The following is a 57,671-nucleotide window of genomic DNA, read 5'->3' as shown; positions in this document are numbered from 1 at the left end:
ACCGCATCTATCGCATTCAACATTAAGTTAATAATAACCTGTTCGATCAAATTGACGTCGGCAGATAAAATAAGCCTTGTATTTTTTAGGATAATATCGACATCAATATTTTTCTGGATCAAGGTTGGTTCAAGCAGTTGATAGATATGTTCAAACAGCTGTGAAATTTGAATCGGTGCTAGCTGAGGCTGATCGACTTTATTGATCATGCGATAACTCTTCGCAAAATGCAAAAGTCCTTCGCTACGACGTTTGATGGTGGAAATGCCTGTTTTTAGATCATCAATATCTTCAGTTCCTTTGAAATGGTCCAAACGACCGTTTAAGGTTTCAGCCAGTGAGCTGATCGGAGCAATGGAATTCATAATTTCATGCGTCAGTACGCGCAATAATTTGTGCCATGCCTTTGTCTCAGTTTCATCAATTGCTTCATTGATATTTTGGTATACAACAATGCGAAACAAAGCATCCTGTGTCTCAAAGCTTGAGCTTTGAATCAATAATTTAATCTTCCCTTTACTTGACTGAACGGACTCCATCTGCTGCTGTCCGTTTTCAAGTAACATGGTTTTTTCATAAAGATCATTGTTTTTTTTCTTCAGTCCCGTGATGTTTCCAAGATGTGGCAAATGAAATAGCTGCTTGAAAGCATCATTCACCCACATGACCTTACCGCTATCCATCTCATAAAAGATAATCGCCGAATTCAGCATATTGATCACACGGTCCAGGTATTGATGCTGAATTTCCTGCTTAATACTGATCTCCTTATATGTTTCGTTGATCTGATTAAAGGCAAGGAAAAGCTTTCCTTCTACTGATTTTGTGTTTTTCACCAAAAAACGTCTGGTAAAATCACGGTATTTGACCGCTTCGGAAAATTCAATCAACTGCTTGGCCAAAAAATTATATTGTGCATATAGGTTAAAACCCAGGTAAAGCATCACACAGAAGATCAAAGCCGCCTGTACGTATTCACGTTTTAGTAGAAAATAAGCACTCACAAGAGCAGCTATCAACAGTAATATAATCTTGATCGCATTTAAGATTTTTCCGTGCCTCATCGACTAAATATCATATTTCTCCAAACGTCTATAAAGCGCAGCTCTTGTCAGTCCCAATTCCTTTGCTGCCTTACTGATATTTCCGTTGTAACGCTCAATCGCAGATTTGATTGCTTTACGTTCCAATTCTTCCAAATTTTGACTGCTAGCGCTAGTTTCAACAACGTGGTTATCTACTTGCTGTTCGATCGGTGAGAAGAAAAGGTCATTTCCGGCGATACTAAGCTGATCTGCCATAATAACAGCACGCTCGATGCTGTATTGAAGTTCCCGGACGTTGCCCGGAAAATGATATGCGCACATTTTTTTAACCGCATCCGGTTCAAAGCCTTCAATCCGTTTATTGTATTTTTTCGAATAGATATCGAGAAAATGATCAGCCAATAGCTTGATATCCTCTCCCCGTTCACGCAATGGTGGTACCTGAATTTCCACGGTATTGATCCGATAAATTAAGTCTTTTCGAAAACGGCTTTCATCTGCAAGCTGTTTCAACGGCACATTGGTTGCTGAGATTAAGCGAATATCCACCGGGATCGGTTGATAGGAACCCAACGGTGTCACCTGTCTATTCTGGAGTACGGTCAACAATTTAGCTTGTTGCTGCAAAGAGATATTTCCAATTTCGTCGAGGAACAATGTCCCTCCATTTGCCGCTTCAAATCGCCCTTGACGGTCTTCACGTGCATCCGTAAATGCCCCCTTTTTATAACCGAAAAGCTCACTTTCAAACAATGTTTCTGTCAGCGCCCCGACATCGACCTTGACATAAGTCCGATCTGAACGCAAGGATCTTCGCTGAATGGCTTGAGCAATGAGGTCTTTCCCTGTCCCATTTTCACCTAATATTAAAATATTTGCATCTGTCGGCGCTATTTTCTCCAATTTATATTGCAGTTCGTCCATAACAACAGAGTTACCAATCAAATCAGGACTGTTCGCACTACTGAGCAGGGAACTTTTACTTTTCTTTTCTTTGTTTTTTGATTCAGCAAGCGTGCTTTCGATCGTCGCCAATAAATGCTCATTTTCCCAGGGTTTCACGACAAAATCTGACGCCCCCTGTTTCAGCGATTTTACAGCGAGATCTACAGCTCCATAAGCGGTAATCATAATGACATGTACCTGTGGAAACTTTTCTTTAACCCGGGACAACCAATATAATCCCTCATTACCAGTATTAATTGTACTTTTAAAATTCATATCTAAAAGTACCAGATCATAAGGTGTCTTCTCCAGATGTGCGATTAAGTTCTCCGGATTGGGTTCAACTTGAATATGACTAACTTTAGGTTTAAGCAAGATTCTTGCCGCAGTTAATAAATCCTGGTCATCATCAACGACTAAAATAGATGCTTTTTTCATACTTACTGACTTCATTGAAGATACTAAGATAATTATAAATTCAATGAGCCTGCGTAATAATCATTGATATATTTTTGCAGCAGCCATTCATACTGCTTGACGACCAATTGAATCTGACTGTTGTCGAATTTCGTTTTTGCGGTCAAAAAAATCACTGAATTACTGTTTCCCAATTCGAAAACGACTTTGGCTATGCGAAAAGACTCCGCGTAGTTTTCATTTTGACTACGTAATTGTGTAATCATGTTACTTGCGTTCTGCAAATTAAAAACCGCATTGGACGTCGCCGACCGTAAAACATTTTGTTGGATCTCTTTCTGAAATTTAGCAGCTTGTAGATCTAATTTTGCCAGGCGGACGTTGTTATATACTTGCAAATGATTAAAAATGGGAATTGAGAGATTTAGAGAAATAGATTTTCCCACGTTATTACGCATTTGGGACCAATACGTTCCTTGAATCCCCAATTTTGAATAATTTGATCCTAAGCCAGCGCTCAGACTCAAAGACGGGTAATAGTATGATTTCGCAATCTTAATATCCCGCTCCGCCACTTTTATCCGATAATCCAAAGCTTTAATATCAGGCAATTGGTCGACAGCCATATCATATAATTGCTTCTCATCCAAACGCTGTCCTGTCTCATTTATTCCGATATTGTCCAATTCCCCTAATTGATTTTCCGCCATATTCAATAAGGCCGCCAGTTTCACCCGGCTACTGTATAGTAACTGACGATTATTTTCAATCGTGTTGACATCATTTGCCAGTTGTCCTTTCAAATCAAAATAATCCCCAGGGTTAATTGCGCCTTCCTTATGCATGCTCTCCGCACGTCTGACCTGCTCTCGGGTTACTTCAGTCTGCATTTCGGATTGCCGCAATATATCCTGGGCAGTCAAACTTTGAATATAAGCGGTAATAACATCTAGTTTTAGGTTATTAATCTGCGTATCAAAAGTCAATTTACCAGCTGTCTTTGCATCAGCACGCATCCGAATTTCGTTAAATAGACGAAACCCTCTAAATAACGGCAGGCTGGCTCCCAAAGAAAAATTCCCTGTTGAGTTGTTGGATGAAATATATTGAAGGGTCGAGTTATCCTGCGATCTACCTGAGGTCAGGCTATGTTGTAGGCTCGCATCGACATCGGGAAGTCTATTCGCTTTAGCCTGTGCCAAATTCACCTCAGCACGCTTCACATCGAGTTCATTCTGCAATAAGGTTGGATTGGCCTTTATGGCCAACTGGATACACTCAGCTAAGCTCCGCTTGGCAATTTGTTTATCGTCGACCGCTGCAATTGTTGCTGTCCCCGACACTCTTTCCGTTAGTTGCTGCTCCGTCTGTTGCGCCCCTGCCTTAGCATAACTCAATAAAAAGCATAATGTACTATATATATAAACTCTCTTCATATCCAGTTTTTATTTTCTTGCTGACCATCGCCATGCCAAACAACAAAAACACTAACTATCAAACAGATACAAAAAACATATTTTCAAAAATGTTCATTAATGAACAGTCGGTGTGCGTAGTTGGACAATAAAAATCCACAAGAGTATAAGTAGGAACATGATGGAAATCAAGTTCAGTATTTATTCGTTTATTCAATGGATATACATCGGAGTTTCTTCGGTTTTTATTCGCTTTCATCCGCATGAGGTCCGAATAAGGTCCCTATAAAGTCCGTATTAGTTCCGTGCAAATTAAGAGAATTGATATATTTAAATTGAAGATTCTTATCCGTTGCAACTTAATAAACTATACATAAATCAATGTGTACTCCAATAGAACTAACGTACCTTACCACAACCTGTGGTTATATTTGCTCAAAGCACTTCAGTTGCCACAATAAACAGCGAAAAACTTCCAGTTGTACGTCTTCGTACAAGAAGTGTCCGCTATCGAACACCGAGCGCCAAACAAAACAAAATAAACAACTATAAATCAGTAAATTAAATTATTGGCACAGCTTTCATAGTTACATACAAAATTGATATTAAATTATGGACAGACCTTTAGAAAAGAAGAAGTGGAATAGCAAACGTATCATGACTATTGTGGGGGTTGCTGGCTTAGCTGGCTTAATCAGTGCCAGTTTCTATTTTACCTCCGGCAAAAGCAAACTGAATGTTGAAGCTGACCGCATCTCTATTGTCGAAATAAAAAATGGAAACTTTCAAGAATTTATCCCGATAAATGGCACCGTGCTTCCTATTAGTAGTATATACCTCGATGCTTCTGTTGGCGGACGCGTCGAAGAAAAATTTGTAGAAGACGGGGCTATCTTAAAAAAAGGGGATGCAATCATGCGTCTTTCCAATACCGATCAGGAGCTTACCCTGGTACAACAAGAAACGCAAGTGCTCAATCTATTGACACAGTCACAAATTGCGCAGACCAATGCACAACAAGCATCAATTAACAACCGCAACCAAATGGCTGATGTAGAACAGGCCTATCGGGAAGCGGAGCGGATCTATAATCTAAACAGAAAATTACTTAACGAAAAAGCCATTGGTACACAAGAGTTCGAAAAATCAAAGAACGAATACAACTATCAAAAAGAACGGGTCAACTTGACCAAACAGATCCTGAAACAGGACGAAATCTCCAATGCACAAAAAACCAATCAGGACAAACAAACTTACCAACGCACTCAGAGTGCATTGGAACTGATGAAAAGGAAAATTGGCGACTTGATTGTTAGGGCACCTGTTGACGGGCAATTGACCGCCTTCGATGCAGAGATCGGGCAAAATAAAAACGCCGGGGAACGATTGGGACAAATCGACGTCTTAACAGGATTCAAAGTGCGCGCTGACATCGATGAACATTATATCAACCGTATTTTCCCAGATCTACAAGGGGAGTTTTCTATCGGTGAAAAAACCTACAAACTCCGTATCAAGAAAGTCTATACACAAGTCACCAATGGCCGATTCCAGGTTGACATGGAGTTTATCAATGATGTTCCCAAAGGGATCCGCCGTGGACAGACTTTACAAATACGTTTGGCATTAAGCGATGAAACCAAAGCGTTATTGCTGGCAAAAGGCGGTTTTTATCAACAGACCGGTGGTAACTGGATCTTCAAATTGGATAAAAATGGAAGTACAGCATATCGTGTCGATATCCAATTAGGAAGACAAAATCCGGAATATTATGAGGTTATCAAAGGTCTACAACCGGGCGATAAGGTTATCGTATCGAGCTATGAGACCTACGATAAGGTGCAAGAGCTAAATATTAAAAAGTAACATCCTAGCGGTTATCGAGCACATCATATCTCTCGATAACCGCTTTTATCATACGACTTAATTATGATTAAAAACTTTATTAAAACCGCACTTCGCAACCTTTGGAAAACCAAGGGGTACAGCTTTCTTAATATTTTTGGATTGGCGGTCGGTATCGCTGCGGCATCGTTGATTTTTTTATGGGTTGAAAGCCAGTTGGGCTACAACGATAATTTCGCCAACAAAAAGAATATCTATGTTGTCAAATCAAAACAGACTTACGATGGTGCTACTTATGTATTCGAATCGACACCTGGACCATTTGCCCAAAGCGTAGCAAAAGAAATACCCGGTATTAAGCATGCCGTTCGCATGAGCTGGAATTCGCCCATGTTATTTTCTGTAGGAGACAATAATATATTTCAGACAGGGGTATATGCCGATGGCTCCATTGCAGATGTGCTTTCCTTGGATTTTTTGGAGGGTGATCGAAATACCGCCTTCGATCAGGTCAACAATATCGTGTTATCAGAAACAGCTGCCCATAAATTATTTGGTAACCGCCCGGCATTGGGAAAAACCGTCAAAACAAACAATACTGAGCCATTTATTGTTGCAGGGGTAATCAAGGACCTACCCAAAAATAGCAGCTATGATTTTCAATGGCTGATTCCTTTCAAAAAGTTTGAAGCTGGTCAGGATTGGTTGGAAAACTGGGGAAACAATGGCGTACAAACATTGGTTCAGGTCGAAGATAATGCCAATGTTGACCAGATCAACAAACAGATGATGGATTTTGTCAAACGCAAAACCAATGGTGAAGTCACGTTCTCACAAAATTACCTCTATCCAATGGAACGTTGGATTACGTACAACCAATTTGACAATAGCGGAAATGAAATAGAAGGCGGTATTAAAAATATACGTCTATTTACCTTTATTGCTTGGGTTGTTCTATTAATTGCCTGCATCAATTTTATGAATCTCGCAACAGCAAGGTCAGAAAAAAGAGCAAAAGAAGTGGGTATGCGTAAAGTTGTTGGCGCAAGCCGCAAATCTTTAGTGACGCAATTCCTAGGGGAATCGCTCGTATTGGCAACCATCTCTTCCTTGGTAGCCTTGTTGCTGATTTACATCTTTATCGGTCCTTTCAATGCAATGATAGGCCAAGAGCTGAAGGTTAATTTATCGGCACCTTTACACCTCCTTTTTCTGTTGGTAATTACCCTTGCCTGTGGCCTATTTGCAGGTAGCTATCCCGCATTTTTCCTATCCGCATTCAAACCACTAACGACAATTAAAGGTGCGAAGCAAAAAGCCGGAAGCGGAAGTCTTGTACGCAAAGGATTGGTGATTTTACAATATACGGCATCCGTCGTTTTGATTATCTGTACCATTATTATCTACCAACAGATTCAGCACAACAAGAACAGGGATCTCGGATTTGATAAGAGTCAGGTGTTGACAACAGCGCTACAAGGCGATATGGCCAAACATCTCCCACTGATTAAAAATCAATTATTGGCAACAGGAGTTGTGCAAGAGGTCGGTGTCAGTGATATGAGTATACTCAATATCAACTCCAATACGTCCGGTTTTAGCTGGGATGGAAAAGATCCAAATGCTAGTATTTTGATTGGCATGTTACGTTCTGATGAAGGTCTTATTCCAGCTTTGGATCTAAAGCTTTCTGACGGTAGAAACTTCCATCAAAATTTTGTAGGTGATAGCACCTCGGTTATCATCAACGAAGCATTTGCAAAACTGATCAAAAAAGATGGCCTTGTGGCCGGTAGTATCATCAGTTACGGTGAGGAAAAGTTCACCATCGCCGGTGTCGTCAAGAACTTCGTTTATAACAATGTGTATGCCGATCCTGAGCCGATGCTATTTCTACCGATGAATAGAGATAATGGCATCATGACCATCAAGACAAAGGCTGGAGTAGATTTACCAGATGCCATTCAACAAATCGAGAAGGTCATCGTCAAAAATAACCCGGGCTTCCCCTTTGACTATAAATTTTTAGATGATAGTTTCAATAATAAGTTTAAAGCTGAGCTTTTTGTACAGCAACTATCCAGTGTATTTGCACTGATGTCTATCATTATATCCTGCCTAGGCCTGTTTGGTTTAGCCGCCTTTGCAACAGAGCAACGCGCAAAAGAAATCAGTATTCGTAAAGTCCTGGGGGCCTCTGTTTCGGGACTTATCCAAATGCTCAACCGTGAATTTGTTACGCTTATAGCGATCTCCTGTATCATTGCCTTTCCTATTGCATGGATGATTATGAGCAAATGGTTAACCAACTATGCACATCATGTAGAGATTTCCTGGACCATCTTTGTCATCAGTGCTGTAGCAGCAATTGTAATTGCCCTACTGACGATCAGTTCACAGGCATTTAAAGCAGCGATAGCCAATCCGACGAAGACTTTAAGAGATCAATAAACAATTAAATAAACAGAATTTAATAACAGAAATAATAACTGTCCAAGGCAATATCGCCAAGGATCCAAAACATAAAAACCATGAGCACAAAAAATATGATCAAGATCACAAACCTTCAAAAGTATTACCGCACTGAAGAAGTTGAAACCGTCGCATTAAACAACCTAAACATTCATGTCAAAGAGGGCGAGTTTGTTGCTGTAATGGGTCCTTCGGGCTGTGGAAAATCGACTTTACTCAATATTATCGGATTGCTGGATGATTTGGATGAAGGAAGCTATCTGTTCAACGAGATTGAAGTTGCCAAATTCAAAGAACGTGGTCGCTCAGATCTCCGCAAACATAACATTGGTTTTGTATTCCAGAGCTTCAATCTAATCGATGAACTAACAGTATTTGAAAACGTGGAACTTCCACTGGTTTATACCAATGTTCCAGCTGCAGAACGCAAAAAGCGTGTAGAAGAAGTTTTGGAAAAAGTCCAGATCATGCACCGCCGAAATCACTTTCCACAACAGCTCTCCGGAGGTCAGCAACAACGTGTGGCCGTTGCTCGCGCTGTCGTGAATAATCCAAAATTGATTCTTGCCGATGAGCCTACGGGTAACCTCGATTCCAATAATGGTAACGAAGTCATGCAACTCCTGACTGAATTGAACGAAGCCGGCACAACCATCGTCATGGTAACACATAGTGAACACGATGCAAAGTTTTCTGACCGTGTAATCCGCATGCTAGACGGGCAAGTGATTATGGAAACAACTTCGGTATAAAGACACACATATATAACCAAGATATTTATCCTAATAACCTATAGATGATGAGCACGATTAAATTAATTTTCAGACAACTATGGCGTAACCGTCTTTTCACATTTTTAAATGTATTTGGGCTTGCCATCGGAATAAGTGCCTGTTGGCTTATTTTCCGTATCGTCAATTATGAATTTAGTTTTGATCAGCATCATCCGAAAAGTGAGCAGATTTACAAGGTCCATACCTCCTATGAAGAAAAGGATAAATTAGATCATTTCGATGGTGTTCCCGCACCATTACCGGCATATATTAAGGAAAACTTTGTTAGTGTTGAACTGACTGTACCCATCTTTAAACAATACTTCGAACGTGTCAGCAATATTGGCGGCACGCAGAAAATAGAGTTTGAAGATCAACCCGATATCATCGGTACCACGGGAGACTATTTCAAAATGACACCTTATGTTTGGTTAGCTGGCGACCAAAGGAATATACTAAAAAATAGCCATGAAGTCATCCTGACAGAATCGCGGGCTAAATTGTATTTCCCAAACAGGTCAATAGACCAAATCATAGGACAGACTTTGTCCTATGATAGTACATTATACAATGTCACCGGCATTGTAAAAGATCTAGCCCATCCAAGCAGCTTTTTGGGTAAAGAATTTATCCAGATTCCAGAAAAGGAATGGAATAGCACAAACTGGAACAATTCAAATTCAAATTGGCAGCTCTTTATTAAGGTAAAATCATCGGCTTCCCTTCCTAACCTCATAAAGACAGCCGATAAAAAGGCCTATGAGATGACGCATGCCGAATTTGACAAGTTTGGGTTTAAAATGCATGTAAACACAGTACCTTTAAAAGACTTACATTTTACTTCTTACGCGCAAAATAATGTTAATAAGAAAATAATGTATGGCCTAATCGGCATAGGTATATTTTTGCTTTTACTCGCCTGTGTCAATTACATCAATCTCGCTACCGCCCAAATCCCACAACGCGCAAAAGAGATTGGTATCAGAAAGACATTAGGAGAAAGCCAGAAAAGAATTACAAAGTCCTTTTTGTTGGAAACATTTTGCATTACGGCTTTTTCGGTACTTTTATCATGGCCTTTACTTATTCTCATTCAAACAGTTTTAGCCTCCTATATCCCCGATCAGCTCAAGTTGTATCCCGATCCATGGGGAGTATCGCTATTTTTAGCAACACTTACAATCACGATTACCTTAATTTCCTCAGGTTACCCGATTTTATTAACAAATAAAGTCAAGATTGTTGAAGTCATTAAAATCTCAAATGCGCAAAGTCTCAAATTTGGCAATCTTTCTTTTCGGAAAATGCTCATTATATTTCAATTTTTGATTGCTCAGCTATTTGTTATTTCAACTTGCATCATTGGTCTACAGTTGAAACATGCGCTACAGAATAACTCCGGCTTCGATAAGGATGCGATTATTACCCTACGTTTCCCGAGTAAAAGCTACCAGGACAGTAATGTTGATCCTTTTGTTTTTAAGCAAGCGATTAAGCACATCACAGGTGTAGAGCAGGCTTCCTTGGGGCATCTGCCCATGAGTAACGATCATTGGGGAAATGCCTTGTTTGCGAAAAGTGATACGGGACAGGTACAGGCAGATGTACAAATGAAATTTGTCGACCAAGATAACTTTAAGCTCTATAATTTTAAAATGCTTGCTGGCCGCCCGCTGCAGTTGGCCGATACGAGCACTGGCATCGTGTTAAACTTAGCCACCGTTCAAAAGTTAGGCTTTAAATCTGCTGAAAATGCTGTAGGTAGCTTTGTCACGTACACAGACAAACAGCGGCAGATTGTGGGTGTAACCGACAATTTTCACACAAAAAATCTCCATGCAGCCATTCAACCTGTTGTCATGCTGAGCTCTATTAAAAAATGGGAATTAAACAGACTAAGCGTCAAACTCAATAGTAATTCAACTACCTGGCCGGAAACTTTAAAACAGATTGAGAAAGAATGGAAAAAATATTATCCAAAAGCCCCATTCAAATATGATTTCTATGACCAGCAAATCAAAGAACTCTATAGCAGTGATCTAAAATTCTCGAAGATTATCAATCTATTTACATCGACGACAATTCTCATCAGCTGCCTGGGATTGATCGGTCTGGTTACCATCACCACGGTACAACGTACCAAAGAAATTGGTATTCGAAAAGTATTGGGAAGCACGGTATTGGGGATTATTGGATTATTATCAAAAGATTATATCAAACTTATACTCATTTCTATTTTGATTGCTACCCCAATTGCTTGGTGGGCGATGCACAAATGGTTGGATGATTTTGCGTATAAAATAGAGCTATCCTGGTGGATGTTTATTATTCCGGCTGCCGCAACCTTACTTATTGCATTTTTTACGATGAGCTACCAATCCATAAAAGCGGCACGTGCAAATCCAGTACATAGTTTAAGAGATGAATAAGATGATAAAGAAGCTCATTAATGAACAATACAACTAACACCTGTCCCTATGATAAAGAATTATTTAATAACCGCAATTAGAGAATTAAGGAAAAGAAAATTCTATACCGCTATCAATATATTAGGTCTGTCGGTCAGTCTTACTGCAGCGATATTAATTATTTTTTGGGTACAGGATGAACAGAGCTTTGATAAATTTCACCCAAACTATGAGGCAATATATACCGTAAATTCCCATTTGGATCCAGAACATAACGGCGCAATTTGGGGCATAACTCCCGGCCCTATAGGCAACTATGCCAAAAATGCACCCAACGTAGAATTTGCAACGCGCGTTTCACAGGATTATAATGTTACCTTGGTCAACGATAAGCTGAAACGCCCTGTAACGGATATGAGTATCTATTATGTTGATGGCAGTTTTTTTAATATGTTTCATTTTCCCTTACAAGAGGGCTCCCTTGTAGGTTTTCAGGAAAATTATAAACAAGCACTGGTCACAGCATCAACAGCAGAAAAACTCTTTAGCAACCAGCAGGCCATTGGAAAGACCTTCCGTTATGGTGCAGATCTGTTCACCGTAGCCGGTATCTTAAAAGATGTTCCACAAAATTCCTCGATGCAATTCAATGTGATCATTCCATTAGGTTATCATGCACAACGGTTTACAAATTGGGGCGGTAATGGAAAATGGAAAACAATCGATGAAGACTTAGGCAATTACAGCTTCGCTACCTACGTCAAAGTAAAACCAACGGCTTCTCCTACCCTCATTGGAAAATTTATCTCGGAGAATTATACCAAAGCCCGCGATGGTGAAAATTCAACCATCTTTGTTTTAGATCCTTTAAAAACCATGCACTTAATCGCCCCGGACGGCAATAAATCGACACTTCGCATGGTGCAAATTTTTGGGATCATTGCAATCTTATTATTGGTTATTGGTGCAGTAAATTATGTCAATTTGAGTACTGCACGGGCATTGGATCGGGCCAAAGATGTTGGCATCCGAAAGATAATCGGTGCTAATCGTCTCCATCTATTCTTACAGTTTATCACCGAAACGGTTGTTGTATTCTTTTGCTCGCTCGTAATAGCTTTCATTCTTATCCTTGTACTTCATACTGGATACAATCAAATTGCACAAAAATCAATCAGCTACTCCTTCCAAAACAGTACAATATGGTTATATATAGGTGTTGCGATTATCGGCACACTAGGCTTATCCAGTATATATCCTGCGATACAACTTTCCTCATTCAATCCCATTCATTCGTTAAAAGGAAAATCAGTTAAAGGAGTTTCCTCAACGACCATGCGTAAAATATTGGTGGTTTTTCAATTTACACTTTCTGTAACACTGATTGTATGCACCTTGGTTATCCGCAATCAACTGGATTTTATCCAAAAGATCAACCTCGGATACGACCGAGATCATGTCATTACACTTGGTCTTCCTGAGGAGGCCTACAAACATATGGACGCCATACAGACCGAACTCAAAAATAACGACGCAATACAAGGAGTCTCTCTTTCAAGTGTTTACAACATGACGGATTTCGGAAATGCCACGGGCGATATAGATTGGCCTGGCAAATCCAAAGACAACAAGCTAATCGTAGCGCAAGCCAAAATTGACAAGGATTTTATTCCGTTAATGAATATACAGTTCGTTGAGGGGAAAAATTTCACAGGCCTGCCAGCGGATTCTTCCGGATATATTATCAACGAGACCTTAGCAAAACAAATGGGGTTAAAGCCGCCATATGTGGGATCCAATATGAGTTTCCACGATTTCCCTGGACAAATTATCGGTGTGGTGAAAGATTTTCACTTCAAATCCATCAAAGATAAAATAGGTCCAATGGTCTTCTGGACGCGCTGGGGATCGGGCACGCTTTATGTAAAAACAAGTACCACAAAAGCCGCTGAGGCCATCAAAGCCTTAGAGAAGGTTTATAACCGCTATCCATCAGACGCTCCTTTCAAATATACTTTCATTGATCAACAATTTGATAGTCTATACAAATCCGAACAGCGTACAGGTTTGTTGTTCAATGTTTTTGCAGGTATTGCCATTTTTATATCTGCTTTAGGTCTGTTTGCATTGGCAACTCACGAAGCGCAAATGCGTATAAAAGAAATCGGCATCCGTAAAGTTCTTGGAGCTAGCACCTTTGGTGTCGTCCGGCTATTGGGAAAAAATTTCGTACTACTCGTTTCCATTTCCATTCTGATAGCCTGTCCCATAGCGGTTTACCTGATGAAACAATGGTTAAGCAATTTTGCATATAAAACAGATCTAGAGCTGCAAACATTTGTCTTCGGTGGTATTTTGGCCTTGCTGATCGCCATTGTTACCGTCAGCTACCAGGCTGTTCGGGCAGCTTTATCCAATCCCGTAGATAGTTTAAGGGACGAATAAAAACGAATATAAGAAAGTGGATGATTGGCATGTATACACTGGCACTTAAGAAATAAAGCTATGATCAAGAATTATATAAAAATAGCCTGGCGCAATATCCAGAAAAACAGAGGATACTCGACCATCAATATCATTGGCCTTGCAATAGGTTTGGCCTGTTGCCTATTGATCGCAATTTATGTTCAGAACGAACTTTCCTACGATAAATATCACGTAAACAAAGAGCGGATTTACCGCATCGTACACGACTATAAAGATGTTAGCAGCACAGAGCAGCATCAAATCTGGGGCAATGGACCTATTGGTGAAGCTATCAAAGCAGACTTTCCAGAAATCGAGAAAGTTGTTCAATTCTCGGGTCAAACATCTATCCTGCTCAAACAGGGCGATAAAAGATTCCAGGAGGAAAATGTATTTTTCATGGACTCCACTGCATTTGATGTCTTCAGTTGGAAGGTTTTGGCCGGCGATCCTCATACAGCTTTAAAAAACGCCTATTCTGTTGTATTAACAGAAAGTACCGCAAAGAAATATTTCGGAGATCAAAATCCCATTGGCAAGACGCTGGAGGGAGGTTTAGCTGCGGGCCGTGCTGACGCAGGTCTATATACTGTAACGGCAGTAATGGCCGATGTACCTGCTAATTCACACTTTACGTTCGATGCATTGCTCTCGATGAGTACATTCCGAAAAGCACGGCCAGACGTATTTAATAAAGAAGGCTGGGATTATGTAGACTTCTACACGTACTTTCTCGCTTCAAAAGACTTTGATCCTGTAAAGTTCGACCAGAAAATACCGGAGTTTCTCAAGCGGCATCTCCCAACAAATGAAAACCCAAATGCAAAATACAATTTCCATATCGAGCCACTTCTGCAAGCTTACATGCACTCGTCTGCAGATCGTCAACCCGGCACCAATGGAAGCTATCAGAATTTATACATATTCAGCATTATTGGCGGATTCATCTTACTGATCGCCTGTGTGAACTTTATGAATCTGGCTACATCAAGGTCAATGGAAAGAGCAAAGGAAGTAGGCGTACGAAAAACCATAGGAGCAAGCAAAAGCAATCTGATCTTTCAGTTTATGTCTGAATCATTGGTTCTTGTATTCGTCAGTAGTATTTTGGCTATACTGCTCGTTATGGCCTTTCTCCCCTTTTTGGAAGCATTCTCGGGCAAACACCTCAATTATTCATCCCTGAAAAATGGGACGACCTGGGCAATATTCCTATTCACTACCATTTTTACGGGACTTCTTGCCGCCAGCTATCCCGCGTTGATTCTAGCAAATTTCAAACCGATTGCAGTACTTAAAGGAAGTTATAGCAACAGCAAAGGTGGTACATTATTACGTCGCGTATTAGTTGTTTTCCAATTTTGCCTTTCTATTGCGCTCATTGCAGGTACAGTCGTCGTCTTTTCTCAACTAGATCAATTACAGCACCGAGATCTTGGATTTCAAAAAGATCAACGGCTCGTGATAGATTATAATTTCGATGATAAGGTAAACAATAACCTGGAAGCGATAAAATCTACACTAGCAAAAGATAAAGATGTTTTGTCTGTCACTGCATCACGTACGGTACCGGGAACATTTTTTCCAAATGCAGGAACAGAAATCATGTCAGCAAACGGAACGATGAGTCAATTTGCTCCTTTCTTATATGAAGTCGATGTTGACTTTATTCCTAATATTGGTCTGCAAATGGCCGCAGGGCGTGCCTATTCCAGAGATTTCCCAGCGGACACGGCCCATTCACTTGTTATCAATGAATCCGCTGCAAAACAATGGGGCTATTCAAATCCACAAGATATTATTGGCAAACAATTTCGTCAATGGGGAAGAGAAGGAACGGTTATCGGTGTAGTGAAAGATTTCAATTACCTTTCTTTACACCGTAAGATTGAGCCTTTAGCTTTGCGACTTGAACCAAGCAGCAGCCGGTATTTAACCTTGAATATCCAACATGTAAACCAGCCTGAGACCGTCGCCAGAATCGGCAAGCTGTGGAATGAACTTGTACCAAACCGTCCATTTTTATATAGCTTTCTCGACGACAATTTCAATCGACAATATGAAGCGGATTTTAATTTTAGAAGACTTTTTACAGCCTTCTCCGGACTGGCACTTTTTATTGCCTGTTTAGGTTTATTGGGACTTGTTACGTATACAGCCCAACAGCGTACCAAAGAAATCGGTGTACGGAAAGTTCTCGGTGCATCCATCTATAATTTAATCCTCCTGCTCTCTTCCGACTTCATCAAGTTATTGGCTGTAGCGCTCCTCATCGCGACACCGCTATCTTGGATGGCGATGAAAAAATGGCTTGACAACTTTGCATACCATATTGAACCACAATGGTGGATGTTTGTCTTTGCTGGTTTTGCTACAATCACTATCGCATTAGTAACGGTGAGTTTTCAAACACTCAAGGCTGCCAAGGCAAATCCTGTAGATAGTTTAAGAGACGAATAACAATATAATTTAATCCCCATCACGATATTCCAGCTATGAACAACCTCCTATTAAAATCGGCAATTCGACAACTTTGGAAGAATAAACTATTCTCCCTATTAAATATTATTGGACTAGCCATCGGTATTACGTCATGTTGGGTCATATTTAAGATTGTCAATTATGAGTATAGTTTTGAAGCTGGAGTTCCTCAGCTTGAACGAACCTATAGGATCATTTCTCAGTTTAAAAATGATGGCAAGGATAATTACAATGGGGGATTGGCCAAGCCGTTTTATCAGGCCATCCGAAAAGAAATTCCGGGCGTGGAACTGGTCGCTCCAGCATTCAGAAATTATCAAATGGAATCTGTCACAATCAACAAGGGACAAAAAAATCAAAAACTTGTCGAGGACTTTGATGAGGCTGAAGGCAATGTGACGGAGACTACCAGCGACTACTTCAAGCTCGTTGGCTACAAATGGTTAGCAGGTTCACCAGAGAAAGCATTTTCAACTGCCAACGACATCGTATTGACAAAAAAAAGGGCAGCCATTTATTTCCCAAACCAGGCTGTCCAGGGCTTAATCGGCAAAACCATCTTTTATAACGACAGTATACCCAAAACAGTAACTGGCATTGTTGACGACCTTGGCTTCAACACGGAGTTCAATGGCACAGAATTCGTCTTGCTTAAAGAAGAAGTCTACCCACTGAATGTCTGGACGAATACCAATGGTACTGACAGACTTTATATCCGATTAAAAGATGGTGTAAAAGACCTTCCAATCCAGGCAGCTATCAATAAGATCGGACAAAAAAAATGGCAGGAATTCAGCCAGGAAAAAAAACCGAAGTTTGACTACAACCGTAAGGTCGTAGTCATGCCACTAAAAGATTCCCATTTTGCAGTACACATAAAAGAATGGTACGCCGAAAGAACAAGCAAAACCGTTATTTATGGGTTAATTGCCGTAGCTGCTTTTCTGATGCTTTTGGCCTGTATCAACTATATCAATCTTAGTACGGCACAAATACCAGCGCGGAGTAAAGATATTGGTGTCCGTAAAACATTGGGAAGTAGTCAGGGAAAATTAGTTAGCCAAATTATTTTTGAATCGCTTTTAACCATTGCTATTGCACTTGTTTGTTCGGTCTTTCTGACGAAACTGGCCTTTTTCTATTTTCAGGAAATGATTCCGGAGAAAGTAAAGGATTTTACAAGTTCGACGACATCCATGCTGTTTATCGCAATTTTACTGACCGTAACGACTTTAATTTCCTCGGCATATCCTTCTTGGTTAATTAAAAAGGTACAGCCTGTCAATTTATTTCGGGCTGGCAAGCAGTTTCAAATCGGAAAAACACAAATCAACCTTCGGAAAACATTGATTGTATTCCAATTCTTTATTGCTCAATTTTTTACGGTTTCAGCACTCATTATCGGCCAACAACTCTCCTATACCCTCAACAAAGATATGGGATTCAACAAAGATGCTGTTGTTACCTTCGATCTACCTTCCAAGCTCATCAACAAATTTTATGAGGAAAAACTGGATCAAAGTAAGAAACAAACACTCCTACATGAGATCCAAAAAATAAAAGGTGTTTCGGCAGCGTCAATCGGCAGCAAGCCCTTATCAAATAATTATTCATCATCTTGGTTTCATCGACAAGACCCTACGTTAAAAGAGAAAATTTCATCCGATATTTTCTTTAAAAATGCGGATGCAAATTATATCACTGTCTATGACATGAAGTTAATTGCGGGCACCAATCTACCACAATCCGATACTGTCAATGCTTATATTATTAATGAATCTGCTGTCAAGGCGTTCGGTTTCAATTCGCCTCAAGATGCTATTGGGAAGTCAATTGGTCAAGAAGACAGTACCTTCCCGATCGTTGGCGTTATTAAAGATTTTCATGCCCAGGAATTCTATAAAGAGATCACACCTTTGGCTTTGCGCAGTTTTAGCCGTGGTGCCTATACCTTCAATATAAAACTATCGGGAAACAGCAAAGAATGGAAAACCAGTATTGAAGCGATCAACAAAGTATATACGCAGTTTTTTCCGGAACTCCCCATAGAAATAAAGTTCTACGATGAAACGATTGCGTCACTCTATCAAAAAGAGCAAAATCTGGCCAAATTAATTAACGTGAGTACAATTGTTGCTGTTTTGATCGGTTGTTTGGGCCTCTTTGGGCTGATTACCCTTGCGGCTTTCCAACGCAGCAAAGAGATCGGTATCCGTAAAGTTTTGGGTGCAAGTATTCCAAGTATCTTTCATTTATTGGCTAAAAACTTTGTACAGCTTATTTTAATCAGCATTCTTATTGCCGCACCCTTGACCTGGTGGACCTGTAGCAAGTGGCTGGAAGATTTTTACTACCGCATCGATCTTACGGCAACACCTTTTCTATTAGGCGCTGGGCTAGCACTATCTGCGGCGGTACTGACCATTAGTTTTCAATCGATCAAGGCAGCTATCCAAAATCCCGTAAATAGCTTACGGGACGAATAGCAACACTAGAATATCAAATTGGGGTTAACAAAAAACGAAATAACAATGATTGGAAATTCACTTAAAACAGCCTATCGTTTTTTAAAAAAACATAAGTTGATCACGTTTATCAATATCACCAGTCTCGCGATTGGCATTACGGCGACGCTGGTTATTTTCTTAATGATCCAATACGACTACAGTTTTGATAAACACGTTCCAAATCAAGAACAGGTCTATCGTGTTGTCAATAATGGTGAATTTAAAAATGCCGGTGTTTACGTACCATTGGTTCGTACCATGGAATCGGAATTACCGAACTTAGAAGCAGTAGCCCCCATTTATCGAAGCCATATTCCCAAACTAAAAGTTTCAACCGCGACGGATAAATTCCAAACTTTTCCAAAAGAGCAAAAGATGGCTTTCACCAACAGTCAATACTTCGATATTTTCCCTTCGAAATGGTTGGCTGGAAGTCCTAAGGCTTTGAATTCATCCGGAAATATTATCCTTACACAGAAAACACTAGAAAAGTTTTATGGAAAAGAACTGCCTGCAAATGTAATTGGCAAAACCATCATCTATGCAGATAGTATCCCACTTCAGGTCGCTGGTGTAATCGAAAATCCACAACATAATTCGGATTTTAATTTTGATAGTTTCATCGCTGATGCGACCATCGTCCAAGACAACAACCTAAAGAAGATGTATAGTTGGGAAGCTTGGAACAGCATCTCTGATTCACATCAGGTACTCATCAAGACAAAAGCACACAGCAATCCGCATCTTTTGGAACGAAATATTGCTAATCTCCTTAAAAAATATAAATACAAAGAAGGTGAAAAAATCAACGATAAACTTGAATTACAAGCCTTATCTGATGTTCATTTCGACACGCGATTTAATTATGAAGCGACTCATCCAGAAGCACTTCGCAACCTCATTTTACTGGCATTCTTCCTGTTAGCCCTAGGGGCGGTAAATTTTATCAATTTATCCACAGCACAATCCATCGAAAGAGCTAAAGAAGTGGGTATTCGCAAGACATTGGGTAGCTCTAAGGCAACATTAATTAAACAATTCTTACTAGAGACATTTCTGATTACCTTATCGGCGACAATACTCGCGGTTTTATTGCTTCCTTTGTTCTTACATGTTTTTGAAGGATTTATTCCCAAAAACTTAAGTTTAGACCGTTTAGACAAAACCGTTATTCTTTTATTCTTATTCGGGCAGCTTATCGTGGTCACCATTCTTGCGGGGTTTTATCCAGCTTGGGTATTGACAGGATACGCTCCTGTATTGGCACTCAAAAACCAGCTTGGAAAAAACACCAATCTTTCCCGAAGCGTATGGGTCCGCAAAGCACTGACTATTTTCCAATTTGTCTTAGCTCAGGCTTTTCTGATTTGTGTACTCGTTGTCGTGCGGCAGATCAATTACGTCTCCCATCGAGACATGGGTTTTCAGAAAGACGCGATCGTCAACATCAATATTCCTGGAGCTTTCCAAAATTCTACAAAAGGTCTCGTGCTTAAAAATGAGCTCAAAAAATTGCCGGATATCAAAGCGATTAGTTTTGGGAACATTGCACCCGCGATGAACGGCTGGATGACCACAGGAATCACTTATGATCAGTCGCCAACAAAGGAATCGCTAACATTCGATAGCCGCTCAGGTGATGAAAATTATTTGGAAGTCTATCAAATTCCACTTCTGGCAGGAAGGAATATACGTTTACTGGATTCAACCAGTGAAATGCTGATCAATAGAAAAGGACTTGAGCTACTGCATATCAAAGATCCCCAGGATGCCATTGGTAAAACTTTCGAAAATGGGCAGAATATCATCGTTGGTGTAATGGAGGATTTTGATCTAGCCTCTGCCCGACAGGCGGTTAAACCAGTCTTGTATACAGGCAGTAAGGAAGGATACGTACTCCATATTGCATTGGACCAATCGCATCCCGAAAACTGGAAAAATACCATTGATAAAATAACGGCTAATTATAAATCGGTCTTTCCAGACGACGAACTGGATCTGAAATTTTTGGATGATGTCGTCCAAAATTTCTACACCCAAGAAAAACAGCTTTCTAAGCTTCTATCATGGGCAGTAGGGCTTTCAATCCTGATTGCTGGCCTAGGTTTATTTGGATTAGCCATATTTACGGCAAATCAACGCACAAAGGAAATTGGAATCCGTAAAGTATTGGGGGCATCTGTTTTCCAGATAACCTTTCTACTGCTTCGGAATTTGCTATCATTGGTTGCAATAGCCTGTCTAGTAGCCTTTCCAATTGCTTATTATTTTATGCAGAGCTGGCTCAATGAATTTGTTTATCGAACCACGATAAGTCCCTGGATTTTTGGACTGTCTGCACTGGGCTTGATTGCATTTGCAAGTCTTGTATTATCAACCAAAAGTGTCTTTGCAGCAAAAGCAAATCCGATCAATAGTCTAAGGGATGAATAAATCAGCGGGTAAAAGCAATAAGCGTACTCCTGTGCATAACATATATTAAGAACTTAAAACCCCATAACAATGATAAAGAACTTCATCAAAACCGCGTGGCGAAGTATTTTTTCTAATAAATTCTACAGCGCCATTAATATTTTAGGATTAACAGCAGGAATGGTTGTGGGGATATTCTTATTGCTGTGGATACAAGACGAGTTGTCCTTTGACCGGTTCCATAAAAATCAGCATTCCATCTACAAAATTGGAATAGAAGGAGGAACTGGGATATCAAAACGAATCTTTGGATCCATCATTGCTCCCGTAGGAAGTTTCGCAAAAAAGGAAATTCCTGAAGTCCAGGATGCAGTCCGTATTTTCAAAATTGGAGATGCTGCACTTAAATATAAAGAGAAGAGATTTAATGAAAAGAACTTTGCATTTGTAGACCCCAGTTATTTTACGGTTTTCGATTTTCCACTACTACAGGGCAATTCAAAACAACCCTTCCCCGACAACAATTCCATTGTACTTACGCAACGTACGGCACGTCGGTACTTCGGTGATGAAAATCCAATTGGAAAAACTGTGACATTGGGTATCGAGGACCTTTGTGTTGTATCAGGTGTCATTGCTGATTATCCAGAAAACTCTACTTTTCAATTTCAGGTTCTGCTCCCCATTTCGAGATTTAACGAACAGGCTTACATTAAAAACAAAACGACCTATGATAATAAGACCTTTTTATCTTCCATGGATGAAGATTGGTCCAATTTTTCATTCGAAACTTATCTCCAACTGAGGCCTGATGCAAATCTCGCCGCAGTTTCAAAAAAGCTACAGGCGATACACGAAAGGAACAAACCTGAAGATGCCCCTGTCCCCTACGTTACACAAGCACTCGCAAAGGTGCATCTCTACCAAATGGATGGTAGTGATGCAGGAATTGACAATGTTCGAGTTTTTATAGGCGTAGCGATTATGATTCTTGTTATCGCAAGTATTAACTATATCAATCTTTCTACTGCACGGTCGTTGTCGCGCGCAAAAGAAGTGGGGATACGTAAAGTTATCGGCGCTGGTAAAAAGGAACTTTTTTTCCAATTTATATTGGAAACAACCATACTATTTGTCATTGCATCAACATTGGCACTTGCGCTAGTATTTATTGGCCTCCCTTTGTTTAATAATTTCTCGGGGAAGCAGATTTCCCTACAGCTCTTTAATCCTACGTTATGGATAAGCGTACTGCTCATGCTTTTAGGAACACTTGTACTTACAAGTGTATATCCTGCCCTGCTTTTATCGAGATTTGATCCGATTAAAGTACTTAAAGGCCGGTTTACCATAAAAAATTCCAGTGCACGAAAAATACTGGTTGTCCTGCAGTTCACTGTTTCCATCATCCTTATCACTTTAACAATTGTTATCGGTCGCCAATTGGATTTTATAAAACATCAAAATTTAGGCTACGAAAAGGATCATATTATTTCCGTTGCTATGGCACCAAAAATGTCCAAACATTTTGATGCTGTCAAAACCGAACTTCTAAAAAACAAGGATATTGATGATGTAATCCGTCTTGGCCGGGATATGGTTTATGGTGGAGCTTCAACTGGAGACAACGATTGGGAAGGAAAGCCCAGCAAATCCAATCTCTGGTTCAATATGACCTATTCTGATCAATCTGCACTCAACTTTTTTAAGATAAAACTAACACAAGGTCGTAATTTCACAGGCTCCATAGCAGATTCAACACATTTCATTCTTAATGAAACGGCAGTACGGGAAATGGGTTTAAAAGATCCTATTGGCACACGTTTACGCATTCGAACAGTTCCGGGAACTATTATTGGGGTTGTAAAAGATTTTAATTATGCGAGCGCTAGACAAAAGATCGAGCCGATGGTCTTTCAATATAGCCCAAAAGATTGCTGGCAGCTATACATCAAAACAACAACTTCTGGTACAAAATCCGCATTAAACTCCTTGCAACACATCTGGAAAAGTTATTATGATGATATGCCTATGAACTACAGCTTCCTGGACGAAAGCTATCAAAAGCAATATACGAATGAGCAGAAACAAGGCTCTTTATTCAATTTTTTTGCCCTGATCGCCATCGTCATCTCCTGCTTAGGACTCTTAGGACTATGTACCTATACTGCACAAGTTAGGACCAAAGAAATTGGTATCAGAAAGGTCCTTGGCGCAACGGTATTTAGCATTATACAATTATTAAACAAGGAATTTCTACTCTTAGTCATTTTGGCCAATGTCATCGCAATACCAATTGCTGTATATTTCAGTATAAATTGGCTCGATGGTTTTGCCTTTAGAACGACGCTCCCATTCACCATATTTCTATATGCGGCGGGGATAACCATTGCTATTGCATTATTTACGGTGAGTTTCCAATCCATTAAAGCGGCATACGCCAATCCTGTGAAAAGTTTGCACGATGAATAGTTTATATTTGAGAACCAAAAACAACAGCATAAAATGATTCGATTATTCCTAAAAACAGCGCTGAGAAATTTGAAGCGCAGTCCCTTAAACACAACAATAAATATTTTGGGATTAGCACTGGGGTTTACTGTTGCCCTGATAAGTACATTATGGGTACTGAAACAATTTTCTTTTGATAAGCATTACAGCAATTATCAACATATTTATCAGGTCATGATGACTGGAACCTTCAATGATGAGAAATCTACTGATCGCTCCACCCCTATTCCCTTGGTCAAAACAATCGCGTCTGATTTCAAAAATGAGATGGCAGATGCCACTTTGGTCACCAATATGGAAAGCAACAATCTTAAAGTAGGTGATAAAAAGCTTAATGCACCGGGATTCTATGCCATGGGAAAATTCGCCGAATTATTTTCCCTCGAATCTTTAGAAGGAAATAGTACCACACCGGGCAATCCATCGACCATCATAATTTCCGAATCCTTAGCAAAACGACTGTTCAATCAGACAAGTGTTATCGGGAAAACGCTCCAATTGAATGGTAAAGAACAATATACTGTTCAGGGCGTTTATAAAGATATTCCTGAAAACAACACTTTTTATGGCTTAGATTATGTATTGCCGTTTGTCGATTATCTTGCTAAAGACCAAGGTATTGAAGAAAGCTGGTCCAGCTGTTATTTCAGCACTTTCGCTAAGATCGAAAATGCTGCCTTTGTTCCCGCTTTGGAAAATAAACTAACAAATATCATCAACAAAAAACTGACGGATATAAAACCTGAAATCCTGTTACATCCGATGTCCAAATGGCATTTATACGATTCATTTAAAAATGGAAAGAACGTCGGCGGGCAGATTCAGTATGTATGGATGTTTGTTTGGATAAGCGTATTCATTATTTTATTGGCCAGTATTAATTTTATTAACTTGAGTACGGCGAGAAGCCTGAAAAGAGGAAAAGAAATCGGGGTTTTAAAATCGGTTGGTGTCAACCGCCGGCAGCTTATTGCAGGCTTTCTTGTTGAGTCAATCCTAGCGGTAGCCTGCGCATTTTTGATCGCTGTTCTATTCGCTACATTGCTGTTGCCTTGGGTCAAAACGATTACACACACTTCATTGCATATACCTTTTGCGGATATTCGTTTTTATGGCTATTCTTTATTAGGAATAGGCGTTATAGGGCTTTTAGCGGGTATGTATCCGGCATTATTTCTATCGGCCTTTAATCCTATTCTTGCACTTAAAGGTAAGATCAACAACCGAAAAGGCGGATCAAGAAGTAGAAAGGCAATGGTCATCGTGCAATTTGCGATTTCTATTTTCCTGATGATATCCACTTATCTGGTGATTCAACAACTGCATTATACCAAGGACCGCCCAATAGGTTATAAAGGTTCAAATTTGATAAACATTACTTCATCCAATTCAATTATCGTCAAAAACTTTGATGTCCTTAGAAAAGAGTTGATCGGTCAGCGTTTAGTTAAAGATGCTTCCCTTTCTTCCAACTTTGTCAACCACCTATCCTTAACGGGTGGTGGCTTTAATTGGCAGGGCAATGATACCAGGGACGGTGCGATCATGGGGATCTTCACCGTGGATGAAAACTTTGCTAATACTGTACAATGGAACTTTATAAAAGGACGCAATTTTTCAAAAGATTTCAAAACAGATTCAACAGCTGTTATTCTGAACGAAGCTGCGGCCAAATTTATGGGAGTTACCGACCTAAACAGCAAACAACTTTCACGAGCCGGTATTGATTACCATATCGTGGGTATTATCCAGAACACGCTGTCCGAATCGCCGTTCAAATCCATTACACCGACGGCTTATTTTCTAAAATTTTTACCAAAGAATAAAATCACGCTTCAACTGGATGAAAATCAAGATGTCAAACAAAACCTAAAAGCTATTGCCACAGCATTCAACCGCATAGATCCTGATCTTATTTTTGATTATACCTTTACGGATCAGGAATATGCCAAAGAGTTTCAACAGATGGAAATGATCAAGAGCTTAACCAGTTTATTTACAGGGTTGGCCATACTCATTTCATGTCTTGGTCTCTACGCGCTGGTTTCCTTTCTTACGGAGCAACGAGAAAAAGAAATTGGCATTCGTAAAGTATTGGGCGCATCAGAACTTGGCTTGTGGCGACTACTTTCCACAGAATACATTTGGCTCACAGGCATTGGCTTTTTACTCGCAGCCCCTTTAGCCTATCTGCTAATGGAATCATGGCTCGAAGATTATGTCTACCGCATATCAATTACATGGACGGTCTTTGCTATCACAGGCTTAACCGCCCTAATCATCACCTTATTAACCGTTAGTTACCAAGCGATTAAAGCAACATTAGCAAATCCTGTAAAAACCTTAAGAAGCGAATAATACCAATTTGTTCGGGGACGGACACTATACTGTCCGTTTCCGAACATTTAAAACCGCTATAAAAACACAACAAAAACCTAAAAATCAATACATTATATTTATGGCAAACGAATTGAACTACTTGGCTTTGCTATTTTTCGAATAACGGAGCCTTCTACTAAAGCGAGCTAAGTGACAAGAATATAGCCTAATTAACAGTATAAATGCTCATAACCATGTTAAAGAACTATTTTAAAATTGCTTGGCGGAATATCAGAAAAAACAAAGGATTTTCTCTTTTAAATATGTTTGGCCTCAGCATCGGAATAACATGTTTCCTATTGTTGGCAGCGTACATCTATCATGAATCCAGTTATGAGCGTTTCCTTCCCAATGCGGACCGCCTGACTTATATTAGCCTCACCTATAAAGCACCCAATAGCACGGAAGAAGTAAATTCTGCCGTAACACCGACAGGCTTAGCTCCTACGTTGCAGGCTGAATTTCCGGATGTAGAACAGGCAACCAGATTATACGGCTATTCCAAAGGCGGCAAAATAGAATCCAAAGAGGCACTAATAACTGAAAAAGGCCTACTGTATGCTGACCAGAATGTTTTTAAAACTTTAGGTTATACCTTTCTCGAAGGTGATTCACGATCAGCCTTAGCAGAACCAAATCAGATTGTCTTAACAAAAAAACTCGCAGCGAAATATTTCCCCAATCAGTCGGCCATCGGTCAGACACTATCCATTGACAAAGTCAACTGGAAAATCACAGGTATCATCGCAGACTTGCCCACAAATACACAGTTGAACTTCTCTGCGCTCCTTTCCAACAAAGGATTAGAACGCTACAAAGAAATGGCTTGGTCATCTGCAAATGATATAACCATAGCGCTCCTAAAAAACAAAGATCAGGTCGGTTCGATCCAACATAAATTGGACCAAATGACAAAATCAAAATTCGCCGAAGCAACAAAACAAGGCTATCAATTTCGATTCGTCCTGGAAAAGCTGACCGATATCCATCTTCACTCCAAAGCAGCAGGTACGGGAAACATCACTTATATCTATATTTTATTGGCATTAGGTGCTGCACTTATTATTTTAACCTGCATCAATTTTACAAATTTGGTCTTAGCACATGCGCTTGAACGCAAGAAAGAAATCGGTGTCAAGAAAGTTTTGGGTGCAGCAAAGAAAACGATATTCTTCCAGTTCTTTTTTGAATGTAGCCTGATGGTTTTTCTAGCTGTTGTATTTAGCCTTCTGACTACGGTACTCTTGTTGCCCGTGTTCAGTTCATTTATGGGGGCCGAAATGAAATTAACCATATGGACAGACCCTCGGTTTTATACAATTTTACTTGTTTTCATAGCCTTGCTGACGCTTCTGTCAGGTGGCTGGCCAGCCTATTCAATTGCCAGTTCAAAGCCTATTTCTATTTTCAAGCGAAAATTAACTGAAAAACTACGTGGCCTATCTTTAAGCAAGGTGCTCGTTACTTTTCAATTCAGTATCTCTATATTTTTTATTATCTGTACCTTATTTGCGAGTAGACAGATGGATTTTATCCAGTCTAAGAATACCGGGTTAGATCGCTCTGATATGCTTGTCATCGATGGCCGAGGATGGCAAGATAAAGAAAGGCAGCTATTAAAAGAAAAGTTAATGCAGCTCAACAGTGTCCAGGGGGTTACCGCTTCGTATGACAACCCCGTCAATATCCAAGGTGGCTACAGCATCAGTGAAGTAGAAGGCCAACCCAATGATTTTGATATGAATGTCACTGCAATTCCGATTGAAAAAGATTTCGTATCCGTTTTCCATATTCCATCTGTTGCCGGTACACCGTTGTCAGACGCGGACATTTTGCGCGCAAAAGACACTATTTCACCAGAATATGGTTTTATAGTGAATACACTTGCTGCATCCGCCATGGGTTTTACTCCTGAACAGGCTATTGGAAAGAAAATCAACTTGAATGGGCGTAAGGGCAGCATCAAACAAGTCGTTGCGAGTTTTAACTTTGCGTCATTACATAACGAAGTCAAACCAATTGTGCTTTTTCCTGAATATGATTATTTCGGTAATATTTTCATTCGACTCAATCCGACGTCGCAGATAAAAGATGCTCTTGCGCAGATAAGAGCTGTCATCAAAGATATTGATTCAAAAAACAGCTTTGAATATCATTTTCTCAATGACGACTATAACAAATTATATCTCAAAGATCAGCAAACAACACGGGTAATGCAGTTATTTTCCATCATTACAATTGCTATCGCTTGTATGGGCCTTTTTGCCCTATCAGCTTATGCTGTACAACAACGCTTTAAAGAGATCGGTATCCGTAAAGTATTAGGTGCTTCAACGATCAAGATTGTCAACATATTGAGTGTTGACTTTATGGCCCTCGTCCTGTGTGCTGTATTGATCAGTGTACCCTTAGGCTGGTATGCCATGCACCGCTGGGTAGAGAATTTTGCTTACCACATCATGCTAGACTGGTGGGTATTTATTGTGGCGGCGATAAGTGCATTATTGGTATCATTTATCACCATTAGTTTTCAAACCATAAAAGCTGCGATTCTAAACCCGGTTGATAGTTTAAGAGATGAGTAATTGTTTTAGTAGCTATTAAAATAAAGACACCTGATAAATAACAAGCTGGACCTTTAAAATTCAAGTTTTTTCTATTTAGCAATAACCAATACGACAAATATGCTTAAAAATTATATCAAAATAGCATGGCGCAACCTGATGAAAAACAAATCCTTCTCTTTGATTAACATCATCGGATTGGCGATCGGTATGGCCGGAGCATTACTTATAGCACTTTGGTTGCAAAACATGTTAACCATGGACCGCTTTCATGAAAAGGGTGATCGCCTGCATGTATTGAGTAATCGAGACGAATTTCAGGGCGATAAATCAGCTTGGGCCTTCACTCCTAAAATATTAGGTCCCTCCTTGTCCGCCGATTTTCCAGATATAGAAACTTTTACCAGATATAATGAGAGCGGCCAATTTCTAACGACATTCAAGGATAAAAAACTGATCGCAAATACTGTTTTCATCGATCCCGGTTTTTTCAAGATGTTTTCTTTGCCTTTTGTGAAAGGAGAACAGAATATTAGATTTGATAACCCTAAAGGCCTTGTTCTCACAGAAAGCTATGCCAAGGCTTTATTTGGCAGCGAAGATCCTATTGGAAAATCAGTTCGGATAGACTCTGTTAATCAGGTCTCCGTACAGGCGGTACTTAAAGACCTTCCGAGTAATTCAAGTTTCAAATTTGATATTCTCCTACCATTTGAATATGCAAAAATAATTGGTTACGTGGATGATAACTGGAGCAATAATTCATTAACCACCTATGTGCTCCTAAAAAAAGGTGTCTCACTTACCGCGTTTAACAGCAAAATCAGAACCTATCTGAGAGATCATATCAATGCAAGTAATAAGGCTGCCGGTTACCAATCGGCTAGAAATACGGGTGAGATCTTTGCTTTTCCCTATCCCGATTCGTTTCTTTACAATAGCGGAAAAGGAGGAAATTATACGTCCGGACGTATCGATATCGTCAAGCTATTTGCTTGGATTGGTGTATTTATTTTATTAGTGGCAAGCATCAATTTTATGAATTTGAGTACGGCACGTTCCGAACGCCGTGCGAAAGAAGTCGGTGTCCGCAAAGTAATTGGCGCAAATAAGACAAGCCTAATGGCGCAGTTCCTCGTTGAAAGCATATTGATCAGCCTAATCGGCATGGTACTCGCGACGATACTTGTTTTTATTGTCCTGCCATTCTTTAACGAGCTTGTCGGAAAACAGCTTAGCCTATCGTTATTAAACTTACCAACCTGGCTATTTTTAATTGGCTTTGCTTTATTTACAGGTATATTAGCCGGTACCTATCCCGCCTTTTTCCTTTCTTCCTTTCAACCTATCAAAACGTTGAAGGGGAAATTCGTTTCTAAAACAAGGGGTCTTAGTATTCGCTCCATCTTAGTGGTCATTCAATTCAGTCTCGCGATTATATTGATTATCGCAACGGTCATTGTCGCCAAACAAATCCAGTACACTAAACAGCGCGACCGTGGTTATAAAGAAAATGGGTTGCTTTATAGCAGTATCAAAGGTGACTTAGAAAAGAATTATAAAATTTTACGCGACGAATTACTAGCCAGCAACGCAGTTGTTTCTGTATCAAAAAATATGTCGCCAGTAACCGATTTCTATAGCAATGGCTGGGGATTTACGTCTGGGACACCAACGGAACAGGACAAACGCATTTCCTATAACCGTTTTAGTACCGATGCAGATGCCGTAAAAAATCTAGGCCTAACTCTTATACAGGGGCGGGATATCGATATTTACAAGTTTGCGACAGACAGTACTGCTTTGATTTTAAATGAATCCGCGGTAAAAAGTTTGCACCTCAAAAACCCGGTCAATAGCATTGTGGATGGTGATGGAACAAAATGGACCGTAGTTGGGGTGGTCAAAGATTTCATTATGGGATCGCCATTTGGAGACAATAAACCCATGGTGATATTAGGACCGCAAGCCTGGTTTACAACGATCCATTATCGTTTAAATCCAAACAATGACATCGGAGACAACTTAAAAACGATTGAGTCCATCTTTAAAAAGTTCAACCCAGACTATCCTTTTGAATATCAATTCATTGACAAGACCTACGAAGAAAAATTTAAAGAGACAAAAGCTATAGGTACGCTAGCCATGATCTTTGCAGGATTGACGATCTTTATATCCTGTCTTGGTTTATTGGCATTAATCGCCTATATGGCCGAAACGCGCATGAAAGAAATTGCTGTCCGCAAAGTTCTTGGAGCAAGTGTCACCCAAGTAACTTCTTTACTTTCAATCGATTTTATTAAGCTTGTTGTGGTCGCAATTTTTATCGCCACACCTATCGCTTGGTGGGCAATGGATAAATGGTTACAAGATTACAGCTATCGAATTGAGATACAGTGGTATTACTTTGTCATTGCTGGACTATTGGCTATTCTGATCAGTATGGCCACGATAAGCTATCAAGCAATTAAGGCTGCACTGGGTAATCCTGTCGATAGCTTACGTGATGAGTAGCTTAAAGTCAAACAACATTTTTTTTGATAGCTTAAAACCAGATAGAAGACTATGAATTCATTCAAACTTGCTCTTCGCAGCATCATTGTCAACCGACAATATACCTGGATCAATATCTTGGGTCTAAGTATTGGTTTCTCCTTGTGTCTTCTTGTATTCGCTCTTGTCATTGAGGAAAATTCGTACGACAAAAGCTGGAAAAATGCGGATCATCTCTTTCGGATTGTCACTATAGATTCAACGGCTGGCCTTGAACGCCAAATGTCCAGAACATTCGTTAATTTAAGTACGGAACTCAAACAAGTATTTCCGGAGATTCAAAATGAGGCTCGGATAGAATCCAGAAAATATTATTTAAAACCGCATGCAAGCTCAGCACAGCCCATAGGCATACAGGTTTTGGAGTCGGAAATAAATATCTTGGATATGTTGACCATCAAGGTTCTCGAAGGCAATCCCAAACAGCTGGTCCAAGGAAAAACAAACTTGCTCATCGGCAAAGAATTCAAAGAAAAGTACTTTAAGAACGAAAATGTCATCGGCAAAGTCATCCAAAGTGCCGACCCCTATACCGATAAGCCATCCGATTATATCATCACGGGTGTTATGGATAATCTTCCTTATAATTCAACGCTCAGAGCTTCCGCCATTGCTTTAGTCCCCAAAATATCGATGGAATTAAGCAAAGATGGCTCAGGCTACTACACCGAACAATTTGTACAACTAAAACCCGGGACACCAAGAATAGATCTCGAGCAGAAACTAAATCATTGGTATAAAGGATACCTCAGTCCTAACACAAAACATGTGACTTCCTTTCGCCTGCAGCCTATTCAGGATATATATATGGAGCCATTAGGCAGTGCAGATATCAGCGGCAACCAAAAAACAACAAACATATTTGTGGGTGTTGCCGTTTTGGTCTTTATTATTTCCTGTATCAATTTTATTAATATTTACGCTGTAAGAACAGTTAAAAAATTAAGAGCACTTCATATACATAAAGTATTGGGGGCCAGCCGAGCCCAGATGATCAGACGAATGCTGTTAGAAACAATCCTACTGTTTTTTATTTCTGCATTATGTAGTTTGGTACTTTTTAGACTTGGATTGTCCCAACTGGAACACTTTATAGGCTATGATCTCGCTTATATTAAATCCATACAGCTCCCGTTGCTATTGGCCTTTATGACGACATCAATCGCCCTCGGCCTGCTAATTGGTTTTTATCCTGCATGGCTGATCTCTGGTATTAAGAGTTCAGATGCCTTAAAAAATAAGCTATCAAAAATTCCCCATGCGGAAGTCTTTATCAAAAAAATGCTTATCACTACACAGTTTAGCATTGCCATTATCGTCATCATTGGCCTTATAACAATCAAGTCCCAACTCAGTTATATGCAAGCAGCTCCCTTGGGAATGGAAGTCAAAAATGTGCTAAACATCGACTATTTCAATAAGGGTACACAAAATACAAATATAAAAGATCGAATTGGTCAACTTACTGGGGTTGAATCGGTCAGCGTCGCTGCCTGGACGCCGACAATCGGGTCAGGCTACCTTGCCAAGACAATCGTTGACAAGGACGATCCAGGGAAAAATATCCAAGTCAGTTTCATCGGTGGCGATGTCGATTTGCCCAAGACTTTGGGAATCCAGCTGGTTAAAGGTCGATTATTGACTCCTGAAGATTATACGCATGTTGAAATGGATCTGGGAGAAGATGAAGGTATCAATAATGCCCTTGTGACCGAAAGTACGGCAAAAAAGCTTGGGATAAACAAACTCGGTATCCTGTATAAAGACCTTCAAATTATCCCCGTCGGAATCATTAAAGATTTCCATAGTGAGTCTTTTCGTAGCAAAATAGTACCAACAGTAATTTTGGCAAAAGATTTTAACGGAAGCGGCAATATTCTGATAAAAGTAGGGAAAGGACAAGAACAACAAATCTTTCGATCGGTATCTCAAATTATACAAAATACCTATCCTGATAAACACGTTTCCTTCCATTGGATCGATGAGTTGATTGCAAAACAATATGAAAAAGAGAACAAGCAAGTGCAATTATTTATCCTATTCAGTGCATTGACATTGTTGATCTCCGCCTTAGGAATTACAGGATTGATTATGCAAAATCTCGAACAGCGTACTAAAGAAATTGGCATACGCAAAGTACTAGGCGCTACAGTGCTCGACATATCACGTCTCTTTTCAAAAGATTATCTCATCTTATCCACCTTGGCTATTTTTATTGCCAGTCCATTAGCGGGGTATTTTTCAAAAAAATGGCTTGAAGATTATGCGTACAATGTGGGCGTGCAATGGTGGTTCTTTATCCTTGCCGCGCTTGCCATCTTTTTGATCAGCATCATTACTGTCAATTTCCAAACAATACGTGCCGCACTAAACAATCCAGTAGATAGCTTACGAAACGAGTAAATATTCATTTATAGTAATAGAGGGGGCCTCAATATGATCAAGAATAATTTAAAAATAGCATGGAGAAATTTAACCCGCAATTTCTCTACCTCGTTTATCAACATCGTTGGGTTGGCCATGGGCATTGCAACCTGCCTTCTGATCAGCTTATATGTGACCGATGAATTTAGTTTTGATCGTTACAACGAGCATGCAGACCGTATTGTACGCGTTGTTTTCAGAGGAACGGTTAAGGGCGGAACGATCAATGATGCACATGTAATGCCACCTGTAGCTTCGACGATGAAGTCAGAGCTGCCCGAAGTGCAGGAAACAGCGCGATTAAGAATGGGTGGATCCCCCCTATTTGTTGCCAACAATAAAGTGTTCCACGAAGAGCAGATGGCTTTCGTGGATGCTTCTTTCTTCAAAATTTTCACGCTCCCTTTTATTAAAGGGAATATGTCTACAGCGATTTCTTCCCCTAATTCTGCAGTGATATCCGAATCCACCGCCTTAAAATACTTCGGCACAAACGATGTTGTCGGTCGAGACCTCATCATCAAAGATAATCCAACGATTCTCAAAATCACTGGAGTAATCAAAGATGTTCCACAAAGCTCCCATTTTCATTTTGATGTATTTACCTCTTTGGATGCACTGGAAGATTCACGTTCAGATTCATGGATGACCTCCGAATACTATACGTATGCGCTTCTTTCAAAAAATGCATCACGTGAAAAGCTCGAAAAAAACTTAGCCACCCTATTCGACAAACATGTTGCCACACAATTTATGGCCGGTTTTGGCATGAGTTACCAAGAATTCAAAAAAACGGGAAATAAGATCGGTCTTTACCTACAACCGCTCACAGATATCCATCTACATTCGAATTTCAACTATGACCTCAGTGTCCCTGGGGATATACGGTACGTTTACATCTTCAGCGCTATTGCACTTTTTATGCTATTGATAGCCACCATTAATTTTATGAATTTATCTACAGCCAGTGGTTTTAAGCGATGTAAGGAAGTTGGCGTACGAAAAGTACTGGGTGCTGACAAGCAAAACCTGATGCGACAATTTATGCTAGAGGGTGTCCTCCTGACTTATATTTCCTTAGGAATAGCTCTGGGAATTGTTTTACTTGCCCTCCCCCTATTTAATCAGATTTCCGGAAAAGAGATTGATATTCAAAAACTTGAAATATCTAAAATCATCCCCATCTTACTAGGTTTTGGTCTAATTGTCGGTCTATTTTCCAGTAGCTATCCCGCGTTATATCTATCCTCATTTAATCCGCTACGGGTATTAAAAGGGAAAATAAGCCGCTCGACTAAAGGCTTTAATTTACGTAGCGGACTTGTTGTATTTCAATTCATCATTTCTGTCGGGCTTATCTTTGGAACCGTGGTTGTTGTTCAGCAGCTGGATTATATGCGTCATATTAAACTTGGATATAACAAGGATAATGTCCTTATTATACCGAGCTGGCCTTTGGGAAAAAACGAAAAGACATATTATAATTTATTGATGCAAGACAGCAGGATCAAGCATGTCTCTCATTCGTCCTATCTTCCTGCTGGAGAAAGCAACAACAACAATTTTTTCATTTATCCAGATGGCAATACTGATCAATGGGTCAAAACAATTCGTTACGATGTTGATGAAGAATATATTCATGTTATGGGTATGCAACTTAAAGAAGGACGGAATTTCGCAAAAACATTTGGTAATGATAGCCTTTCTGTTATCATCAATGAAACCGCAGCAAAAGATCTGGGTTGGAACAATCATAGCCTTGGTAAAATATTAACCAATAAAGACAACAAAAGCTATCGTGTTATTGGTGTCGTTAAGGATTTCCACTTTCGTTCTTTGCATGAGCAGATCTCTCCGCTTGTGATGGTTCTTAGCGATCAAGCCGGGAGTTTGATTCTTAAAACACAAACAACCGATATGGAGAAGCTCATTCAAAAATTAGCGTCTCTCTATCGTTCCTTTCCGACAGACATTCCATTCAGCTATTCCTTTCTGGATGAGCGATACGCACAAACCTATCAAGCAGAAGTGAAAACGGGTAAGTTACTGAGTATCTTTGCGGGGCTGACTATTTTTGTGGCTTGCCTCGGTTTATTTGGCTTGGCTATTTTTACCGCCAATCAACGCAAAAAGGAAATAGGGATCCGGAAAGTTGTTGGAGCTACAGTTCCCGACATCACACGCATGCTTTCCACTGAATTCGTCAAACTCGTTCTCATTGCCATTGTCATTTCTTCTCCCCTAGCTTGGTGGATGATGCACAAATGGTTAGAAAATTTTGCATACCGTATTGAGATGCAATGGTGGATGTTTGTACTAGCAGGCGCGCTAGCCGTTTTTATTGCTTTAATTACAGTAAGTTCACAAGCGATACGCGCAGCCCTAACAAAACCTGTCGACAGTCTACGTGATGAATAAAATAGACTCGTCTGTTCAGCTATGGACAAAGCACTGTCCGATATCGAACAGCGAGTAAAAGAATCAGGAATGCAATCCGTTAATGATCAACAGGATAATTACTTGGCCAAACATTTGTATTTTTAATTTTTTAAGTAGAGCACAAGCTATCAGCAGCTCCACGACCAAAATAAATTCATATTTTAAGACAATGAACTTTACAAACTTCAAGATTGCTTGGCGAAATATCGGAAAGAAAAAAGTACAAAATCTGATCAATCTAATTGGATTGACCTGCGGTATTACTTTTCTATTACTTGTAGGTGCTTATGTATGGGATGTACATCAAGTGAATAGCAATATCAAAAATATTGATCGGCAATTTTTGTTGCAAAGCAAGTATAAGAAAGAAGGATTTGGTATTGACTTAACTACATTAGGGGCACTCCCCAAAGCTTTACATGAGGAGTATCCCAACCTGGTCTCCAATTATTATCGGATTGATGGGTTGACCGGTATCGTAGCGAACGGAGTAACAATCCATGAAGAAGGCATGTCTCTTGGAGATCCCAGTCTATTGACGATGTTCGGATTCCAGATTTTAGCAGGCAATGCCAATACCGCTTTGAATAATCCCTTTTCAGTAGTCATCAGTGACAAAGCAGCCATAAAATATTTCGGAAATGAGGATGTACTTGGCAAATCGCTACAAATAAAAAATTTCAAGGGTGAAAAACATGATTTTGAAATTACAGCAATCATTAAATCTGATGTCCAAAACGCCATTATGGATCTCACAAAGAATATGCATGCAGACATATTTTTACCGATCATCAACGAGCAATTCTTTGGCCGATCGATAGACAATTGGGATAACCCTTATATTGCCGGTTATATCGAATTGAAACCAGGTGTAAGTGTGGAGCGCGTAGATGCCGCCATCGAAACGCTGGTAAGAAAGAATACCGATAAAGAGTTTTCCAATCAATACAGCCCTAATTTAAAACCATTGAAAACCTATTATTTGGATGACAACCAAGGGGCCGTCCGCAAAATGATACAGACGTTGGTTTGGACTGCCATTTTCATCTTGATCATGGCCATCATCAATTTCATCAATTTTAGTATCGCTCAGCACATTACGCGATTAAAGGAAATCGGTGTTCGCAAGATGATGGGATCATCTCGCATGCAACTTATTAGACAACTGATGACCGAATATATCCTGATTGTGGCCATAGCAGCATTGATCAGTCTTCCAATTTACATCATCACGAGTCCAATCTTCGAACATGTCTTGATGCGTAAGCTACCCTCGTTGGTGGAATTGCCTATTTACTTTTTTGGTTTACTGATTATAATGACGTTGTTCATTGGTCTACTAGCGGGGCTCTATCCAGCCATTAAACTTTCCAATGTCGCGATACTTCCGGCAGTCAAAAGCCAGTTTTCGACGCTGGGGGGCAAACAACTGGTGCGAAAAATTCTTTTGTTTTTTCAATTTGGGGTAGCCTTGCTCCTGCTTGTCTGCACATTGATTATTTCCAAACAGGTGGATCTATTTCTCCATAGCAATCTAGGGTACAACAAAGATTACTTATTAACCGTTCAGGTACCTAGGGATTGGTCCGAAAATGGTGTTCGCAAAATGGAGACTTTACAACAGGAACTCAGCCAACAACCAGAAGTAAAATCAGTAAGCTTATCTTATGAAACTCCTGGATTGCTGGGGTCCAATATGCAGCCTGCATTCGGGACGACAGACGACAGAGAAATCCAGGTACAACGGATTACAAGTGATAGTCACTTTTTGGAAACCTACGAGATACCGCTAATTGCAGGAACTTTTCTTCCTAAACATTATGCAACGAATGCGGATAATAGACCAGTTGTCATCAACAAGAAGGCTATGGATGATTTTGGCTTTAAAAATGCCGAGCAAGCAATTGGTCAGCAAATAGCAATAAATGATCCTAATTACAAAATCACTATTGTGGGCGTTGCTGAAGATTTTGTAGCCAACTCACTGCATCAGGCATCTCCGCCTATTATCTGGATGGATGTACATGAGAGTCTTCAATATCGATACCTTAGCATTCGATTGAAGCAGGGACCTCTTTCCAATGCAGTACAACAGCTCGAAAAAAAATGGAAAACGTTGCTACCTGATGCACCATTCGAATATAAATTTATGGATGAACGCATCAAAAATCTATATGAAACTGAGCTGCAGTTGCATCGCGCTTCCCAGATTGCCACGGTTGTTTCGCTGCTGATTGTTGTATTGGGACTTACCGGATTAATATCGCTTTCCATCCATCTGCGCAATAAAGAAGTCGGCATTCGTAAAGTACTAGGGGCTTCACTAGCACATTTGATGTTGCTCTTTTCAAAAGAGTACTACGGAATATTCCTATTTGCTGCCTTTACGACAGTTCCACTGAGTTATCTATTGATGCAATACTGGCTACAAAATTACATCATCCGCGTAGAAATCAATGCATTTACTTACTTGTTACCATTGGGTACATTGATTGGATTGCTGAGTTTATTGGTTGGCATTATTGTATTTCGATCAACTCGGTTTAATCCCGTTGAAAAATTAAGAGATGAATAAGAAAAATGAGCCGTAGGGTGTGCGAAAATTATTATCAAGCTGAATTGGGTGTAGTAGTTTATAATTGGTTCCCTACGGCTCCGTATCTTTATACTCTTCCAGTAGCTATTCGTTGCGAACAGCTACTGGATGGGTAACTCCTTATTCCTTTAACCTTCATAGCTTTTCGATAGATAAACAAATCCATATTTTGATTCTTTCCGAATAAGTTTAAGCTCATCAGACCGATTGAGCAAATCTTCAAGTATCTTCATCAAGTTTTTAGGTTTTACATATGTATCGAGTATCATACAAACCAATTTATGTATCTCATAAGGACTCCTATTTTTATTAAAATATCCCGTGCCAACCTGCGCTTCGATGATTCTCTTGACCTTCCGAAGCTCATTCAACGTAGAAGGTTCATTTGGATCAAAATTATGGCGGATGTCCATTATCTTAAATTCGATCTCCTGTACCCCTTCTTCAATGGATAATCTATATAAATGGTAAATAACCTCCTCAGCCAATGTATTAACGTGCAACTCATAAGCATACTTTTGCTTGGATAAATTCATCCCTAAAGGCAACATGGCATGTATACTCCCCACTTCTAACACACGACAAAAAATATAGTAATCAATAGCAAGAATCGTTTTAATTTTGAAAGACTCAACTTTGCTTATAAAATCCAGTGCTTTTCCCATTAAAAAAGATACTTCTTCGGGTGAGAGACCATTTGAAATACGCTGTAATATCATCCGATAAAAGAACTGCATTTCCAACGGTTGACAACGATGCTTATACACCCGTTTGAACACTTTAAAATTATTTCTCATTATAGCTCATATAGTTATTCCATACAAAGAAATAGAAATAATTTAAAAATTTAAAACATTTGTATAAATAAAAATAACATTTTGTATATTTATCTATACAAAAAAAAGAGCATACTAAATCATAACTATGACAAAACTAGGTGAATTTTTAGAGAAGAAATCCGTTAATAAATCGCGAATTGCGCGAAAAACGGGTTTAAGTAAGGCAAGAATCAATGAGTTAACGATGACCGAAACGGCCAAATTACGTTTGGATGAAATGTACCTGATTGCATTGGCTATTGATACAGATCCAGCTAAAATGATGTTCGAATTATGTGATCATCTCCAGTTGAAAGAGATTGAAGAGTAAGCAATTCTCCATTTTTCGCCAGTGCTTAGCTCGTCTGTGCGATACTGAACGCCAAACTGTTCGATATCGTACAGACGAGCTTTTCAATTTTAAACCAAGAAACTAATTATCAACACATTAGCAAAATGGCAACGCAATTGATTTCAGCTTAAACGCCTGTTTTGATTATAACTACCAATCATTCAGGCTTAAAAAAAATCTGCTATGATAGGAAATAATCTCAAAATAGCTTGGCGGAATATGGCAAAAAACAAGCTATATTCATTCATCAAGATTGGCGGCTTTGCCTTTAGTATTGCCATCTGTATTCTTATTGTTTTATATATAAAACATGAGACGAGCTATAATAAGTTTTATCCGGCGATGGATAGAGTTTACCGTTTGGTCGTTCAGTTACCTATTGAGCATAAAATCGAGCGCTGGGTTTCACTTTCTGCCCCTGTGGCGCCGACCCTGAAAGCAGAAATCCCGTCCGTTGAGCAAACGGGACGCATTCTACCAAACCCTTTATTCGGTGCGGGCAGTAACCAATTGTCATTAAATAACAGCCCTGATAGCCATTATGATGATGGATTTGTCTATGTCGATCAGTCCATTCTCGACATGTTTCCTATGCCCATGGTTTCGGGCCAGCTGTCCCACGCACTTGACAAGCCCAACACATTGGTAATCACCAGAAGCAAAGCCGAAAAATATTTTAAAAATAATCCAATTGGACAAACGATCTATCTCAACAACAATAAGTCGAAAGCCTATACCATCACTGGGGTAATTGAAGATATGCCCAACAATTCGACCCTTGCCGGTTATAGTTTTTTTATGTCGCTCGCTGGAGAGCCTTTTTATCAAGGTGAACAGACTGCTTGGCTCAATAACAATTATACCGTCTATGTCAAATTAAAACCCAACGTAAATGTTGCACTGGCAGAAAAAGAAATTTCAAAGAATTATTTAGAAATACATTATCTCCCTGAATATCTAAAATCTGGACGTAAACTTAATCCGCTTTTCAAGCAGGCAAAAATAACCCTACAGAATGCCCTCGACATGCATCTAAAATCTGCGGATGTAAGCGACGATAAAGTGAGTACATTGAACAGAGGGGATATTCGCATGGTTTGGACCTTCGCAACTATAGCCTTATTTATTTTGTTCATTGCCTGTATTAACTTCATCAACTTATCGACAGCAAATGCAGCAACAAGAGCAAAAGAAATTGGTATCCGTAAGACTATTGGCTCCTCCAGGAAGCTGCTTATTGGACAATTTCTTGTTGAAGCAATCTGTTATAGTGTACTGTCACTGATTATCGGGCTCTTTCTAAGCTGGCTACTACTACCCGTATTCAACCAACTAGCCAACAAATCCTTGACCATTCCCTGGATAGCGGCATACTTCTTTCCTTCTCTTTTGGCGGCTATATTGGTGATCGGCGTCCTTGCCGGAATCTACCCAGCATTGTACCTATCCAAATTTAAACCAATCACTGCACTGAAAAACAACGTCATTGGTGCCAAATCTTCGCTTTTTAGGAATAGTTTGGTTGTCTTTCAATTCGCAACCTCAATAATCCTTATCGTTGGCGCATTGGTGACCAATAAACAGATAAACTACATATTAGACAAAGATCTGGGATTTGACAAGGACCAAGTTGTTGTGCTTCGCGGAATTGGAACATTATCGAAACAGCTTCCAAGTTTAAAAAATGAGCTAAAAAGCCTCCCAGATGTTGCTTCAGTTTCCCTGAGTGATTTTCTCCCTGTACCCATCGATGGTGCCAAACGAAATGGCAATCCGTTCTGGATTGATGGTAGAAGAGATCTCGATATGGCTACACAGGGCCAATTTTGGGAAATCGATCAGGATTATCTGAGCACATTCGGTCTTCATTTAAATAAAGGACGAAATTTTGATCCCACGAGAGCCACCGATAGCAGTTCGGCTATTATCAATCAAAAGTTGGCCGACGAACTTCAATTAAAGAATCCCATTGGTGCAAAAATCACCAATGGCAATACCTGGACGATCATTGGCGTAGTAGATGATTTTATTTTTGAGTCGTTGAAGGAGAAGGGGTATGCAGGACTTTGTATGACATTACAAGGCAATCCTTCCCTACTCTCTATTAAGGTAAAATCGCAACATCTCAAAGAGACAATCGCTGATATCACAGCTGTATGGGACAAATTTGCACCAAATCAACAAATTAACTACAGCTTTTTGGACGAAGGTTTCGAGGCCCTTTATCAAGATGTGGAACGGACCAAGAATATATTCACTTGTTTCGCTCTTGTTGCCATTTTTGTCGCTGCACTCGGGCTTTTCGGCCTTGCAACTTATGTGACACAACAACGAACCAAAGAAATTGGCGTACGTAAGGTACTTGGAGCCAGTGCGATCAGATTACTCCGATTATTGTCTGGAGATTTTATAAAATTGGTGTTTGTAGCCTTGGTCATTGCCACACCTGTTGCGTGGTGGGCAATGAACCAATGGCTTACTGATTTTAACTATCGAATCGAAATAAATTGGCTATACTTCATTCTTGCAGGTATGAGTGCCATTTTAATTGCTTTAGGCACAATCAGCTATCAGACTTGGAAAGCCATTCGCGCCAATCCGGTGGATAGCCTGCGTGATGAATAAATACAAAAACTGTAAAAGAACTTTATTATGATAGGAAATAATTTAAAGATCGCTTGGCGAAATATGGCCAACAACAAACTTTACTCGATTATCAAGATCGGCGGGTTCGCTTTTAGTATTGCCATTTGCATTCTTATTGTACTGTACATTCGCCATGAAACCAGTTATGACAAAATGTATCCCGACATGGACCGTGTTTTCCGTCTTATCGTTTCGGCACCCGATGGTGATAAAGTGAGGCAAACCTTTGCCTTTCCTGCCCCAGCAGCTAAAACCTTGCAAGAGGAAATCCCAAGTGTAGAATTAGCCGGCCGCATTTTACCCAATACCTTATTTGGTGCCGGAAGCAATCTATTTACGGTAAATGGCCGCGCAGAGAATTACCTTGATAAAGGATTTGTTTATGTCGATCAGTCCATTTTGGAAATATTTCCACTTCCGGTCGTACAAGGACAGCTATCACATGCGCTGGACAAACCCAATGCGATAGTCATTACCAAAAGTAGGGCTGAGAAATATTTCAAAGGAAATGCTGTAGGGCAGACGATCTATCTCAACAATAATAAAAGTATTTTATATAACATAACGGCTGTCATCGATGATGTTCCGAACAATTCCAGCCTCTATGGTTATGATTATTTTATATCCCTTGCAGGCGAACCATTTTACCCGGGTGAACAAAACAATTGGGGCGCGACAAATTACATTACCTATGTAAAACTGAAGGAGAATGCAGATATTGCCAACGCACAGGGTAGCATTTCAAAAAACTATATTCAGGACCATTATATTCTGATTAATAAAAAAAATGGAATGAAAATATCGCCCGAAATGATGCAGTCAACCGTCTTACTTCAAAACGCCCTCGATATGCACCTGCGTTCTAAGAATGTGTCGGAATATGGCATGGCTACGCAATATCAAGGTGATATTAAGATGGTCTGGATATTTGCTGGCATCGCATTTTTTATTTTATTGATCGCTTGTATTAACTTCATCAACCTATCCACAGCGAATGCAGCAACGCGGGCAAAAGAAATCGGAATTCGCAAAACCATTGGATCCAATCGAAAGACACTGATTATCCAATTTATGACCGAAGCGATATGTTACAGTCTTATTTCACTTCTTATAGGGTTATTATTAGCCTTCCTGTTATTACCACTATTTAACAATCTAGCCAACAAAGCGCTGTTTATACCGTGGACAGTGTGGTACTTTGTGCCTTCGCTGATTTTGAGCATGTTGTTCATCGGTATCCTCGCTGGCTTATACCCAGCGTTCTATTTATCAGGATTTCAGCCGATCAACGCATTAAAAAGCAAATCGGTTACGAATCCTAAATCTTCATTATTGCGCAATGGACTGGTTATTTTCCAGTTTGCAACATCTATTATATTGATCATCAGCGCACTCATTGCAAATCAGCAAATCAGTTTTATGCTTAATAAAGACATTGGCTTTGATAAGGATCAGGTCATTGTACTTCGTGGTGTAACGGGAATTGCCTCCCAGGCGAAAGAATTAAAAAATGAATTAAAAGCCATTCCAACAGTTCGTGATGTCTCTATTGGCGACTATTTACCGGTTCAATTGGATGGTGCAAAAAGAAATGGAAATCTTTTTTGGGCCAAAGGCAAGGAAGATCTTGAATTAGGTGAAGGCGGGCAATTCTGGAATATCGACGAAAGCTACCTTTCCACTTTTGGTCTGAAGCTAATAGCCGGCCGAAACTTCGATCCACATATCGCATCGGATAGTACAGGTGCTATTGTTAACAAAAGAATGCTTGCTGATTTAGGCATCAAAGGAAATCCCATTGGTACACAAATTACTAACGGCAGGACATGGACCATTATCGGTGTCGTCGACAATTTTATCTTTGAATCAATGAAAGATGAGGGCTACTATCCCGTTTGCATGACCCTTGCCAATAGCCCTTCCATGCTTTCGATCAAGACCAAATCGACGGACATGTCCAAAACATTAGCCGACATTAATACTGTTTGGAATAAGTTTTCTCCGAATCAAAAAATCGACTACAATTTCCTTGATGCCGGCTTCGCTGACCTCTATCAGGATGTCCAACGGATCAAAAATATCTTCAGCTGCTTTGCCTTTGTAGCCATTTTTGTTGCCGCTCTGGGACTTTTTGGACTAGCAACATATGTGACCCAGCAACGTACCAAAGAAATTGGTGTCCGTAAGGTCCTCGGGGCAAGTTCCATCCGATTACTCAAATTACTCTCCGGAGATTTCATAAAATTGGTCTTTGTAGCCTTGATTATTGCTACACCTGTTGCATGGTGGGCAATGAATCAATGGCTGGCGGATTTCAATTATCGCATAGAAATCAATTGGTTCTACTTTGTTCTGGCAGGAATAAGTGCAATCTTAGTTGCTTTTGGGACGATTAGTTATCAAACTTGGAAAGTCGTCCGTGCCAATCCGGTCGATAGTTTAAGGGATGAATAAAGTCAGAAGATCTTAAAAATTGGTGTTTGTTGCCTTGGTAATTGCCTGCCTGTTGCGTGGTGGTCATTGAACCAATAGCTTAGGGGAATGAATGTTCGATTCTGGACGTAAACTGTTCGAAATCGAACATTCAAAAACAAAACAAAAACACGATAAGTTATTTATAATAAAACTATTACGACACTGGCAAGGGGATTGTAATTTTAATTGAGTGAAATAATTCTACTTGGTTTAAGCATACCTATCCAGCGTAAGATGACAAAAAATGATTTCAAACTAGCTTGGCGTAAACTCTTAAAAAACAAAGGATTTACTCTTCTAAATATAATTGGATTGACCTTGGGTTTTACCGGTTTTATCCTTTCCTATCAATACATCAATCGAGAGACCAGCTACGATAAATGGAATCCACATTACAAGGATATCTACCAAATTGGCCTTGAAGCAGAAGGTGCATTTACGGACGAAACTTCACCTTCTCTGGCTCCATTGCTAAAACAGAATTTACCTGATATCGTCTATGCAGGTCGAAAAATAGTTTACAATTATGGAAGTTATCCCCTTTTTGGTGAAAAAACAGTCCTTATTAAAAATGCTGCACTGATTGACTCCTCAGCCGCACGAATCTTTCAAATCGAAAATGCGACCGGACCGCTCTACAAAAACAAGGATCAAAAGGATGCGACCATGGTCAAAAGCCATATTGCCGAACAACTATTCAAAAAAGAAGACTTAAATTTTGACAGCCCCCAGTCGATTCCAGCTATAAGCCTTGCTCTAGGTGTGCAGGAAACAATCTACGGTACAATCAAAGAGCAAGGTCTATCCATGATTGATTACGATCTCCTGTTTATCCGTGAACCGCAGGACCTTTTCGCCAATAATAATCCTTTTTTGTATCAAACTTATATTCAAGTACGTCCCGGTACGGATATCACGAAGTTGACCAATCGCATCAACGCGCTTTACCAGAAAGAGATTGCACCGAAAGATAAAATCAGCTCCTCCAGTTATGCCAAAGGGAGGATCTACCTAGACCCACTGTCCAACCTTCACCTTCGGCCAAAAACAGGAAGTAACACGGCTTATATCATCACGTGGATTATTGGTATTCTCTCCGTTTTGATCCTCTTACTCGCCTCTGCCAATTTTGCCAATATGATTATGGCACAAGCGGATCAACGCATTAAGGAACTCGCGCTCAAAAAAATATTGGGAAGCTCACGTTGGGCTATCGTCAGGCAATTGGTACTAGAAGTATTTATTCTGACTTTCAGTGCTGCAATTCTAAGTTTCGTTGCTTTGGCCCTCACAGGAAATATCCTCCAAAAATGGTTCAATGATGATCTTAAGGGTTATATTTTGAGTTCGGAGACAATCGCCCAACTTGCTATTGCCGTACTATTGACAACAATTCTATCGGCAATATACCCAGCGATCATACTCTCTGGCTTCAAATCTGTTAATCTCCTAAAAGGTGGACTGACTTCCATTCTCAAAAAGGGCACATTTCGAAACGCACTACTAACTTTTCAGATCAGTATGGCCATCCTATTTATATCGGGCATGCTGGTTATTAGGGCACAGCTAAATTATATGCAGCAGGCGGATAAAGGATTTGAGCCTGCACAGGTTGTTAATTTCAAAGGAATAGGCATGTATTATGATTCCAAAATTGATGGTTCCTATCAACAACTAAAACGTCGGTTAGAAAATGATCCAAGTATTGCCTCTGTTGCATCAGCGACAAATATTCCAGGGGAAGGCGAACAACCTCCCAAAATGGATTTTTCCTATGCTCAAAAAAACGTTTCGTTTGCACATGTCGGTATTGATCCTGGATACTTCAAGACGCTAAATATCTCCAGTATACAAGGAAACACCACTGTTTCAATAGATCAACTGCTTCACGATTCCTTGGCCAACTATGCTATTATCAACGAATCTGCAGCCAAAAATTTAGGACTCGAAAACCCGATAGGTGCTAAAATCAAAGGCTGTGATGTCACCTTTGAAATTGTTGGCCTAGTCAAAGACAGTAAAGCTTATGGCTTTGAAAATGTAGTTCAGCCGAGCCTATATTCATTTAAAAACGAATGTGGTACTATGCGCTTTCAGACAACCCTCATGGTCAAAACAAAACCGGGAATGGTTGATCAGGCCATCAATACAGTCAAAGCAGAATGGGAGAAAAATCCATCCGCAAAAGATCTGCCTCTTGATTATTCTTTTATGGATGAGCAATATGCTTTACAGCACAAAAAACAGCACGAATTGCAGACTGCTTTTAATAGTTTCACCAGCCTTTCGGTTATCATCGCGGCCTTAGGGCTATTTAGTATGGCGGCGTATCAGGCGGCATTACGAAAAAAGGAAATGAGCATCCGCAAAGTACTGGGGGCCTCGGTACAATTGCTCTTTATTCAATTGAACAAACCATTTTTCAAGCTCTTTTTAGTCGGGATCGGCATAGCCCTTCCAATAGCCTATCTACTCATGAATAAATGGCTTTCCAATTTCGCCTATCATATTCAGCTGTCCTGGTGGTCGTTTTTGATCCCAATATTTTGCATATTTATCCTCATATTGGTTTCCATCAGCTTCCAATCTATAAAAGTCGCAAAAACAAATCCAATAGATAGCCTGCGCGATGAATAAAAGATAATTTGAGCGGTAAAGGGCCCTATTCCCCAGTAGAACAGTAATTATGATGACTAATAAAAATATAAAACAAGAATATCTAAGATCTCAATACTAAAAAATGATACAATTAAAAAATTTATTCAAGTGGTATAACGTAGGTGGTACACGCTCATTCGTCCTTAAAGATGTAAGTCTCGATATTGCTGAAGGTGATTTTATCTCCATCATGGGGCCATCAGGGTCTGGAAAATCAACTTTATTAAATATTATCGGTATGCTTGATGAACCTGATGAGGGTGAATATATCTTTATGGGCGAGAATGTATTGGAAATGAAAGCAAAGAAAAGAACGCAACTATACCAATCCCACATAGGCTATGTATTTCAAGCTTATCATCTCCTGGATGAATTGACCGTGTATGAAAATATCGAAACACCCTTGATCTATAAAGACATTTCAAGCAAAGAAAGAAAAGCTATTGTTGCTGATATGCTTGATCGCTTTGGCATTGTCGGGAAGAAGGATCTCTTCCCGGCCCAGTTATCCGGTGGCCAGCAACAGATTGTCGGTATAGCGCGTGCATTGGCGGGATCACCGAAGTTATTACTGGCCGATGAGCCTACGGGTAACTTAAATTCCAAACAAGGCGAAGAAATCATGGATTTATTCAAACAGCTCAACGATGATGGCGTTACAATCATACAAGTAACCCATTCTGAAAAAAATGCCGAATACGGTAAAAGAGTTGTCAATATGCTGGATGGTCAGCTCAAATAATTGTATGCCAATTTAACCTGGATAATCCCTACGCAGTACATCAATGACGGTAGGGATTTTTTTAGCTCATATCTCGAATCAATTCTTTAACTTCGTTATGATGAATGAGAGAGAGTTGAAATCGCTAATATCCCTGTTGGACGACACCGACCAACAGATTATTCAGGAAGTGGAGCACCAGTTAAAAAGCCAAGGTCCTGAGATTGTACCCTATTTGGAAAAATTTTGGGAGTCCAGCTTCGATCCTCACATACAGGGTCGATTAGAGAATATTATCCATGAAATTCAATTTGATCAGACCAAAAACGAATTACAGATTTGGAACCTGAGTAACTCATTCAATCTACTGGAAGGATTAATTATCCTCAATAATTATCAATATCCTTCTTATGAGGATCATAAGATTGTTTTAGCGATAGAAGACCTCAAAACTGAGGTATGGCGCGGTTTGCATTACGACATGAGCCCGCTGGAAAAAGTGAACCTGATGAATCATGTTCTTTTTGGCTCCTTCGGCCTAACAGGAAATACAAAGGATTATCATCATCCGCAGAACTCCTACATTGGTCAAGTGCTCGATACCAAACAGGGGAATCCCTTAACCCTATCCTGCATTTATAGTATCATTGCACAAAAATTGGACATTCCGATCTACGGTATTAATTTACCCAAGCATTTTGTATTGGCGTATATGGATTCGGATGAAGAAGGAAATGAAAATGTGCTGTTTTACATCAATGCGTTTAATCGTGGACAGGTTATGCAAAAAAGCGATGTAAATTCATTTTTGAAGCAACTGAACCTCAATCCGGATAGAGAATTTACCTATCCCTGCGACAATGTGACCATCCTTAAACGAGCTTTGAGAAACCTGATGTCTGCTTACGAGGAACATGAAAGTTCAAACAAGCAACAGGAAATCAAAGCGCTTTTCCAGTTGCTTACTTAAACTGCATATTAGAAAACATTAGCTTCACGAGCATCTAAAAAGATATAATTCGGTGTTAAAGAGCCATAGGTTTTCGCCGCAATATCGGGTTTTACATTGCCTTCACTTAAGCCAACCAATGGAAAACGCGAAATTGTACGATTCGTTAGATCAGAAACATAAAAGAATTTCCCTTGTTCCGTACGATCATCAATGGCTATCCCCCAAGGTTTTACTAAGCCTGTATTAGCCCCACCGACAACATAGTCCGGCTCCACGTTCGTTTTATCCGTGGCGCCGCTAAATAAGGTTTTTGGATCTTTAAAAAATAGCACTTCACTACCGGAAGTTACCGCCAACAAGTTCTTTTTGGGAGCATAGGACACCGAACCTAATCCCGTTTTACCCTTGATATATACTTTCATCATTGGCGTAAATTTGTCAAAGCTGACAATAGTATCACGCGCCTGATCGATTAGTTGTTGTCTTAGCGTCGAATAAACTACAAAGCCACTTCCATTACTAGAGCCGTCGTTATTAAATCCAATCAGCACTAGCTTTTCATTATTATCATTGTTACTACTATTAAGGAGAGTCAACGACGTTGGGACAACTTTACCAAGATTAATCTGCTTATCAATGATCGGCGCACCACCTTTTGACCCTACTTTTCCGCTTGGCGTGCTTATAGCATACAACATCGATCTATCGACTCCACGATCCGTGACGGCCAAAAGAAATGGTGTTGTAACAGAACCAGAATTACCATTTTGTTGGGCATACGTATAATAGGCCAACCCCCTTACATTCGTAAAACCAGTATATCCAATAGCACCTGCATTACCAGGAATTCCATAGATCTCATTGGCAAATGGAATCACCTGAAGAAAGGTATCCTGTGCCGTAACACTCGCCTGAAAGATAGCCCGGGCAGCAGCATCAAAAAGAATTGGTCCGCCCCCTTTTGCCGGAGAAAGATATTGATAGATATTATCTAAATTGGTCGTATCAGCCGGATCGATAATCATCATGTTTTTAAGCGCAGAATTGTTCTGGTCGTAATCCGAGAAAGAAACATATAATCTAGAGATCAAAGTAGCCCCCGTTCGTACAGGCTCATCATCCAGTTTCTTGCAAGAAGTAAAACCTATTACACTGGCAACGAATAGGATAATACAGGATTGAAACGAAAATTTCATATATTTTTTATTAAAAATAGCGTATTGCGTTAAACATACAAATCTACTAATATATGCAGAATATCAATGAATTTATATGATTCTTTTAGGGGCAAACCCGTATAAGTAAAACGGAAATATTTGTCAATCCGCTACTTTTTGATTAAAATTGCCTTTGTTTTTGTTAGCACATACGATTATGGAAAATAAGGAATTTGTAAGGGAGACGTTGACATTACCGGGAGAGGGCAAAAAATTACTTTTACACTCCTGCTGTGCTCCGTGTTCTGGAGAAGTGATGGAAGCACTCATTGCTTCGGATATCGATTTTACAATCTATTTTTACAATCCCAATATTCATCCCCGCAAAGAATATGATTTACGCAAAGACGAGAACATCCGATTTGCGGAAAAACATAATATCCCTTTTATTGATGCGGACTACGATGTTGATCATTGGTTTGATTTGGCCAAAGGGATGGAGCAAGAGCCTGAAAGAGGCATCCGTTGCACGATGTGTTTTGATATGCGTTTTGAAAAAACGGCTGAGTATGCGGCTGCCAATGGCTTTGATGTGATTTCAAGTTCGCTGGGTATCTCCCGTTGGAAAAACATGGAGCAGATCAATGATTGTGGTTTACGTGCTGCCTCCCGCCATGAAGGGATGGAGTATTGGACTTTCAACTGGCGTAAGAAAGGTGGTTCTGCCCGTATGCTTGAAGTCTCCAAAAAGGAGAAATTCTATATGCAGGAATATTGCGGCTGTGCTTATTCGCTACGCGATACCAACAAATGGCGTATGGCAAATGGGCGCGAAAAGATAGAGTTAGGCAAAAATTATTATGAATAAGTCCTGTTACTGGTGTATATGAAGCTTTGCTTCGGAATATTTGAAAAAATATTTCTATCCTAATGATTTTATACATACCTTTGCAGGCTCAAATGCAAGATTGTGAAACATCTAAAACAATACAGAATTCCCTTTTCGGGGCTCAACGCTGGAAAGCACAATTTTGAGTTTGACATTAATAAAAAGTTCTTTGACTGCTACGAACATTCGATTGTAAAAGATGGCAATCTGAAAGCAGAAGTTGAATTGCAAAAACAAGAAAATCTTTTGATTTTGCATTTTGATATCCAAGGCGAAATTCAATTGACTTGTGATACCTGCTTAAAAGAGTTTATGTCACCGATTTCAATTCAAGAACGAATATTAGTCAAATTCACGGATGAAGATTGGACAGATAATACCGAAGAGGTGTTGATCTTATCCAAAAGCGACCATGAGTTGGATATAGCTGAGTTATTATACGAATACATTAATTTAGCTGTTCCCTATATCGTAAAATGTGAAGAGCAGGGACAAGGTATACAATGTGATCCTGAGATGCTCGCGTTATTTACAAGCGAGCCTGATTCAGAGGAACAAAAAGAAGAAGAAATTATCGACCCACGTTGGGAAGCATTGAGAAATATTAAAAATAACTAAAACAAGAATACGAGATGGCACATCCAAAACGTAAAACTTCTAAATCAAGAAGAGACAAAAGAAGAACACATTATAAAGCTGAAGCTCCAAGCTTGACAGTATGTAAAGAAACTGGCGCAGTTCATTTACCTCACCGTGCATATACTGTAGACGGAAACTTGTACTACAACGGTAAATTGATCATTGAAAATACAGCTGTTGTCTAAGGTAAACCTTTCATAACACCAAAACATCCCAGACAAGCACTATTTTAGAAATTTGCTTTACTTTGGGATGTTTTTTGCGTATTATTGATTTACTAAATAATAACGGATGAAGATTGGTTTAGATATTTTAGGAGGAGATTATGCTCCTAAAGCAACGATAACAGGTGCTATTGAAGCACAAAAACAGCTTACTGGAGACCAAAAAATAGTCCTTTTTGGTAAAACTGAAGAGACTAAACAATTAATCAATCAAGCCGGAGGAAATTCATCTGACTTTGAATATGTGGAGGCTCCAGAAGTCATTGCAATGGGTGAACATCCAACCAAAGCAATAACTCAAAAACCCAACTCAAGTATTGCGAAGGGATTTGAATATTTAAAAAACAAAGAAATTGACTCATTCGCTTCTGCTGGTAATACTGGCGCCATGCTTGTGGGCTCAATGTTCAGCGTTAAAGCTATCCCAGGCGTATTACGCCCTGCAATAGCATCCATTGTTCCCAAATTAAAATCAGGCTTCGGAATCTTATTGGACGTCGGCGCTAATGCGGACTGTAAACCAGAGATGTTGAACCAATTTGCAATCTTGGGAAGTGTCTTTGCCGAACATGTGTTTAATGTATCCACCCCTAAAGTGGGATTATTGAATATCGGAGAAGAAGAAGAAAAAGGAAACATCCTAACAACCTCTACCTACCCCCTACTTAAAGCCAACGACAAGATTAACTTTATCGGAAATGCAGAAGGCCGTGACCTGTTCAGTGACCATGCCGACGTTTACGTCTGTGATGGATTTACAGGCAACGTCGTCTTGAAACTCGCAGAATCATTTTATGTAGTGACGTTGAAAAAAGGTTTTAAAGATGATTTCTTCGACCGATTCAACTACGAGCAGTACGGCGGTAGCCCGATCTTGGGAGTTAATGCTCCTGTCATTATTGGCCATGGTATTTCGACACCTGAGGCCATTAAAAATATGGTTTTATTTTCAAGAGATATGATCGAGTCTAAGTTCATTGACAGCATCAGATCTATTTTCAATTAGAGTATTTATGTCAAAGATTCACGCCGCAATCACGGCTGTAAATGGTTACGTTCCGGATTATATCCTTACTAACAAAGAATTGGAAACAATGGTCGACACCAACGACGAATGGATTGTTTCCAGAACGGGAATCAAAGAGCGTCGCATCTTAAAAGGTGAAGGTCTTGCTACTTCAGATCTTGCTGTACCTGCAGTGCAAGGTTTATTGAAAAAAAGAGGTATAGCTGCTACAGATATTGACCTTATTATCTTTTGTACAAGCACACCAGATATGCTGTTCCCTGCGACTGCAAATATTCTGGCCGATAAAATCGGAGCTACAAATGCATGGGGATTTGATCTTCAAGCGGCTTGTTCAGGTTTCTTGTTCGGTCTGAATACAGGAACACAATTTATCACTGCTGGCACTCATAAAAAAGTCCTTGTTATCGGTGCCGATAAAATGTCTTCGGTCATCAATTACCAAGACCGCAATACCTGTATCCTATTTGGTGATGGTTGTGGCTGTGTATTATTGGAGCCAAATGAAGAAGGCATGGGTATACAAGATGCTATTTTAAAAACCGATGGTTCCGGAGGACAGTTTTTGAATATCAAAGGTGGGGGTTCGCTGAATCCGGCGTCGCATGCAACGGTAGATGCAGGATTACATTACGCTTACCAAGAAGGTCGTACGGTGTTTAAATTTGCCGTAACCAATATGGCTGATGTAGCACATGAGGTTATGGTCAAAAATAACTTAAAGTCAGAAGATATTGCTTGGTTGGTGCCTCATCAGGCCAACAAACGTATTATTGATGCAACGGCAGAACGTGTGGGGCTTCCGGAAGAAAAAGTGATGGTGAACATTCAAAAATATGGAAATACCACCAGTGGTACTATTCCTTTATGCTTGTGGGAATGGGAATCTCAATTGAAGAAAGGAGATAATCTTATCCTTGCTGCTTTCGGTGGAGGTTTCACTTGGGGATCCATCTATTTAAAATGGGCGTATTAGTTGTCCATTTTATGGTATAATTTATTACTTTTGACAGTTAGAATTTTTTAGAAACAAACAAAACCTAGAATACTATGGGTATGGATATCAAACAAATTCAGGACTTGATTAAATTCGTTTCAAAATCAGGTGTGAATGAAGTCTCAATTGAAGAGCAAGATTTTAAAATTACAATAAAAACAAATCAAGAGCCTACGTACGTAACAGCGACTGTTCCTGCTGTTGCTCCAATTGCTGCTCCTCAAGTTGCACAAGCAGCGGCACCAGCTCCAGTAGCTAGCCCTGCAGCACCAGCCGCAAGCGCTGAAGCAAACTTGATCACAATCAAATCACCAATGATCGGTACATTTTACCGTTCGGCTGGACCTGGTAAACCATCTTTCGTCAATGTTGGTGATGATATCAATACCGGTTCTGTACTATGCATCATTGAAGCAATGAAATTATTCAACGAAATTGAATCTGAAGTTTCAGGTAAAATCGTTAAGATTTTGGTAGAAGACGCTCAACCTGTTGAGTTCGACCAACCATTATTCTTAGTTGAGCCTAAGTAATTTACAATTACGTAAATGAATACATGTAGCCTCCAAAGGGCTACATTTTTTGCAAACTTCATAATTCAATACAATGTTCAAAAAAATATTAATTGCAAATAGAGGCGAGATTGCCCTGCGCATTATCCGTACCTGTCGTGAAATGGGTATCAAGAGTGTCGCAGTATATTCCACTGCCGATCGCGATAGTTTACACGTAAGATTTGCGGATGAAGCAGTTTGTATTGGTCCTCCACCGAGTAGAGACTCTTACTTAAACATTCCGAATATTATTTCTGCAGCTGAATTAACAAATGCAGATGCGATTCACCCAGGATATGGTTTCTTGTCGGAAAATGCTCGTTTCTCAGCTATCTGTGCAGAGTACGGTATCAAATTTATTGGTGCAACTGCAGAGCAGATCGAGAAAATGGGTGATAAATCCCGTGCAAAAGATACCATGAAAAAAGCTGGTGTTCCTACTGTTCCAGGGTCCGATGGTTTGATCTCAAACGTAAAAGAAGGTATTACCTTAGCCAATGAAATCGGCTACCCAGTTATCATCAAGGCTACAGCCGGTGGTGGTGGCCGTGGTATGCGCATCATTTGGAAAGACGAAGAGTTTGAACCAGCATGGGATTCTGCGCGTGTAGAATCTGCGGCTGCGTTCGGTAACGACGGTATCTACCTTGAAAAATATGTAGAAGAACCGCGTCATATCGAATTCCAAATTGTGGGTGACCAATTCGGTACAGTATGTCACCTATCTGAACGTGACTGTTCGATCCAACGTCGTCATCAAAAATTGATCGAAGAATCGCCATCACCTTTTATGACTCCCGAATTGAGAGCTGAAATGGGAGAGGCTGCTGTCAAAGGTGCTAAAGCTGTAAACTATGAAGGTGCTGGTACAATCGAATTCTTGGTTGACAAACACCGCAACTTCTACTTTATGGAAATGAACACACGTATCCAAGTAGAACACCCGGTAACGGAAGAAGTCATCAACTTTGATCTGATCAAAGAACAAATTAAGGTGGCCGCAGGAATTCCGATCTCCGGAAAAAACTACGAACCAGGAATGCATGCGATCGAATGTCGTATCAATGCGGAGGATCCTTTCAACAATTTCCGTCCTTCACCAGGTAAAATCACCAACTTCCACTCACCAGGTGGACATGGTGTACGTGTAGATACACACGTTTATTCTGGTTACTCAATTCCGCCAAACTATGATTCTATGATTGCTAAATTGATCACCGTTGCGCAAACACGTGAGGAAGCAATTTGTACTATGGAACGTGCATTGAGTGAATTCGTCATTGAAGGGATCAAAACAACCATTCCTTTGCATTTGAGATTGATGCGCGACCCTAACTTTAGAGCCGGCAATTTCACGACAAAGTTTATGGAAACTTTCGACCTAACGGAATATCCTGCAGAAGATTAAATAAAATTATCTTTACATACATAAAAAATACCATTCTTTACAATAAGAATGGTATTTTTGTTTCCAAACAATTTTTATGAGTACACCTAATTCGAAAGATCTAATACAAGCTATTAAAGATAAAGGGAAGAATATAGAAGCGGAAATGTCTTTTTTTGACCACCTTGAGGTTTTAAGATGGCATTTGGTCCGTTCAGCAATTGCGATCTGTATCTTTGCAGGTATTGCCTTTACATTCTACGATTTCGTATTCAACGATATCATCATGGGGCCAAAGAATTTAAATTTTTGGACCTATCGCATGATGTGTAAGGCAGCAGATGCTTTCAATTTGGCAGACTTCTGTGTCAAGAAAATTCCTTTTAATATCATCAATACCGAACTAGCAGGTCAATTTATGCTTCAGATAAACTCCTGTTTATTGATGGCTTTGATGATGGGATTCCCCTACCTCCTTTTTGAAATTTGGTTATTTGTAAAACCAGCACTGACCGATGTGGAAAGACGGTCTGCACGCGGGTTTGTTTTTTACTCTTCTTTATTGTTTATTTTAGGAGCACTCTTCGGATACTACATCGTTGTACCCTTATCCATCAACTTTTTAGCCAACGTATCCCTAAGTGATGAGATCGTCAACCAGATTACCATTGATAACTACCTTTCTACGATAGCAACGTTAACATTGGGCTGTGGAATTGTTTTTCTACTCCCGATACTGGTATTTATTCTCTCGAAAATAGGCATTATGACCCCTGAATTTATGCGGGCCAGCCGTCGTTATGCAACTGTAATTATTTTAGTGATAGCAGCTATCATTACACCTTCCGCAGATATCATCACCATGCTGACAGTTGCAGCACCAATGTTCTTATTATATGAGATAAGTATCATGGTTTCGGCCGATGTCAAAAGAAAAAAATTAGCACAAGAAAAATAAAATAACAATAAAATGAGCAGTGTAAAGAAAATTGCGATTGGAAGTGACCATGCCGGCTTTGAATACAAAACAGCTTTGGTAAGTTTTCTAAATGAACTGGGTTATGAGGTAACAGATTTTGGAACAAATTCCCCAGATTCAGTGGATTATCCGGATTTCGCACACCCAGTTGCATCAGCGGTAGAAAACAAAGAAGCTGATGCCGGAGTCTTAATTTGTGGAAGTGCAAATGGTGTTGCTATCACAGCCAATAAACACCAAAATATCCGTGCTGCTATCTGTTGGTTAGAGGAAATTTCGGCTTTAGCCCGTCAGCATAATGATGCGAACGTCGTATGTATACCTGCACGTTTTATCGACCTTGACCTCGCTAAAAAGATCGTCAACACATTTATAAACACGGAATTCGAAGGTGGGCGTCACGCTAACCGCGTAAACAAGATAGCTTGTAGCTGTTAGGTAAATTATGACTAGTCCTGAAAAAACGATACAGATTTTCAGTGATTAAAAATACTTAAATTTAAGCAGTAGTAGCCGAAAGGTTGCTACTGTTTTTTGTTTTGT

At 39.8% G+C, this 57,671-nt stretch carries 35 protein-coding genes (1 of these 35 running past the window's edge); 30 read left to right on the top strand and 5 right to left on the bottom strand.

Annotated features, from left to right (window positions below; translation table 11 throughout):
* The 3 genes in view from BGP15_RS19320 to BGP15_RS19310 are tightly spaced (at most 32 nt apart) and all read right to left on the bottom strand, a layout consistent with a single transcriptional unit that may run on beyond the window.
* Nucleotides 1–1,064 carry the 5' portion of a sensor histidine kinase gene (locus BGP15_RS19320; RefSeq protein WP_286752374.1) on the bottom strand. The gene continues 256 nt to the left of window position 1, outside the view, so only the first 1,064 of its 1,320 coding nucleotides appear in the window; its start codon is at nucleotides 1,062–1,064; its stop codon lies off the left edge, out of view.
* Between the two features lie 3 nt (nucleotides 1,065–1,067).
* Nucleotides 1,068–2,429 (bottom strand): sigma-54-dependent transcriptional regulator, encoded by a 1,362-nt coding sequence (locus BGP15_RS19315; protein ID WP_286770541.1) that lies wholly within the window; start codon nucleotides 2,427–2,429, stop codon nucleotides 1,068–1,070.
* 32 nt (nucleotides 2,430–2,461) lie between these two features.
* A complete protein-coding gene (locus tag BGP15_RS19310; RefSeq protein WP_112373732.1) occupies nucleotides 2,462–3,844 on the bottom strand; it encodes a TolC family protein in 1,383 nt (460 codons plus the stop codon).
* Nucleotides 3,845–4,435: 591 nt separating this feature from the next.
* Here BGP15_RS19310 and BGP15_RS19305 point away from each other — a divergent pair.
* The 15 genes from BGP15_RS19305 (at nucleotide 4,436) to BGP15_RS19235 (ending at nucleotide 38,632) form a co-directional block, all read left to right on the top strand.
* Nucleotides 4,436–5,689, top strand: coding sequence for an efflux RND transporter periplasmic adaptor subunit (locus tag BGP15_RS19305; protein WP_286770540.1), 1,254 nt, complete (start codon nucleotides 4,436–4,438; stop codon nucleotides 5,687–5,689).
* Nucleotides 5,690–5,752: 63 nt separating this feature from the next.
* Nucleotides 5,753–8,119 carry an ABC transporter permease gene (locus BGP15_RS19300; RefSeq protein WP_286770539.1) on the top strand — a complete coding sequence of 789 codons (2,367 nt, stop codon included), beginning with the start codon at nucleotides 5,753–5,755 and terminating at the stop codon, nucleotides 8,117–8,119.
* Between the two features lie 95 nt (nucleotides 8,120–8,214).
* Nucleotides 8,215–8,892 (top strand): ABC transporter ATP-binding protein, encoded by a 678-nt coding sequence (locus BGP15_RS19295; protein ID WP_046672289.1) that lies wholly within the window; start codon nucleotides 8,215–8,217, stop codon nucleotides 8,890–8,892.
* A 44-nt stretch (nucleotides 8,893–8,936) separates the two neighbouring features.
* Complete coding sequence (locus BGP15_RS19290) at nucleotides 8,937–11,342, top strand: ABC transporter permease (RefSeq protein ID WP_286767374.1); 2,406 nt, start codon at nucleotides 8,937–8,939, stop codon at nucleotides 11,340–11,342.
* Nucleotides 11,343–11,390: 48 nt separating this feature from the next.
* Complete coding sequence (locus BGP15_RS19285; RefSeq protein WP_286770538.1) at nucleotides 11,391–13,766, top strand: ABC transporter permease; 2,376 nt, start codon at nucleotides 11,391–11,393, stop codon at nucleotides 13,764–13,766.
* A gap of 60 nt (nucleotides 13,767–13,826) precedes the next feature.
* Nucleotides 13,827–16,247 carry an ABC transporter permease gene (locus tag BGP15_RS19280; RefSeq protein ID WP_070566262.1) on the top strand — a complete coding sequence of 807 codons (2,421 nt, stop codon included), beginning with the start codon at nucleotides 13,827–13,829 and terminating at the stop codon, nucleotides 16,245–16,247.
* A 35-nt stretch (nucleotides 16,248–16,282) separates the two neighbouring features.
* Nucleotides 16,283–18,754, top strand: a complete 2,472-nt coding sequence (locus BGP15_RS19275; protein ID WP_286770537.1) for an ABC transporter permease — start codon at nucleotides 16,283–16,285, stop codon at nucleotides 18,752–18,754.
* A 45-nt stretch (nucleotides 18,755–18,799) separates the two neighbouring features.
* A complete protein-coding gene (locus BGP15_RS19270) occupies nucleotides 18,800–21,208 on the top strand; it encodes an ABC transporter permease (RefSeq protein ID WP_286767370.1) in 2,409 nt (802 codons plus the stop codon).
* 69 nt (nucleotides 21,209–21,277) lie between these two features.
* On the top strand, nucleotides 21,278–23,659 hold the full coding sequence (locus BGP15_RS19265) for an ABC transporter permease (protein ID WP_286770536.1): 2,382 nt from the start codon (nucleotides 21,278–21,280) through the stop codon (nucleotides 23,657–23,659).
* Nucleotides 23,660–23,692: 33 nt separating this feature from the next.
* On the top strand, nucleotides 23,693–26,056 hold the full coding sequence (locus tag BGP15_RS19260) for an FtsX-like permease family protein (RefSeq protein WP_286770535.1): 2,364 nt from the start codon (nucleotides 23,693–23,695) through the stop codon (nucleotides 26,054–26,056).
* Nucleotides 26,057–26,271: 215 nt separating this feature from the next.
* Nucleotides 26,272–28,662 (top strand): ABC transporter permease, encoded by a 2,391-nt coding sequence (locus BGP15_RS19255; RefSeq protein WP_286770534.1) that lies wholly within the window; start codon nucleotides 26,272–26,274, stop codon nucleotides 28,660–28,662.
* A 99-nt stretch (nucleotides 28,663–28,761) separates the two neighbouring features.
* Complete coding sequence (locus BGP15_RS19250) at nucleotides 28,762–31,155, top strand: ABC transporter permease (protein ID WP_286770533.1); 2,394 nt, start codon at nucleotides 28,762–28,764, stop codon at nucleotides 31,153–31,155.
* Nucleotides 31,156–31,206: 51 nt separating this feature from the next.
* Nucleotides 31,207–33,597, top strand: coding sequence for an ABC transporter permease (locus BGP15_RS19245; RefSeq protein ID WP_286770532.1), 2,391 nt, complete (start codon nucleotides 31,207–31,209; stop codon nucleotides 33,595–33,597).
* A 33-nt stretch (nucleotides 33,598–33,630) separates the two neighbouring features.
* Nucleotides 33,631–36,036: an ABC transporter permease gene (locus BGP15_RS19240; protein WP_286770531.1), complete on the top strand. Its 2,406-nt coding sequence runs from the start codon at nucleotides 33,631–33,633 to the stop codon at nucleotides 36,034–36,036.
* Nucleotides 36,037–36,226: 190 nt separating this feature from the next.
* Complete coding sequence (locus tag BGP15_RS19235; protein ID WP_286770530.1) at nucleotides 36,227–38,632, top strand: ABC transporter permease; 2,406 nt, start codon at nucleotides 36,227–36,229, stop codon at nucleotides 38,630–38,632.
* Between the two features lie 149 nt (nucleotides 38,633–38,781).
* Here BGP15_RS19235 and BGP15_RS19230 read toward each other — a convergent pair whose 3' ends face one another.
* The gene (locus BGP15_RS19230) at nucleotides 38,782–39,450 is read right to left on the bottom strand and encodes a hypothetical protein (RefSeq protein WP_159332743.1); all 669 of its coding nucleotides are present in this window, start codon (nucleotides 39,448–39,450) and stop codon (nucleotides 38,782–38,784) included.
* 127 nt (nucleotides 39,451–39,577) lie between these two features.
* Here BGP15_RS19230 and BGP15_RS19225 point away from each other — a divergent pair, with 127 nt between their 5' ends.
* From BGP15_RS19225 to BGP15_RS19200, 6 genes are all read left to right on the top strand, one after another.
* Nucleotides 39,578–39,802 carry a helix-turn-helix domain-containing protein gene (locus BGP15_RS19225; RefSeq protein ID WP_070566237.1) on the top strand — a complete coding sequence of 75 codons (225 nt, stop codon included), beginning with the start codon at nucleotides 39,578–39,580 and terminating at the stop codon, nucleotides 39,800–39,802.
* A 204-nt stretch (nucleotides 39,803–40,006) separates the two neighbouring features.
* Nucleotides 40,007–42,448 (top strand): ABC transporter permease, encoded by a 2,442-nt coding sequence (locus tag BGP15_RS19220; protein WP_286752358.1) that lies wholly within the window; start codon nucleotides 40,007–40,009, stop codon nucleotides 42,446–42,448.
* Between the two features lie 27 nt (nucleotides 42,449–42,475).
* The gene (locus BGP15_RS19215) at nucleotides 42,476–44,923 is read left to right on the top strand and encodes an ABC transporter permease (protein WP_286770529.1); all 2,448 of its coding nucleotides are present in this window, start codon (nucleotides 42,476–42,478) and stop codon (nucleotides 44,921–44,923) included.
* Nucleotides 44,924–45,178: 255 nt separating this feature from the next.
* Nucleotides 45,179–47,581: an ABC transporter permease gene (locus BGP15_RS19210; RefSeq protein ID WP_286770528.1), complete on the top strand. Its 2,403-nt coding sequence runs from the start codon at nucleotides 45,179–45,181 to the stop codon at nucleotides 47,579–47,581.
* 103 nt (nucleotides 47,582–47,684) lie between these two features.
* Nucleotides 47,685–48,344, top strand: a complete 660-nt coding sequence (locus tag BGP15_RS19205) for an ABC transporter ATP-binding protein (protein ID WP_046672265.1) — start codon at nucleotides 47,685–47,687, stop codon at nucleotides 48,342–48,344.
* A gap of 97 nt (nucleotides 48,345–48,441) precedes the next feature.
* The gene (locus tag BGP15_RS19200) at nucleotides 48,442–49,293 is read left to right on the top strand and encodes a transglutaminase-like domain-containing protein (RefSeq protein WP_353681993.1); all 852 of its coding nucleotides are present in this window, start codon (nucleotides 48,442–48,444) and stop codon (nucleotides 49,291–49,293) included.
* Between the two features lie 8 nt (nucleotides 49,294–49,301).
* On the opposite strand, the gene BGP15_RS19195 is transcribed toward BGP15_RS19200, so the two are convergent.
* Entirely contained in the window at nucleotides 49,302–50,471 is a 1,170-nt protein-coding gene (locus BGP15_RS19195) for a hypothetical protein (protein WP_286770527.1), read from the bottom strand.
* A 178-nt stretch (nucleotides 50,472–50,649) separates the two neighbouring features.
* On the opposite strand from BGP15_RS19195, the gene BGP15_RS19190 reads away from it, so the two are divergent.
* From BGP15_RS19190 to rpiB, 9 genes are all read left to right on the top strand, one after another.
* Complete coding sequence (locus BGP15_RS19190) at nucleotides 50,650–51,300, top strand: epoxyqueuosine reductase QueH (RefSeq protein ID WP_070566227.1); 651 nt, start codon at nucleotides 50,650–50,652, stop codon at nucleotides 51,298–51,300.
* Nucleotides 51,301–51,402: 102 nt separating this feature from the next.
* Nucleotides 51,403–51,939: a YceD family protein gene (locus tag BGP15_RS19185; protein ID WP_046672268.1), complete on the top strand. Its 537-nt coding sequence runs from the start codon at nucleotides 51,403–51,405 to the stop codon at nucleotides 51,937–51,939.
* A 14-nt stretch (nucleotides 51,940–51,953) separates the two neighbouring features.
* Nucleotides 51,954–52,145 (top strand): 50S ribosomal protein L32, encoded by a 192-nt coding sequence (rpmF, locus tag BGP15_RS19180; RefSeq protein WP_046672269.1) that lies wholly within the window; start codon nucleotides 51,954–51,956, stop codon nucleotides 52,143–52,145.
* A 106-nt stretch (nucleotides 52,146–52,251) separates the two neighbouring features.
* Nucleotides 52,252–53,190, top strand: a complete 939-nt coding sequence (gene plsX, locus BGP15_RS19175; RefSeq protein ID WP_070566225.1) for a phosphate acyltransferase PlsX — start codon at nucleotides 52,252–52,254, stop codon at nucleotides 53,188–53,190.
* A gap of 7 nt (nucleotides 53,191–53,197) precedes the next feature.
* Entirely contained in the window at nucleotides 53,198–54,187 is a 990-nt protein-coding gene (locus BGP15_RS19170) for a beta-ketoacyl-ACP synthase III (protein WP_046672271.1), read from the top strand.
* Nucleotides 54,188–54,261: 74 nt separating this feature from the next.
* Nucleotides 54,262–54,741: an acetyl-CoA carboxylase biotin carboxyl carrier protein gene (accB, locus tag BGP15_RS19165; RefSeq protein WP_046672272.1), complete on the top strand. Its 480-nt coding sequence runs from the start codon at nucleotides 54,262–54,264 to the stop codon at nucleotides 54,739–54,741.
* A 73-nt stretch (nucleotides 54,742–54,814) separates the two neighbouring features.
* Nucleotides 54,815–56,170 carry an acetyl-CoA carboxylase biotin carboxylase subunit gene (accC, locus tag BGP15_RS19160; RefSeq protein ID WP_046672273.1) on the top strand — a complete coding sequence of 452 codons (1,356 nt, stop codon included), beginning with the start codon at nucleotides 54,815–54,817 and terminating at the stop codon, nucleotides 56,168–56,170.
* Nucleotides 56,171–56,246: 76 nt separating this feature from the next.
* Nucleotides 56,247–57,107: a twin-arginine translocase subunit TatC gene (tatC, locus tag BGP15_RS19155; protein ID WP_070566223.1), complete on the top strand. Its 861-nt coding sequence runs from the start codon at nucleotides 56,247–56,249 to the stop codon at nucleotides 57,105–57,107.
* 12 nt (nucleotides 57,108–57,119) lie between these two features.
* Entirely contained in the window at nucleotides 57,120–57,566 is a 447-nt protein-coding gene (rpiB, locus tag BGP15_RS19150) for a ribose 5-phosphate isomerase B (protein WP_046672275.1), read from the top strand.
* The last annotated feature ends 105 nt before the right edge of the window (nucleotides 57,567–57,671 follow it).

It is taken from the genome of Sphingobacterium sp. 40-24 (genome assembly GCF_001899705.1).
GTDB classification, from domain to species: Bacteria; Bacteroidota; Bacteroidia; order Sphingobacteriales; family Sphingobacteriaceae; genus Sphingobacterium; species Sphingobacterium multivorum.
This window is presented reverse-complemented; position numbering and strand designations above follow the sequence as displayed.

What these genes read in the sequence shown, in the direction of transcription:
- BGP15_RS19315 (WP_286770541.1), bottom strand. Translation starts at nt 2,429, where the DNA reads ATGAAAAAAGCATCTATTTTAGTCGTTGATGATGACCAGGATTTATTA.
- BGP15_RS19310 (WP_112373732.1), bottom strand. Translation starts at nt 3,844, where the DNA reads ATGAAGAGAGTTTATATATATAGTACATTATGCTTTTTATTGAGTTAT.
- BGP15_RS19305 (WP_286770540.1), top strand. Translation starts at nt 4,436, where the DNA reads ATGGACAGACCTTTAGAAAAGAAGAAGTGGAATAGCAAACGTATCATG.
- BGP15_RS19300 (WP_286770539.1), top strand. Translation starts at nt 5,753, where the DNA reads ATGATTAAAAACTTTATTAAAACCGCACTTCGCAACCTTTGGAAAACC.
- BGP15_RS19295 (WP_046672289.1), top strand. Translation starts at nt 8,215, where the DNA reads ATGATCAAGATCACAAACCTTCAAAAGTATTACCGCACTGAAGAAGTT.
- BGP15_RS19290 (WP_286767374.1), top strand. Translation starts at nt 8,937, where the DNA reads ATGATGAGCACGATTAAATTAATTTTCAGACAACTATGGCGTAACCGT.
- BGP15_RS19285 (WP_286770538.1), top strand. Translation starts at nt 11,391, where the DNA reads ATGATAAAGAATTATTTAATAACCGCAATTAGAGAATTAAGGAAAAGA.
- BGP15_RS19280 (WP_070566262.1), top strand. Translation starts at nt 13,827, where the DNA reads ATGATCAAGAATTATATAAAAATAGCCTGGCGCAATATCCAGAAAAAC.
- BGP15_RS19275 (WP_286770537.1), top strand. Translation starts at nt 16,283, where the DNA reads ATGAACAACCTCCTATTAAAATCGGCAATTCGACAACTTTGGAAGAAT.
- BGP15_RS19270 (WP_286767370.1), top strand. Translation starts at nt 18,800, where the DNA reads ATGATTGGAAATTCACTTAAAACAGCCTATCGTTTTTTAAAAAAACAT.
- BGP15_RS19265 (WP_286770536.1), top strand. Translation starts at nt 21,278, where the DNA reads ATGATAAAGAACTTCATCAAAACCGCGTGGCGAAGTATTTTTTCTAAT.
- BGP15_RS19260 (WP_286770535.1), top strand. Translation starts at nt 23,693, where the DNA reads ATGATTCGATTATTCCTAAAAACAGCGCTGAGAAATTTGAAGCGCAGT.
- BGP15_RS19255 (WP_286770534.1), top strand. Translation starts at nt 26,272, where the DNA reads ATGTTAAAGAACTATTTTAAAATTGCTTGGCGGAATATCAGAAAAAAC.
- BGP15_RS19250 (WP_286770533.1), top strand. Translation starts at nt 28,762, where the DNA reads ATGCTTAAAAATTATATCAAAATAGCATGGCGCAACCTGATGAAAAAC.
- BGP15_RS19245 (WP_286770532.1), top strand. Translation starts at nt 31,207, where the DNA reads ATGAATTCATTCAAACTTGCTCTTCGCAGCATCATTGTCAACCGACAA.
- BGP15_RS19240 (WP_286770531.1), top strand. Translation starts at nt 33,631, where the DNA reads ATGATCAAGAATAATTTAAAAATAGCATGGAGAAATTTAACCCGCAAT.
- BGP15_RS19235 (WP_286770530.1), top strand. Translation starts at nt 36,227, where the DNA reads ATGAACTTTACAAACTTCAAGATTGCTTGGCGAAATATCGGAAAGAAA.
- BGP15_RS19230 (WP_159332743.1), bottom strand. Translation starts at nt 39,450, where the DNA reads ATGAGAAATAATTTTAAAGTGTTCAAACGGGTGTATAAGCATCGTTGT.
- BGP15_RS19225 (WP_070566237.1), top strand. Translation starts at nt 39,578, where the DNA reads ATGACAAAACTAGGTGAATTTTTAGAGAAGAAATCCGTTAATAAATCG.
- BGP15_RS19220 (WP_286752358.1), top strand. Translation starts at nt 40,007, where the DNA reads ATGATAGGAAATAATCTCAAAATAGCTTGGCGGAATATGGCAAAAAAC.
- BGP15_RS19215 (WP_286770529.1), top strand. Translation starts at nt 42,476, where the DNA reads ATGATAGGAAATAATTTAAAGATCGCTTGGCGAAATATGGCCAACAAC.
- BGP15_RS19210 (WP_286770528.1), top strand. Translation starts at nt 45,179, where the DNA reads ATGACAAAAAATGATTTCAAACTAGCTTGGCGTAAACTCTTAAAAAAC.
- BGP15_RS19205 (WP_046672265.1), top strand. Translation starts at nt 47,685, where the DNA reads ATGATACAATTAAAAAATTTATTCAAGTGGTATAACGTAGGTGGTACA.
- BGP15_RS19200 (WP_353681993.1), top strand. Translation starts at nt 48,442, where the DNA reads ATGATGAATGAGAGAGAGTTGAAATCGCTAATATCCCTGTTGGACGAC.
- BGP15_RS19195 (WP_286770527.1), bottom strand. Translation starts at nt 50,471, where the DNA reads ATGAAATTTTCGTTTCAATCCTGTATTATCCTATTCGTTGCCAGTGTA.
- BGP15_RS19190 (WP_070566227.1), top strand. Translation starts at nt 50,650, where the DNA reads ATGGAAAATAAGGAATTTGTAAGGGAGACGTTGACATTACCGGGAGAG.
- rpmF (WP_046672269.1), top strand. Translation starts at nt 51,954, where the DNA reads ATGGCACATCCAAAACGTAAAACTTCTAAATCAAGAAGAGACAAAAGA.
- plsX (WP_070566225.1), top strand. Translation starts at nt 52,252, where the DNA reads ATGAAGATTGGTTTAGATATTTTAGGAGGAGATTATGCTCCTAAAGCA.
- BGP15_RS19170 (WP_046672271.1), top strand. Translation starts at nt 53,198, where the DNA reads ATGTCAAAGATTCACGCCGCAATCACGGCTGTAAATGGTTACGTTCCG.
- accB (WP_046672272.1), top strand. Translation starts at nt 54,262, where the DNA reads ATGGGTATGGATATCAAACAAATTCAGGACTTGATTAAATTCGTTTCA.
- accC (WP_046672273.1), top strand. Translation starts at nt 54,815, where the DNA reads ATGTTCAAAAAAATATTAATTGCAAATAGAGGCGAGATTGCCCTGCGC.
- tatC (WP_070566223.1), top strand. Translation starts at nt 56,247, where the DNA reads ATGAGTACACCTAATTCGAAAGATCTAATACAAGCTATTAAAGATAAA.
- rpiB (WP_046672275.1), top strand. Translation starts at nt 57,120, where the DNA reads ATGAGCAGTGTAAAGAAAATTGCGATTGGAAGTGACCATGCCGGCTTT.